This window comes from Peribacillus sp. GL_122 (assembly GCF_057835005.1).
Genome location: NZ_CM174415.1, coordinates 255,001 through 312,671, shown reverse-complemented (window position 1 = coordinate 312,671; position 57,671 = coordinate 255,001). Strand labels below are relative to the sequence as shown.

General features: G+C 41.1%; 47 protein-coding genes, 12 tRNA genes, 5 rRNA genes and 1 riboswitch (2 of these 65 only partly in view). Of the genes, 9 read left to right on the top strand and 55 right to left on the bottom strand.

Going from position 1 to position 57,671, the window contains the following annotated elements; all coding sequences use genetic code 11:
- The 6 genes from AC3ISB_RS01660 to groES form a co-directional block, all read right to left on the bottom strand.
- On the bottom strand, positions 1-1,268 hold the 5' portion of the coding sequence (locus AC3ISB_RS01660) for a sensor histidine kinase (RefSeq protein WP_489275378.1). It extends 73 nt beyond the left edge of the window; only the first 1,268 of its 1,341 coding nucleotides appear in the window; it begins with the start codon at positions 1,266-1,268; its stop codon lies beyond the left edge, outside the window.
- A gap of 492 nt (positions 1,269-1,760) precedes the next feature.
- Positions 1,761-2,471 (bottom strand): TetR/AcrR family transcriptional regulator, encoded by a 711-nt coding sequence (locus AC3ISB_RS01655; protein WP_141993399.1) that lies wholly within the window; start codon positions 2,469-2,471, stop codon positions 1,761-1,763.
- Between the two features lie 307 nt (positions 2,472-2,778).
- The gene (locus tag AC3ISB_RS01650; protein ID WP_141993398.1) at positions 2,779-4,071 is read right to left on the bottom strand and encodes an MFS transporter; all 1,293 of its coding nucleotides are present in this window, start codon (positions 4,069-4,071) and stop codon (positions 2,779-2,781) included.
- A gap of 26 nt (positions 4,072-4,097) precedes the next feature.
- Positions 4,098-6,143, bottom strand: a complete 2,046-nt coding sequence (locus tag AC3ISB_RS01645; RefSeq protein WP_141993397.1) for a CocE/NonD family hydrolase — start codon at positions 6,141-6,143, stop codon at positions 4,098-4,100.
- Positions 6,144-6,489: 346 nt separating this feature from the next.
- Complete coding sequence (gene groL / locus AC3ISB_RS01640; protein ID WP_098373469.1) at positions 6,490-8,127, bottom strand: chaperonin GroEL; 1,638 nt, start codon at positions 8,125-8,127, stop codon at positions 6,490-6,492.
- A gap of 59 nt (positions 8,128-8,186) precedes the next feature.
- Positions 8,187-8,471: a co-chaperone GroES gene (gene groES / locus AC3ISB_RS01635; RefSeq protein WP_034306337.1), complete on the bottom strand. Its 285-nt coding sequence runs from the start codon at positions 8,469-8,471 to the stop codon at positions 8,187-8,189.
- Between the two features lie 334 nt (positions 8,472-8,805).
- On the opposite strand from groES, the gene AC3ISB_RS01630 reads away from it, so the two are divergent.
- Together AC3ISB_RS01630 and AC3ISB_RS01625 are read left to right on the top strand one after the other, a co-directional pair.
- A complete protein-coding gene (locus AC3ISB_RS01630) occupies positions 8,806-9,531 on the top strand; it encodes a CPBP family intramembrane glutamic endopeptidase (RefSeq protein WP_141993391.1) in 726 nt (241 codons plus the stop codon).
- Positions 9,528-9,740 carry a YdiK family protein gene (locus AC3ISB_RS01625; RefSeq protein ID WP_034306342.1) on the top strand — a complete coding sequence of 71 codons (213 nt, stop codon included), beginning with the start codon at positions 9,528-9,530 and terminating at the stop codon, positions 9,738-9,740. Before AC3ISB_RS01630 ends, AC3ISB_RS01625 begins: the two co-directional genes overlap by 4 nt.
- Before the next feature lie 29 nt (positions 9,741-9,769).
- Here the strand turns inward: AC3ISB_RS01625 and AC3ISB_RS01620 are convergent, their stop codons facing one another.
- Positions 9,770-10,429, bottom strand: coding sequence for a redox-sensing transcriptional repressor Rex (locus tag AC3ISB_RS01620; protein WP_034306345.1), 660 nt, complete (start codon positions 10,427-10,429; stop codon positions 9,770-9,772).
- A 33-nt stretch (positions 10,430-10,462) separates the two neighbouring features.
- Positions 10,463-10,969, bottom strand: coding sequence for a cyclic pyranopterin monophosphate synthase MoaC (gene moaC, locus AC3ISB_RS01615; RefSeq protein WP_098373467.1), 507 nt, complete (start codon positions 10,967-10,969; stop codon positions 10,463-10,465).
- A 133-nt stretch (positions 10,970-11,102) separates the two neighbouring features.
- Here moaC and AC3ISB_RS01610 point away from each other — a divergent pair, with 133 nt between their 5' ends.
- Positions 11,103-13,022, top strand: coding sequence for an ABC transporter ATP-binding protein (locus AC3ISB_RS01610; protein WP_098373466.1), 1,920 nt, complete (start codon positions 11,103-11,105; stop codon positions 13,020-13,022).
- Between the two features lie 279 nt (positions 13,023-13,301).
- On the opposite strand, the gene tsaD is transcribed toward AC3ISB_RS01610, so the two are convergent.
- The 20 genes from tsaD to AC3ISB_RS01510 all read right to left on the bottom strand — a co-directional run bounded on the left by tsaD (position 13,302) and on the right by AC3ISB_RS01510 (position 22,985).
- A complete protein-coding gene (gene tsaD, locus AC3ISB_RS01605; protein ID WP_489275372.1) occupies positions 13,302-14,315 on the bottom strand; it encodes a tRNA (adenosine(37)-N6)-threonylcarbamoyltransferase complex transferase subunit TsaD in 1,014 nt (337 codons plus the stop codon).
- Positions 14,312-14,764, bottom strand: a complete 453-nt coding sequence (gene rimI, locus AC3ISB_RS01600) for a ribosomal protein S18-alanine N-acetyltransferase (RefSeq protein WP_101225599.1) — start codon at positions 14,762-14,764, stop codon at positions 14,312-14,314. Before rimI ends, tsaD begins: the two co-directional genes overlap by 4 nt.
- Before the next feature lie 22 nt (positions 14,765-14,786).
- Entirely contained in the window at positions 14,787-15,479 is a 693-nt protein-coding gene (gene tsaB / locus AC3ISB_RS01595; RefSeq protein WP_489275370.1) for a tRNA (adenosine(37)-N6)-threonylcarbamoyltransferase complex dimerization subunit type 1 TsaB, read from the bottom strand.
- A complete protein-coding gene (gene tsaE, locus AC3ISB_RS01590) occupies positions 15,479-15,931 on the bottom strand; it encodes a tRNA (adenosine(37)-N6)-threonylcarbamoyltransferase complex ATPase subunit type 1 TsaE (protein ID WP_098373463.1) in 453 nt (150 codons plus the stop codon). Before tsaE ends, tsaB begins: the two co-directional genes overlap by 1 nt.
- Before the next feature lie 198 nt (positions 15,932-16,129).
- Positions 16,130-16,203 (bottom strand) — tRNA-Met (locus tag AC3ISB_RS01585).
- 66 nt (positions 16,204-16,269) lie between these two features.
- Positions 16,270-16,385, bottom strand: a 5S ribosomal RNA gene (rrf, locus tag AC3ISB_RS01580).
- 116 nt (positions 16,386-16,501) lie between these two features.
- Positions 16,502-19,434, bottom strand: a 23S ribosomal RNA gene (locus AC3ISB_RS01575).
- A 175-nt stretch (positions 19,435-19,609) separates the two neighbouring features.
- A 16S ribosomal RNA gene (locus AC3ISB_RS01570) occupies positions 19,610-21,160 on the bottom strand.
- Together the 16S, 23S and 5S rRNA genes with 12 tRNA genes alongside form the textbook arrangement of a ribosomal RNA operon.
- A 95-nt stretch (positions 21,161-21,255) precedes the next feature.
- Positions 21,256-21,329, bottom strand: a tRNA-Gly gene (locus AC3ISB_RS01565).
- A gap of 29 nt (positions 21,330-21,358) precedes the next feature.
- A tRNA-Pro gene (locus tag AC3ISB_RS01560) sits at positions 21,359-21,435 on the bottom strand.
- Positions 21,436-21,442: 7 nt separating this feature from the next.
- Positions 21,443-21,519, bottom strand: a tRNA-Arg gene (locus AC3ISB_RS01555).
- 18 nt (positions 21,520-21,537) lie between these two features.
- A tRNA-Leu gene (locus tag AC3ISB_RS01550) sits at positions 21,538-21,623 on the bottom strand.
- 58 nt (positions 21,624-21,681) lie between these two features.
- Positions 21,682-21,763: transfer RNA gene (locus AC3ISB_RS01545), tRNA-Leu, on the bottom strand.
- A 9-nt stretch (positions 21,764-21,772) separates the two neighbouring features.
- Positions 21,773-21,848: transfer RNA gene (locus AC3ISB_RS01540), tRNA-Lys, on the bottom strand.
- Between the two features lie 9 nt (positions 21,849-21,857).
- Positions 21,858-21,932 (bottom strand) — tRNA-Gln (locus AC3ISB_RS01535).
- 78 nt (positions 21,933-22,010) lie between these two features.
- Positions 22,011-22,086 (bottom strand) — tRNA-Asp (locus AC3ISB_RS01530).
- A gap of 25 nt (positions 22,087-22,111) precedes the next feature.
- Positions 22,112-22,183: transfer RNA gene (locus AC3ISB_RS01525), tRNA-Glu, on the bottom strand.
- Positions 22,184-22,201: 18 nt separating this feature from the next.
- Positions 22,202-22,292, bottom strand: a tRNA-Ser gene (locus tag AC3ISB_RS01520).
- Between the two features lie 7 nt (positions 22,293-22,299).
- Positions 22,300-22,374: transfer RNA gene (locus AC3ISB_RS01515), tRNA-Asn, on the bottom strand.
- A 146-nt stretch (positions 22,375-22,520) separates the two neighbouring features.
- A complete protein-coding gene (locus AC3ISB_RS01510) occupies positions 22,521-22,985 on the bottom strand; it encodes a SprT family protein (RefSeq protein ID WP_480340584.1) in 465 nt (154 codons plus the stop codon).
- Between the two features lie 83 nt (positions 22,986-23,068).
- Here AC3ISB_RS01510 and cmpA point away from each other — a divergent pair, with 83 nt between their 5' ends.
- The gene (cmpA, locus tag AC3ISB_RS01505; RefSeq protein ID WP_098372179.1) at positions 23,069-23,188 is read left to right on the top strand and encodes a cortex morphogenetic protein CmpA; all 120 of its coding nucleotides are present in this window, start codon (positions 23,069-23,071) and stop codon (positions 23,186-23,188) included.
- Between the two features lie 75 nt (positions 23,189-23,263).
- Here the strand turns inward: cmpA and AC3ISB_RS01500 are convergent, their stop codons facing one another.
- From AC3ISB_RS01500 to acpS, 14 genes are all read right to left on the bottom strand, one after another.
- The gene (locus AC3ISB_RS01500; RefSeq protein WP_489275368.1) at positions 23,264-25,447 is read right to left on the bottom strand and encodes a Tex family protein; all 2,184 of its coding nucleotides are present in this window, start codon (positions 25,445-25,447) and stop codon (positions 23,264-23,266) included.
- Between the two features lie 92 nt (positions 25,448-25,539).
- Positions 25,540-26,151, bottom strand: a complete 612-nt coding sequence (locus AC3ISB_RS01495) for a PP2C family serine/threonine-protein phosphatase (RefSeq protein ID WP_286177109.1) — start codon at positions 26,149-26,151, stop codon at positions 25,540-25,542.
- The gene (gene sigB / locus AC3ISB_RS01490) at positions 26,148-26,936 is read right to left on the bottom strand and encodes an RNA polymerase sigma factor SigB (RefSeq protein ID WP_480340586.1); all 789 of its coding nucleotides are present in this window, start codon (positions 26,934-26,936) and stop codon (positions 26,148-26,150) included. Before sigB ends, AC3ISB_RS01495 begins: the two co-directional genes overlap by 4 nt.
- A complete protein-coding gene (rsbW, locus tag AC3ISB_RS01485; RefSeq protein WP_480340587.1) occupies positions 26,914-27,387 on the bottom strand; it encodes an anti-sigma B factor RsbW in 474 nt (157 codons plus the stop codon). The genes sigB and rsbW overlap by 23 nt, the downstream gene beginning before the upstream one ends.
- Positions 27,384-27,716 (bottom strand): anti-sigma factor antagonist, encoded by a 333-nt coding sequence (locus AC3ISB_RS01480; protein WP_098372176.1) that lies wholly within the window; start codon positions 27,714-27,716, stop codon positions 27,384-27,386. The genes rsbW and AC3ISB_RS01480 overlap by 4 nt, the downstream gene beginning before the upstream one ends.
- Positions 27,717-27,775: 59 nt before the next feature.
- A complete protein-coding gene (locus tag AC3ISB_RS01475; protein WP_098372175.1) occupies positions 27,776-28,786 on the bottom strand; it encodes a PP2C family protein-serine/threonine phosphatase in 1,011 nt (336 codons plus the stop codon).
- 9 nt (positions 28,787-28,795) lie between these two features.
- Positions 28,796-29,197 carry an anti-sigma regulatory factor gene (locus AC3ISB_RS01470; RefSeq protein WP_048682056.1) on the bottom strand — a complete coding sequence of 134 codons (402 nt, stop codon included), beginning with the start codon at positions 29,195-29,197 and terminating at the stop codon, positions 28,796-28,798.
- A 3-nt stretch (positions 29,198-29,200) separates the two neighbouring features.
- Positions 29,201-29,557: an STAS domain-containing protein gene (locus AC3ISB_RS01465; protein ID WP_076373142.1), complete on the bottom strand. Its 357-nt coding sequence runs from the start codon at positions 29,555-29,557 to the stop codon at positions 29,201-29,203.
- A gap of 2 nt (positions 29,558-29,559) precedes the next feature.
- Positions 29,560-30,387 (bottom strand): RsbT co-antagonist protein RsbRA, encoded by an 828-nt coding sequence (locus AC3ISB_RS01460; protein ID WP_048682050.1) that lies wholly within the window; start codon positions 30,385-30,387, stop codon positions 29,560-29,562.
- Positions 30,388-30,804: 417 nt separating this feature from the next.
- Positions 30,805-31,155: a type II toxin-antitoxin system PemK/MazF family toxin gene (locus AC3ISB_RS01455; protein ID WP_034306610.1), complete on the bottom strand. Its 351-nt coding sequence runs from the start codon at positions 31,153-31,155 to the stop codon at positions 30,805-30,807.
- A 7-nt stretch (positions 31,156-31,162) separates the two neighbouring features.
- Positions 31,163-31,444, bottom strand: a complete 282-nt coding sequence (locus AC3ISB_RS01450) for a CopG family ribbon-helix-helix protein (protein ID WP_034306380.1) — start codon at positions 31,442-31,444, stop codon at positions 31,163-31,165.
- 160 nt (positions 31,445-31,604) lie between these two features.
- The gene (gene alr / locus AC3ISB_RS01445; protein ID WP_480340588.1) at positions 31,605-32,789 is read right to left on the bottom strand and encodes an alanine racemase; all 1,185 of its coding nucleotides are present in this window, start codon (positions 32,787-32,789) and stop codon (positions 31,605-31,607) included.
- 222 nt (positions 32,790-33,011) lie between these two features.
- Entirely contained in the window at positions 33,012-34,016 is a 1,005-nt protein-coding gene (locus AC3ISB_RS01440; protein WP_347941044.1) for a LolA family protein, read from the bottom strand.
- Between the two features lie 244 nt (positions 34,017-34,260).
- Positions 34,261-34,611, bottom strand: a complete 351-nt coding sequence (gene acpS / locus AC3ISB_RS01435; RefSeq protein WP_053537119.1) for a holo-ACP synthase — start codon at positions 34,609-34,611, stop codon at positions 34,261-34,263.
- A 108-nt stretch (positions 34,612-34,719) separates the two neighbouring features.
- Between acpS and AC3ISB_RS01430 the strand changes: the two genes are divergently transcribed.
- A complete protein-coding gene (locus AC3ISB_RS01430; protein ID WP_144553806.1) occupies positions 34,720-35,310 on the top strand; it encodes a rhomboid family intramembrane serine protease in 591 nt (196 codons plus the stop codon).
- A gap of 21 nt (positions 35,311-35,331) precedes the next feature.
- Here the strand turns inward: AC3ISB_RS01430 and AC3ISB_RS01425 are convergent, their stop codons facing one another.
- The 3 genes from AC3ISB_RS01425 to cshA all read right to left on the bottom strand — a co-directional run bounded on the left by AC3ISB_RS01425 (position 35,332) and on the right by cshA (position 38,985).
- Positions 35,332-36,801, bottom strand: coding sequence for a PH domain-containing protein (locus tag AC3ISB_RS01425; protein WP_480340589.1), 1,470 nt, complete (start codon positions 36,799-36,801; stop codon positions 35,332-35,334).
- Positions 36,794-37,267 carry a PH domain-containing protein gene (locus tag AC3ISB_RS01420; RefSeq protein ID WP_458344025.1) on the bottom strand — a complete coding sequence of 158 codons (474 nt, stop codon included), beginning with the start codon at positions 37,265-37,267 and terminating at the stop codon, positions 36,794-36,796. The genes AC3ISB_RS01425 and AC3ISB_RS01420 overlap by 8 nt, the downstream gene beginning before the upstream one ends.
- Before the next feature lie 218 nt (positions 37,268-37,485).
- Positions 37,486-38,985, bottom strand: coding sequence for a degradosome RNA helicase CshA (gene cshA / locus AC3ISB_RS01415; RefSeq protein ID WP_181762276.1), 1,500 nt, complete (start codon positions 38,983-38,985; stop codon positions 37,486-37,488).
- A 1,279-nt stretch (positions 38,986-40,264) separates the two neighbouring features.
- Here cshA and AC3ISB_RS01410 point away from each other — a divergent pair.
- Complete coding sequence (locus AC3ISB_RS01410) at positions 40,265-41,416, top strand: PP2C family protein-serine/threonine phosphatase (RefSeq protein WP_141994010.1); 1,152 nt, start codon at positions 40,265-40,267, stop codon at positions 41,414-41,416.
- A 52-nt stretch (positions 41,417-41,468) separates the two neighbouring features.
- On the opposite strand, the gene AC3ISB_RS01405 is transcribed toward AC3ISB_RS01410, so the two are convergent.
- The 3 genes from AC3ISB_RS01405 to AC3ISB_RS01395 form a co-directional block, all read right to left on the bottom strand.
- On the bottom strand, positions 41,469-42,848 hold the full coding sequence (locus AC3ISB_RS01405) for a UDP-N-acetylmuramoyl-tripeptide--D-alanyl-D-alanine ligase (protein WP_480340590.1): 1,380 nt from the start codon (positions 42,846-42,848) through the stop codon (positions 41,469-41,471).
- Between the two features lie 157 nt (positions 42,849-43,005).
- Positions 43,006-44,088: a D-alanine--D-alanine ligase gene (locus AC3ISB_RS01400; protein ID WP_480340591.1), complete on the bottom strand. Its 1,083-nt coding sequence runs from the start codon at positions 44,086-44,088 to the stop codon at positions 43,006-43,008.
- 789 nt (positions 44,089-44,877) lie between these two features.
- Positions 44,878-45,660, bottom strand: coding sequence for a hypothetical protein (locus AC3ISB_RS01395; protein WP_489275360.1), 783 nt, complete (start codon positions 45,658-45,660; stop codon positions 44,878-44,880).
- A gap of 189 nt (positions 45,661-45,849) precedes the next feature.
- Here AC3ISB_RS01395 and AC3ISB_RS01390 point away from each other — a divergent pair, with 189 nt between their 5' ends.
- Both AC3ISB_RS01390 and AC3ISB_RS01385 read left to right on the top strand, forming a co-directional pair.
- Positions 45,850-46,050 carry a hypothetical protein gene (locus tag AC3ISB_RS01390; protein ID WP_480340593.1) on the top strand — a complete coding sequence of 67 codons (201 nt, stop codon included), beginning with the start codon at positions 45,850-45,852 and terminating at the stop codon, positions 46,048-46,050.
- On the top strand, positions 46,047-46,448 hold the full coding sequence (locus AC3ISB_RS01385; protein WP_480340599.1) for a methyltransferase domain-containing protein: 402 nt from the start codon (positions 46,047-46,049) through the stop codon (positions 46,446-46,448). The genes AC3ISB_RS01390 and AC3ISB_RS01385 overlap by 4 nt, the downstream gene beginning before the upstream one ends.
- 49 nt (positions 46,449-46,497) lie before the next feature.
- On the opposite strand, the gene AC3ISB_RS01380 is transcribed toward AC3ISB_RS01385, so the two are convergent.
- The 4 genes from AC3ISB_RS01380 to AC3ISB_RS01365 all read right to left on the bottom strand — a co-directional run bounded on the left by AC3ISB_RS01380 (position 46,498) and on the right by AC3ISB_RS01365 (position 51,350).
- On the bottom strand, positions 46,498-47,757 hold the full coding sequence (locus AC3ISB_RS01380) for a cation:dicarboxylate symporter family transporter (RefSeq protein ID WP_098372165.1): 1,260 nt from the start codon (positions 47,755-47,757) through the stop codon (positions 46,498-46,500).
- A 171-nt stretch (positions 47,758-47,928) separates the two neighbouring features.
- Positions 47,929-48,075: riboswitch (cyclic di-AMP (ydaO/yuaA leader) on the bottom strand.
- A 198-nt stretch (positions 48,076-48,273) separates the two neighbouring features.
- Positions 48,274-49,536: an efflux RND transporter periplasmic adaptor subunit gene (locus tag AC3ISB_RS01375; RefSeq protein ID WP_489275357.1), complete on the bottom strand. Its 1,263-nt coding sequence runs from the start codon at positions 49,534-49,536 to the stop codon at positions 48,274-48,276.
- 14 nt (positions 49,537-49,550) lie between these two features.
- Positions 49,551-50,213, bottom strand: a complete 663-nt coding sequence (locus tag AC3ISB_RS01370) for a hypothetical protein (RefSeq protein WP_480340595.1) — start codon at positions 50,211-50,213, stop codon at positions 49,551-49,553.
- Positions 50,214-50,471: 258 nt separating this feature from the next.
- Positions 50,472-51,350 (bottom strand): TetR/AcrR family transcriptional regulator, encoded by an 879-nt coding sequence (locus AC3ISB_RS01365; RefSeq protein ID WP_480340596.1) that lies wholly within the window; start codon positions 51,348-51,350, stop codon positions 50,472-50,474.
- Between the two features lie 189 nt (positions 51,351-51,539).
- Here AC3ISB_RS01365 and AC3ISB_RS01360 point away from each other — a divergent pair, with 189 nt between their 5' ends.
- Positions 51,540-54,668 (top strand): efflux RND transporter permease subunit, encoded by a 3,129-nt coding sequence (locus AC3ISB_RS01360; RefSeq protein ID WP_480340597.1) that lies wholly within the window; start codon positions 51,540-51,542, stop codon positions 54,666-54,668.
- A gap of 260 nt (positions 54,669-54,928) precedes the next feature.
- Here the strand turns inward: AC3ISB_RS01360 and AC3ISB_RS01355 are convergent, their stop codons facing one another.
- The 3 genes from AC3ISB_RS01355 to AC3ISB_RS01345 form a co-directional block, all read right to left on the bottom strand.
- On the bottom strand, positions 54,929-55,768 hold the full coding sequence (locus AC3ISB_RS01355; RefSeq protein WP_480340598.1) for a tyrosine-type recombinase/integrase: 840 nt from the start codon (positions 55,766-55,768) through the stop codon (positions 54,929-54,931).
- A 278-nt stretch (positions 55,769-56,046) separates the two neighbouring features.
- Positions 56,047-56,162: ribosomal RNA gene (gene rrf, locus AC3ISB_RS01350) — 5S ribosomal RNA — on the bottom strand.
- Between the two features lie 64 nt (positions 56,163-56,226).
- Positions 56,227-57,671 (bottom strand): 23S ribosomal RNA (locus AC3ISB_RS01345) (it continues 1,488 nt past the right edge of the window).

The following is a 57,671-nucleotide window of genomic DNA, read 5'->3' as shown; positions in this document are numbered from 1 at the left end:
AAAGATGCACCATGTCCTTTAGCAACTTGTTGTACGAAAGCTAAACCCATCCCTGGATGCGATTTTGTACTAAACCCAGCTTTCCATATTTTCTCCTGCTCTTTAGGTGAAATCCCTTTCCCATTATCTGATACACCCAACCAAAGTTCATTTTCATAGGATTTTATCTTAAGCAAAATCTTTCCATCTTCTATTCCATTCACTGCATCGTAAGCATTGTCAATTAAATTCACTAATGCCCTTGTCATTCGGATTTTATTAATTAAAATTTTAATTTCAGGATCTGTTTGAAAGTCTACTTTCAGATTAAGATTTGTCCCGCTCAGTCTGCTTGCTTCCACGTATCCAACTAAATCTTTTATACGGCACCAATGTTTTTTATCATCATATAAAATCTCAGAAATCATGTCGCTAACGGAATGAATCGATGATGAAATTTTTTGACAATATTCTTTAATTTTAGAATCGTCCACTTTCAAACTAATTAAAGAATTTAGCCCCTCAATTGCTGTGAGAGGTGTTTTTAAATCATGGACCAGATATAGTGCTTCTCGTCCTGATCTTGACTGCATTGCTTCTAATTGCGCATAATGAAGCTCTTGTTTTATCCGCCACTTTTGTTCAGCTAATGAAAAATACACAGCTAAAATAACAGCATTTATAACAAAAATTAAACACAAAGTTAAACTGTACAATGTTAAAGATTGCTCAAATCCAATTTGAACTGCTATATCTTTTAATTCCTTTGAAATCGACCCTTGGCCAAATCCATATTGGGATAAAGAAGGAATCTCATTCAGCCATTCAATCCCAAAGATTAATTGAGAACAAATAATTGTTTTAATAATTGGCTTTAGCCTATCCTTTTCAAAGGCTTGCAATAATAAGATTGCTAACAACAATAACAACGCATATGCGCTAAATGAGTATGTTAAAGAATAATAAGCATTTATCACGATATAGTCGAGAGGAATAACAATAAGAGGAATGATAATTTTTAACCATGGACGGTTTAAACGATCACCGATTTCGTCTCCCAACAGCAGTGCACCAATATAATGAAACAAAGCCAAAACTGTATTTAAAGAAATTAACAAAAAAACGGCAAGCATTAACTTATTTCCTGTTTCTTCACCTTCTCTTAATGAAATAAGCAAATCAGTAAGACCAATTTCATCAGGACCCAACCACGATAGTAAGAATACCCCGAATAAAATTACTCCAATTTTCATCCATATTGTCCAAGACTTCATAAGACCAGCTATCATAATCATTTCACCTTTAATAGATTAATTTGCTTAGAATAGAATGATAAAAATCTTTCATTTCGTATGTATTTAAAGTTAGGTATACCCTTCCATATTCCATAATCTCATTATACGTAATTCATCGTCATTATGAAAATTATAAAAAAATGGGTTCTGGCGCAAAAATTCGAACAGCTTGCAAGTAATCCCTAAATCTTGAACAAAGCATTATGTACTTGAACTGTTTTGTAACGTCATTTTTAACTGAGGTTTTATATCATTCACGGATGGCTAATATTCTATAGGTATGTCCCGTTTCAACGACCTAAGTTTTTCAAGAAAAAGGCGCGTTTCTGGGGCAAGAAATGCGCTCTAAGAGCCGGTGCCTTTGCATTAGGAAGATTATCGAAGGTAAATAAGAAATAATAAAATAAATATCCTTATCCCAAGCCTTCTCGATCAATAGAGTAAGGCTTTTTCGATGTCGCTAGAAAAACAAATATATAGTAAATTTTATTTGTCAAATGGTAGAGAATGATTCTGCTGATTGGCATGATCTTTTTTAAAATGAAAGAGATTTGCGTTGTGTACAATCTCTGTTATATAGTTCATGGTGATTTTTGCAGCCGTTTGAAAATCGTAGCTTTTGCGATTATTTAAAACATTCGTAAACATTCCCTGCCATACTAAAATGGTCAATTCATTAATCGCATCAACGTTTTCCTCTTTAATGTAGCCCTCTCTTAATGCAATTTCTAAAAAGGATCGGCCTCTTTTTGACACATTACGTTCGAATAGGATAGTCTTTAATTCTTCAGGAATGTTAATCAAATCAGAAGGATAGATTTTATAATAGTCTTCGAGCAGCTTTTCAGGTTGATCGGCTAGGTCCATAATAAAAACCGCATGGAAAATTTGTGGTTGCTGAAAAGAGTGATTACAAAAACATTCCCATGCTAATAAGTACTTTTCAATTGGATCTTTTCCTTTTTCAATATAAACAGCTACCTCATCTGTGTAGCATTTCAAGAATTTCATTGAAGCGAAAAAAATCAAATGGGAGACCTCAGAAAAATAGTTATAAATGGTTGCGCTATTATAGCCCGCTTTATCCGCAACTTTCCTTATTGTTACATTCTCTAAACCTTCTTCTTCGATAATTTCAGCTGTTGCGTCCACAAAGTATTTCCACATGCGGCCCATTTGTATTTCTTTTTTTTTCATATCTATTCCCCTCACATTTTTAAAAAGATATAGGTCCATTTCAATCACTGAACCCTATAAAACAAAGCTTTCTGTATTCTTATCTATATTTTATAGTGGCATGCTAATCAATAAAGTGCTGATGGATAAATTATACCAAACTATGGCATGGAAGCCGAAAGAACAATAGCCCACAATAGAAACGTATAAAAATAAAAAGCTGGCAAAAAACAAAACGTTTATCGCCAGCCTCTTTACATTTTTGGGGATCTTTAAGAAAACCTCATTATTCTATCACTTGGCAACCTTTTGATCCTTTTGTTTTTTGCTAACTTGCTTTCATTTCTCTCTTCAGAAGCGCAATCTCTTTTCGTTTTTCTTTCGTTACTCTTTGCCAAATTATAGCCGTAATCAACCCAACAATCGTCAATCCTAATAAAATAGTAAATAATACCTTATAACCGTCTGTACCACTCCAGTGGTCCAAACAAGCACCTGCAACAATTGGCATAAAGATTTCTCCGCTATACCCAATAATCATCAAGGGCATGGCAACTGTTCCTGTTGTTTCGACAGGATAGTCTCCTTCCACCAAAATAGCGAAGTGCGTTGCCTGTAATGCATACATTGATATATAAATAATCGCTATAAAAACTAACAGTAATAAGATGAAAGAAGGCTTTCCGGGTAATACGATGAGAGCAGCTAAACCGATTGCCAGAACACAATAGCCAATTATGACCATATTCGAAATACCAATTCGATCCCCGATAATGCCAGAGCCAAAACTTCCGATTGGGCGACAATATTGTGAAAAGTAACCCAAAGCAGCGGCAATTATTGTTGAAGCACCAAAGGCGGCCGTTGCATAAGGCGTAATATAATAGAAACTATTAATCATCGCATAAGACGTTAAAATAAGAATGGCTGCCAACCAGGTTGTTGGCATTTTAAGAATCCTCAAAAGTATTGCCCAATCAAATTTTTTATCTGCCTTTTCTTTTATTTCATCACTACTGTTGTTACCATCAGGTTCCTTATAAAGTAACATAATCATGATCCCTAAAAGAATACACATCACGGAATAAAAAATAATCACAGAGGACAATGCCAGCTTGTCACTCAGTTGCTTTGCTAAAAAGGCGAAAAGTCCTAATACCAAAGCAGATTCGATAACTTTGGCAGCACCGCGTCCGCCTTCAAAAAAGCCGAATGCTTTTCCTTGTTCATTTTCAGATGCTAACGAACGGACGGCTTTTATTAACGCTACCCAAAAGGTCATGATGGATGTTATACCCCAAGCTGCATAGATTAGCAGCAACACAGGGTAAGGGGGATACAATAGTAAAGCAAAGCCTAGAATCCCTGTCGCAAATAAGGATATGGATAACAAGTGCTTCGTTCTCCATCGATCTGCCACATACCCTCCAAAGATATAGGAAATCAAACAGCAAACTCCATATGCACTGCCAAGCGTACCCATTTGTGTATTGGTCAAGTGAAAGGCATTTAAGAATACATCATAATAATAGTTTCGAAAATAAGGCAATGTATAAATCATTTCACCTGCAATGATTAATATGACTAGAGTAGGTATATTTTTCCTTAGTTTACCTTTCATCTCTTTTCTCTCCAATCCCTGGCTTTTTAAAGTCCTGAACGCTCAATCTTTTGATCCCAATTCTTATGAAATGCCGGTCGGCCGTTTTCTTTAACATCCATTTCCCCAACAATCATAAAGCTTTCTGCATCAGAAGTTTGGGTAACGGTAATGTCAGCGTCAATCCACCAACCCTCACGCCCAATCCTCATTTTTTGATAAATTGTATATTTCGCGGAAAGAGGATTAGCATTACTTAATGTCAACTCTCGTCTCAAATTGTGTTCAACCGTAACATCGATGTCATCAAAGCGATAGACCCCTTCACCAAATACCCCTCCAACACCATCGGTTATGCAAGTCCATGTATCCGTTAAAATATCGTATGTAATGGAACGATCGACTCTTCCCTCTGAAAGTATAGTTGTCGGAGTTAATGGGGCGCTTTGAGGACTCATATTCGGTCCAGATACCCGGCTTCCTTTAAAGATTGGTAATGAAAACTTCGCGGTTTCAAGATTCAGAGTAAGTGTTGCATCCTCAGGCATTGGCCAAAACATTGGCCAAAAAGTTGTTGCAATGGACAAACGTATCCGGTGCCCGGCTTTAAATTTATGCCCGCAACAGTCTAAATTAACAAATGCATTTACCTTTTCACCTGGGGTTAACAAGTCTACTTGATCATGTCCATTTAAATGGGTTAAATTCATTACTCCATAAGAAACGCGGGTAACGGCTCCATCTGGTGCCACATCTGATAGTTGTGCGAAGAGCATTGCCTTTGGTCTGTCACTTGTCATTTGTACTTCAAATCTTGGATAACCAACTATTTCTAATGGGCCTTCTAAGACATCCCCTTCAAATACCATCGTCATACCATCATCCAATCGTTGGTCTGATGGACTTTCACCCGGTACTCCGGCACCCATCCATTCACCTGATAAAAGGCCGTGATTTAAAGGTGTTTTTAATAACACTCGCTCTTCTGTTTCATCTCTTTCCTCTAGCAATTTACCATGAGTCAATTGATAAGTTTGCGTTAGCACTTCATTTGATGGCCAGGAATCGAGTCCAATCCACTCTCCTTTACTTACTGGTTTAATGGAAGAAGGAGGCATACTTTCCTCAAGCCATACATTCACCATCGGTCCATCCATCGCGTCGTTCTCTTTTCCTTTTAGCCAATGGTCCCACCATTTAACAGCTTCTTGCAAAAAGCCCATTGCTGGTCCTGGAACACCATCATGAGGGTATACGTGTGCCCAAGGACCAATAATCCCCTTTCTGGGAACTGAAAGCCCTTTCATTAAACTTAATACGGTATTCGTATAAGAATCTTCCCAACCATCGATGGCTAGAACTGGCACTTCAATGTCATCGTAATTTTCACAAACTGAACCATGCTTCCAATAAGCATCTCTCGTTTGGTGCTCCATCCATTGCGCCATCCATAAAGGCATTTCCTCTAATCTTTCCAGCCATTTTTCACGCCAGCTATCCCCAACAATATAAGGGTCAAGCGGACGCACCTGATAGGCTAGCATAATAGCCCCCCACCAGAAATTATCATTTAAGAGGCAGCCGCCTTTATAGTGGATATCATTGTTATACCGGTCATCGGTAAACCCGAGTGTAATAATCGCTTTTAAATTTTTGGGTCTTCTGGCTGCAACTTGAAGGGAATTAAAGCCCCCCCATGATTTACCCATCATACCGATATTTCCATCACACCAATTTTGCTTTGATATCCAATCAATAACTTCCAGAGCATCATCTTGTTCTTGCTTTAAGTATTCATCCCTTAGCAGACCATCTGATTCCCCCGAACCTCTCATATCCACTCTGACAACTGCATAACCGTGCCCGGCAAAATAACCATGCATCGGTTCATCTCTTGCCCTTGTACCGTCTGTTTTTCTGTAAGGAATGTACTCCAAAATGGCAGGTACTTTTTGCCCTTCCCTAACTTCAGGCAACCAGATACGACTTGAAAGTCTAGTTCCATCTTTTAAAACAATCCAAGTGTTTTCAATGGTTTGAAACGCATAAGGAAAATTAGTGATAATTTCTTTTTCTTTATAATCTGTTGACATTTCTCATCCTCCTCTTAGTCATTTTTCATCCGCCGTAAGGTGGTCATTATCATTATTTTTAACTAACTATTAGCGCTTTCTATAAACTTTTAATCGTAATTACAAAACAATCATAGTAATTTTATAATCATGATTATATTTGTGAAATTAGTATATCACCCGAATATGTGTTAAACAACTTAAAATTTTCAGAATTTTTATATTGAATTTTACTTTACATAAAAAGAAAAAGCCTCCCACAGTAAACTGTGAGAGGCCTTCAACTTTAAAAATATTCACATGTTAGGTGAGCACTCATTCTGAATCGTCGTTAAACCCTCTATATACCAAGGGTTCTAGGCGATGATTACATCATGCCGCCCATTCCGCCCATGCCGCCCATGTCAGGCATGCCCATGCCGCCAGCGCCAGCAGGTTCTGGTTTGTCAGCAACAACAGCTTCTGTTGTTAAGAACATAGCTGCTACAGAACCAGCGTTTTGTAGAGCTGAACGAGTTACTTTAGTAGGGTCGACGATACCGGATTCGATCATGTTCACCCATTGTCCAGTAGCTGCATTGAAGCCAGTGCCTACTGCTTCGCCTTTAAGGCGCTCTACGATTACAGAGCCTTCAAGACCGGCATTGTGAGCGATTTGACGAACAGGCTCTTCGATTGCACGAAGAACGATTTTCACGCCTGTTGCTACGTCGCCTTCCGCTTGAATTTCAGCGATTTTATTATATACGTTAAGAAGCGCTGTACCACCACCGGCTACGATACCTTCTTCAACAGCGGCACGAGTGGAGTTCAATGCATCTTCAATACGAAGTTTACGTTCTTTTAATTCTGTTTCGGTAGCTGCACCGACTTTGATTACCGCTACACCACCAGCTAATTTAGCAAGGCGTTCTTGTAATTTTTCACGGTCGAATTCAGAAGTTGTTTCTTCTAATTGAACACGGATTTGGTTTACACGAGCTTGAATTTGAGCTGTATTTCCAGCACCTTCAACGATCGTTGTATTTTCTTTTGTAACAACCACTTTAGACGCACGGCCTAATGAATCGATTGTTGCAGATTTAAGATCAAGTCCGATTTCTTCAGTGATTACTTCGCCGCCTGTAAGAGCTGCGATGTCTTCAAGCATTGCTTTACGACGGTCACCGAATCCAGGAGCCTTAACCGCAACAGCGTTGAATGTTCCACGAAGTTTGTTTACAACAAGAGTTGCAAGCGCTTCGCCTTCTACATCTTCAGCAATCAATAATAGCGGTTTCCCTTGTTGAACAACTTGCTCAAGGACAGGAAGGATTTCTTGGATATTCGTGATTTTTTTATCTGTGATCAAGATATATGGATTTTCTAGGACAGCTTCCATTTTATCTGAATCAGTAACCATGTATGGAGATGCATATCCACGATCGAACTGCATACCTTCTACTACGTCCAATTCAGTTGTGAAACCTTTAGACTCTTCGATTGTGATGACGCCGTCGTTACCAACGCGCTCCATTGCTTCTGCAATCAGTTGGCCCACTTCTTCATCAGCTGAAGAGATGGCAGCTACTTGTGCGATTGATTCTTTGTTTTCAACAGGTTTGGAAATGGCTTTCAATTCTGCAATTGCTGAATTGACCGCTTTCTCGATTCCTTTACGGATACCCATTGGGTTAGCACCAGCTGTTACGTTTTTAAGACCTTCACGGATCATCGCTTGTGCAAGAACCGTTGCAGTAGTTGTACCGTCACCAGCTACGTCGTTTGTTTTGCTTGCTACTTCAGCAACCAATTTCGCACCCATGTTTTCGAATGCATCTTCCAATTCGATTTCTTTAGCGATCGTCACACCGTCATTTGTGATAAGCGGTGAACCGAATTTTTTCTCAAGAACCACGTTACGACCTTTTGGTCCAAGCGTTACTTTAACTGCATCTGCAAGTGCGTCCACACCACGAAGCATGGAACGGCGAGCTTCTTCACTAAATTTAATTTCTTTAGCCATTTATAAGTACCTCCCTAAAATTTTAAGAAAATTTTCGTTCAGTTAAGTATGATGTATAATTAGCCGATAACAGCTAGAATGTCGCTTTCACGTAAAATTAAGTATTCAGTGTCTTCGTATTTAACTTCAGTACCTGCATATTTTGAGAAGATAATTAGATCGCCTTGGGCAACCTCTAAAGCAACACGTTCGCCATTTTCAAGGACACGGCCAGTACCAACTGCTACTACCTTACCTTCTTGTGGCTTTTCTTTAGCAGTATCAGGAAGAACAATACCGCTTGCAGTTTTTTCTTCAGTTTGAACTAGTTCAATAATAACGCGATCACCTAATGGTTTTAACAAGTGAAACAACCTCCTCATATTCTCTTGATAATTTGTTTCATGATTATTAGCACTCTTCATCATCGAGTGCTAACACATTTATAATATTAAATAAACCGAGCCTTTTTTGCAAGTATCTTATTGAAAATTTTTTATTAATTTCTGATAAATTATGGGTAAACTACTTTAGCATAATGATTTCCTTAACAATGTAATTGAAATGTTATGTTAGGGGTACCTTTAAGTGGTGTTCTGCCTCAATATTTGATACCATTTTGGAGTATGCGTTTATAGATTGTCCCCATATCAGGAACGTTCCGAACGGGATGGGTGACTATAAAAGGAGTTTTCATTTTTGAAAAAAGAATATTGGTTCGTCATCATCACTTATATTGCCATGCAATTATCCAGTATTGTTGGGGTACCCATTTTCATGCTGATCGGGTCTTATACTGGAATGCCGGCAGATGAACTCGAAGTGAAGTCTGCAGCATACTGGATAGTCTTCAGTTTTCTCGTTGCTTTATTATTGATTCTTTTTTTAATAAGAAAAGATATGAGGGAAAAGTTGGACACGAGAAATCAAACTTCCGTTTCGTTGTCCGTATTATGGGCAATTGCAGGAGTGTTCATGGCTCTTTTTGCACAAAGCATTGCCGGCAGCATTGAACAAATGCTTGGGGTGGAGTCTGAATCTGAAAATACGCAGCAACTTATTTCACTCATTTACAAAGTCCCCATGGTCATTTTCGTCACTTCAGTAATTGGACCTATATTGGAAGAATTAATTTTCCGGAAAATCATTTTCGGATCACTTCATAAACGCTTTAACTTCTTTATTTCAGCCTTAATCAGCTCAGTTATTTTCGGCTTGGCGCATGGTGAATTTGAACATCTTCTTTTATATACGGCAATGGGCTTCACCTTTGCTTTCCTTTATGCGAAAACAGGCCGCATTCTTGTTTCCATGAGCGCACATATTGCGATGAATACGCTTGTTATCATCCTTCAAGTGGTATATCGGGAGGATATTGAGAAGATGCTAGATACTGCACAGGCCTTCATCGGAGGTTTATTATGAAACGTCAATCACCATTATTCATGGGCATCATCTATGCAGGCTTAGGAGCTCTTTTTACCGCTATCGCGATTCAAACCGTCAATTCTTCCGGATGGGGACTCTTTGCCTACATACTTGTCCTTATTGCAACTCTTGATTTTGGATCGGGATTACGCATGATCATGCTACACTTTAAGATTAAAGCCGCACAAAAAAATAAGAAAAAATAAAAAAACGCTGCAATGATGCAGCGTTTTTTTCATTCCTCCAATGCGGCTTCTTCCACTACTGGATAATGTTTCAGGAAGTAGATGAGCGACTGAAGCTCCACGGCCAGGTCAATGTGGTGAACCCTTATGGATGGAGGCACGGTCAGCCGTGCAGGTGTGAAATTCAATATTCCTTTTATATCAGCTTTGACTAGACGATCGGTTATCGTCTGGGCTACCTGTGCAGGCACTGTCAATATAGCCGCAGTAATATTATTTTCCTGCAATAGTGTATCGATTTGATCCATATGATAGATGGGCACATCAGCTATTCGCTTGCCGACCTTTTCTTCAGAAACTTCGAAAGCCATTTCAATTTTAGTATTATTATTTTTCATGAAATTGTAATTTAAAAAAGCGGTTCCTAAATTTCCTACCCCGATTAAAGCGACTTTGGTCAATTCATCCTGATCTAGTGTTTTTCTAAAGAAGGATAATAAATAATTGACATTGTAGCCGTAGCCTTTTTTCCCAAGCGCGCCAAAGTAGGAAAAATCACGGCGAATTGTGGCAGAATCCACTTTTACAGCTTCACTTAGCTCTGCCGAGGAAACTCTTTGTTTGCCTGAGGAATGTAAGTTCTTTAAAAATCGATAATACAATGGCAACCTTTTGGCTGTCGCCTGCGGTATCTTTGGGTCATGGTTCATTGTTCTTCCCCGCTTTCACACATGCTTTTCAACTTAATCTCTATCTGTTTGTTTTACTTGCCTTTTATAATCGCTACTAGACACTCCGCCTGTTTTCTCCACTAAGAATGTAGGCCCGATCACCATTCCCTTATCAATGGCCTTACACATGTCATAAACAGTCAAGGCAGTCACGGATGCAGCTGTTAACGCTTCCATTTCCACACCTGTACTCCCTTTTGTCTTAGCTTCCGTTTCAATCCTAAGCCTATATCCTTGTTCTTCTTTTTCCCAATCAAAGGCTATATTGACCCCTTGCAGAGCAATGGGATGGCACATCGGAATTATATTGGATGTATTTTTGCTGGCCATTATTCCTGCAACTTGCGCAACAGCCAGTACATCACCTTTTTTCATTTTATGGTTCGTGACCAATTCATATATTTCATCATTCAATAAAATGCTCGATTGAGCTACTGCCGTCCGGGTTGTTTCAGGCTTAGCACTCACATCAACCATTTTGGCCCTGCCCTGTTCATTAAAATGCGTTAAGTCTCCCATTTAAGTAACCCCTCCTAAATCATACACTATTATTCCACTTTATGTAACAGCTTTTGTTTCAGCTTGGAACCAAGCTGTTGCCGATAATAACTAAAATACGTTACACTAACAATAATCAATTGAGGTGAAATCTATGATTTTATTACAAATCAATCAACTATCGAAATATTATGGAGCTGAACTTATTTTATCAAATATGAAGCTCGAAGTTCAAAATAAAGATCGAATTGCACTTGTCGGCCGAAATGGCGCCGGTAAATCCACTCTGCTTAAAATCATAGCTGGGCAGCTTTCCCATGATGGCGGTGAAATAATCAAACCAAAAGGCGTCACCATCGGCTATATGGCCCAGGATACGGGATTGGAATCCGAACTGACCATTTGGGATGAGATGCTGACTGTATTCACGGATCTTATAGAGCAAGAAAAGGAACTGCGTCGCCTTGAGGCTGATATGGCCAGACCTGACATCTTTGAAAACGAAACAATTTACCAAAAAGTGCTGAATGAATACGACACTTTGATGGTGACATTCAAAGAGAAGGGCGGTTATCAATATGAAGCGGATATCCGTTCCGTATTGCATGGACTTCAGTTTGCTGACTTTGACTATTCTACCCCAATTTCCACTTTAAGCGGTGGGCAAAAAACAAGGCTTGCATTAGGGAAGCTGCTTTTAAGGAAACCGGATATATTGATTCTGGATGAGCCGACGAACCATTTGGATATCGAAACCCTCTCTTGGCTTGAACAATATTTACAAGGCTACCAGGGAGCTGTCCTTATTGTTTCCCATGACCGCTATTTTTTAGATAAAGTAGTAAACCTCGTATATGAGATTTCCCGAAATAACATGAAAAAATACCATGGTAATTATAGTTCTTACCTAGAGGGAAAAGCGGAGGATTATGAGCGGGACATGAAACTGTTCGAGAAGCAACAAGGGGAAATTGAAAAGCTTCGCGACTTTGTCCAACGTAATATCACCAGGGCTTCCACCACGAAAAGAGCACAAAGCAGACGCAAACAGCTCGAAAAGATGGATGTATTGGACAAGCCGCAAGGTGATGAAAAATCTGCAAATTTTTCTTTCCAGATTGAAAGGCAAAGCGGAAATGAAGTACTTCACCTCCAGGACTTGGCTATTGGATACGAAGGGGAAACGGTATCAAAGAATATAAATTCCCGGATGACTAAAGGTGAGAGCATAGCACTTGTTGGCCCAAATGGAGTTGGAAAATCTACTTTATTGAAAACGATCATTTCTAAGCTGCCTGCACTTTCTGGGGGTTTCCGTTTTGGAACGAACGTAGAAGTCAGCTACTACGATCAAGAACAGGCTAACCTTGTTTCCAATAAACGCGTACTAAATGAATTATGGGACGACTATCCCCTTAAACCGGAAAAGGACATTCGCACCGTACTCGGTAATTTCCTTTTTAGCGGTGACGATGTTTTGAAAACCGTTTCCACACTAAGCGGGGGCGAAAAGGCCCGGCTTGCTCTAGCCAAAATGATGATGCAAAAAGGGAATTTTTTAATTCTTGATGAACCAACGAACCATTTGGACCTCGATAGTAAATTGGTGCTTGAAAACGCATTGATCGATTATCCAGGAACTATTCTTTTCGTTTCACATGACCGTTATTTCATAAATCGAATAGCAACGAAAGTGATAGAGCTCTCCAAAGACGGCAACGAAGAATTCCTCGGTGATTATGATTACTATCTAGAGAAGAAACAGGAGCAGGCTGAAATCCAAGCACTTGAACAGCAGGAACAGGCTAATACTTTAGATGCAGCTGTAGAAAAAACGAATTACAAAATTGATAAAGAAGCAAAAAAAGCTGAACGCCAGCGAAAACGGCGCATTGAGGAAATCGAGGCAGCCATGGAGCTTCTTGAAATCGAAATAAACGAATATAATGACCTCCTTTGTGATCCAAATGTTTTTCAGGACCATGAAAAAGTAATGGAGGTCCAAACAAAGCTTGATACTGCACAGGAAAGTTTGGACCAGCTTCTCGAAGAATGGACTGAACTGGAAGAATGACAAAAGACCGAGTCAATTGACTCGGTCTTTTTCTTTTCCATTCAAAACGTCGCTTGAAAGTTATCCACAAATTTGTTAACAAACCACTTACCGTTCACTAGCCATTAATTTGAGTTATACACATTATCCACAGAAACATATCCACTTATCCACAAAAACACCACTTTATACACATGCAGTATGATTATCAAAAAAACTTTATCCACAGAATATTCTATTTTTTTATAAACACAATAAAAAGACAGGATGCCAAAGTGAGGGATCCTGTCTTCTCTTCAATTAAAATGCTTCGATATCCAATCCAGGATTTCCGTTCAAATCCAAACCAGATCGTTTTCCCTTTTCAAACATGACACTGCCAGCAGCACCGATCATGGCGGCATTGTCTGTACAAAGATATAGGGGCGGAATGGATATATCCATAGGTAAATCCTTAAAAGCTTCCGTTAATGCTTCCCTAAGGCCTTTATTTGCGGCAACTCCTCCAGCAAGCAATACCTGCTTCACATTATATTCCTTTGCAGCCTTTACAGCTTTGATTACAAGCACTTCTATCACGCTAGCTTGGAAACTTGCCGCTAAATCTTTAGGTTCAATTTTTTCCCCGCGCTGTTCAGCATTATGCAAAGTGTTGATTACCGCTGATTTCAACCCGCTGAAAGAAAAGTCATAGCTGCCATCCAACCATGCCCGAGGCAGTTTCAAAGTTGGTGAGCCTTCTTGTGCCAGCCTATCGATATGAGGGCCGCCAGGATAAGGGAGCCCCAAGGTTCGGGCCACTTTATCATACGCCTCACCTGCTGCATCATCCCGCGTCTCCCCTATCACCTTGAAAGAACCCGGTTCTTCTAAAAGCACCAATTCCGTATGGCCTCCCGAAACGACTAAAGAAAGCGCAGGATATTCGATCTCCTGAATAAGCCGATTCGCATAAATATGACCCGCGATATGATGCGTACCGACAATAGGTATTCCATGTGCGAAAGCTACAGCCTTCGCCGCATTCACGCCTATTAATAGTGCCCCTACAAGTCCGGGACCTTCTGTAACGGCAATGGCATCCAAGTCTTCATATGTCACACCTGCCTGAAGCAGTGCTTCTTCAAGAACGATCGTAATTTGTTCTACATGATGACGGGAAGCTATTTCCGGGACAACACCGCCAAAACGTTTATGGCTTTCGATTTGTGAAGCCACGACATTACTCAGTATCTCCGTTCCATTTTTTATGACAGCTGCCGCAGTTTCATCGCAGCTCGTTTCAATTCCTAATATAAATTGATCTTTTTTCATGAAAAATTCACCCACATAACATAAGCATCTTCTTGATTGTCTGTATAATAATTTTTTCGGATTCCACCCTTTTGGAAACCAAGTTTTTCATAAAGCGAAATGGCTACTGCATTACTGACACGGACCTCAAGCGTCATCCTCACCACACCCATCGAAATGGAGATTTCAATCATCTTCCTGAGCAAAGCTTCCCCAAGCTTTTGCCCTCGGTATTCTGGCAATATCGCTATATTGGTAATGTGCGATTCATCAATGACGATCCACGCACCGCAATAACCGGCAATTTTCCCTTCATCCTCTATCACCATGTATACAGCATATTGATTATGATTCAGTTCATTAAAAAAAGCTTCCCGGCTCCAAGGCAAAGTAAAGGACTGCTTTTCCACATTAAGCACTTGGTCGATATCTTCCGTATTCATTTTTCGGAACGTCAATGTTTTACTCATAATAATCGGTCGCTTTCCTTGTTTATTTCCCCTGCTGTTCAAGCCACTTAGCTTCTGCTTCAGCCATGCGGATATAATTCGGTACAAACTGGTGAACATCGACTTCAGCCTTATCAAGGCCAATGAAGGCCAGTTCGCTTGGTCTTGAGTTATATGACTGTACCGGAGCAAATACAGCTAAATCACCTAATGCTTCCGTAATTGCATCCCGGTGAATGTCCACATCTTGACCAACGAATAAAACAGGACGATTTAATTCCTTCAATTGATTCGCCCACTCAGAGGATAGAATATTACAATCTTCAATGACTGTCTTTAAAGAGTTATTTTCCATTTCATATAATCCAGTATAAATCTGCCCTCTTCTTGCATCGAACAATGGAGAGATCAACCCGTTAAAATAACGTCCATTAGCTGCTAAAACCTCTAAGCTGGAAACACCCGATAACGGAATCTGAAGTGTCCATGCCAAGCTTTTTGCAATCGTCACTCCAATCCTGACGCCTGTATAGGATCCCGGGCCTTGAGCGACCACTATCTTAGTCAAATCCTTCGGTTTAGTATCACAATCCCCCAGCAGTGTTTCAATTGCTGGCATAACCCGCACCGAATGATTTTTCTTTAGGTTCGTCGTATACTCACCAATTACTTGACTCCCGTTTACCAGGGCAACCCCTAATGTGAAATTCGATGTATCTATAGCTAAAACCTTCATCAAATAATCTCCTTACATAACTTTACATATCGTTCGCCTTTGGCTTCCAGAACAAAACGCCGGCTTGTATCGCTCAGACGATAAATATAGATGGTCAGGATTTCCTCTGGAAGGTGATCCTTTATTAAATGGGCCCATTCAACGACAGTCACACCATCACCATCAAAATATTCTTCAAAGCCTAAATCTTCTTCCGATTCACTTACCCGATATACATCCATATGATATAAAGGCAATCGACCCATGTATTCCTTTATTATCGTAAAGGTAGGGCTATTCACCATTCTGGTAACACCTAATCCTTTAGCCAACCCTTTTGTGAATGCCGTCTTTCCAGCACCCAAGTCACCTTCTAAAGCCAGCACATCGCCACTTGAAAGCTTTTGTGCCAATTCATGCGCAAATCGCGCTGTTTCTTCCTCATTCTGAGAAATCCATTCAACCTGATGCATATATCAATCACCTTTATCATTATTAGGAAAACGTCCTAAAGTTCATGTCGAGAACCATAAACGCAATATTATGGAACAAAAACCATTCTATATGTAGTTTACCTTGTTTCAAAAGAAGAAACAAATAAGTTAGGGACATAATTATTCGAATTTCGGATAAAACAAAAAAACGAAACCTAAGTTTCGTTTTTTTCATGATTGCGGGGACAGGATTTGAACCTGCGACCTTCGGGTTATGAGCCCGACGAGCTACCGGACTGCTCCACCCCGCGACGGTATAAATGTTTCTTTTATAAATATAGTATTCCCAATCACTCAAAAAGAATACAAAGATTATAGCTTGGCGGCGTCCTACTCTCACAGGGGGAAACCCCCAACTACCATCGGCGCTGAAGAGCTTAACTGCCGTGTTCGGAATGGGAACGGGTGTGACCTCTTCGCTATCGCCACCAAACATTAATCTTTTTTGCACATTTACTATCATACCATGTATGAAACCAAAATGCAAGAAGAAATTTTCATTCCTTCAAAACTAGATAATATAAGAAGGTATTTCATTTTTTTAAAGCGATGGTTAAGTCCTCGATCTATTAGTATCAGTCAGCTCCACATGTCGCCACGCTTCCACCTCTGACCTATCAACCTGATCATCTTTCAGGGATCTTACTAGCTTGCGCCATGGGAAATCTCATCTTGAGGGGGGCTTCATGCTTAGATGCTTTCAGCACTTATCCCGTCCGCACGTAGCTACCCAGCTATGCCTTTGGCAAGACAACTGGTACACCAGCGGTGCGTCCATCCCGGTCCTCTCGTACTAAGGACAGCTCCTCTCAAATTTCCTGCGCCCGCGACGGATAGGGACCGAACTGTCTCACGACGTTCTGAACCCAGCTCGCGTACCGCTTTAATGGGCGAACAGCCCAACCCTTGGGACCGACTACAGCCCCAGGATGCGATGAGCCGACATCGAGGTGCCAAACCTCCCCGTCGATGTGGACTCTTGGGGGAGATAAGCCTGTTATCCCCGGGGTAGCTTTTATCCGTTGAGCGATGGCCCTTCCATGCGGAACCACCGGATCACTAAGCCCGACTTTCGTCCCTGCTCGACTTGTAGGTCTCGCAGTCAAGCTCCCTTGTGCCTTTACACTCTACGAATGATTTCCAACCATTCTGAGGGAACCTTTGGGCGCCTCCGTTACTCTTTAGGAGGCGACCGCCCCAGTCAAACTGCCCACCTGACACTGTCTCCCACCCCGATAAGGGGCGCGGGTTAGAATTTCAATACAGCCAGGGTAGTATCCCACCAACGCCTCCACCGAAGCTAGCGCTCCGGCTTCTCAGGCTCCTACCTATCCTGTACAAGCTGTACCAAAATTCAATATCAGGCTGCAGTAAAGCTCCACGGGGTCTTTCCGTCCTGTCGCGGGTAACCTGCATCTTCACAGGTACTATAATTTCACCGAGTCTCTCGTTGAGACAGTGCCCAGATCGTTACACCTTTCGTGCGGGTCGGAACTTACCCGACAAGGAATTTCGCTACCTTAGGACCGTTATAGTTACGGCCGCCGTTTACTGGGGCTTCGGTTCAAAGCTTCGCTTGCGCTAACCTCTCCCCTTAACCTTCCAGCACCGGGCAGGTGTCAGCCCCTATACTTCGCCTTGCGGCTTCGCAGAGACCTGTGTTTTTGCTAAACAGTCGCCTGGGCCTATTCACTGCGGCTTTTCTGGGCTATTCACCCTAAAAAGCACCCCTTCTCCCGAAGTTACGGGGTCATTTTGCCGAGTTCCTTAACGAGAGTTCTCTCGCACACCTTAGGATTCTCTCCTCGCCTACCTGTGTCGGTTTGCGGTACGGGCACCTTACATCTCACTAGAGGCTTTTCTTGGCAGCGTGGAATCAGGAACTTCGGTACTATATTTCCCTCGCCATCACAGCTCCGCCTTAATGGAAACGGGATTTGCCTCGTTTCCGGCCTAACTGCTTGGACGCGCATATCCAACAGCGCGCTTACCCTATCCTTCTGCGTCCCCCCATCGTTCAAACGATGTATAGGTGGTACAGGAATATCAACCTGTTGTCCATCGCCTACGCCTTTCGGCCTCGGCTTAGGTCCCGACTAACCCTGAGCGGACGAGCCTTCCTCAGGAAACCTTAGGCATTCGGTGGAAGGGATTCTCACCCTTCTTTCGCTACTCATACCGGCATTCTCACTTCTAAGCGCTCCACCAGTCCTTCCGGTCTGACTTCAACGCCCTTAGAACGCTCTCCTACCATCGACACCTAATGGTGTCAATCCACAGCTTCGGTGATACGTTTAGCCCCGGTACATTTTCGGCGCGGAGTCACTCGACCAGTGAGCTATTACGCACTCTTTAAATGGTGGCTGCTTCTAAGCCAACATCCTGGTTGTCTAAGCAACTCCACATCCTTTTCCACTTAACGTATACTTTGGGACCTTAGCTGGTGGTCTGGGCTGTTTCCCTTTCGACTACGGATCTTATCACTCGCAGTCTGACTCCCAAGAATAAGTATTTGGCATTCGGAGTTTGACTGAATTCGGTAACCCGTTGGGGGCCCCTAGTCCAATCAGTGCTCTACCTCCAATACTCTCATCTTGAGGCTAGCCCTAAAGCTATTTCGGAGAGAACCAGCTATCTCCAGGTTCGATTGGAATTTCTCCGCTACCCACACCTCATCCCCGCACTTTTCAACGTGCGTGGGTTCGGGCCTCCATTCAGTGTTACCTGAACTTCACCCTGGACATGGGTAGATCACCTGGTTTCGGGTCTACGACCTCATACTCATTCGCCCTATTCAGACTCGCTTTCGCTGCGGCTCCGTCTCATCAACTTAACCTCGCATGAAATCGTAACTCGCCGGTTCATTCTACAAAAGGCACGCCATTACCCATTAACGGGCTTTGACTACTTGTAGGCACACGGTTTCAGGATCTATTTCACTCCCCTTCCGGGGTGCTTTTCACCTTTCCCTCACGGTACTGGTTCACTATCGGTCACTAGGGAGTATTTAGCCTTGGGAGATGGTCCTCCCTGCTTCCGACGGGATTTCTCGTGTCCCGCCGTACTCAGGATCCACTCAGGAGGGAACGAAGTTTCAACTACAGGGTTTTTACCTTCTTCGACGGACCTTTCCAGGTCACTTCATTTACCCCGTTCCTTTGTAACTCCATGTTGAGTGTCCTACAACCCCAAGAGGCAAGCCTCTTGGTTTGGGCTAATTCCGTTTCGCTCGCCGCTACTCAGGAAATCGCGTTTGCTTTCTCTTCCTCCGGGTACTTAGATGTTTCAGTTCCCCGGGTCTGCCTTCAGTACCCTATGTATTCAGGTAAAGATACTGTTCCATTACGAACAGTGGGTTTCCCCATTCGGAAATCTCCGGATCAAAGCTTACTTACAGCTCCCCGAAGCATATCGGTGTTAGTCCCGTCCTTCATCGGCTCCTAGTGCCAAGGCATCCACCGTGCGCCCTTTCTAACTTAACCGTTAAAAAAGTCTTACAGATGCTTTGAAAAAAATTAATTGCCTTCTATCTATTATCTAGTTTTCAAGGAACAAAGCAGAAAGAATCCATCACATCGTGATGCTTCTCTTTCCTATTTGAATGAATTACTCATTCAAAACTGAACAAAACAAAAGCGCTCTCGTAATTATCCTTAGAAAGGAGGTGATCCAGCCGCACCTTCCGATACGGCTACCTTGTTACGACTTCACCCCAATCATCTGTCCCACCTTAGGCGGCTGGCTCCATGAAGGTTACCTCACCGACTTCGGGTGTTACAAACTCTCGTGGTGTGACGGGCGGTGTGTACAAGGCCCGGGAACGTATTCACCGCGGCATGCTGATCCGCGATTACTAGCGATTCCGGCTTCATGCAGGCGAGTTGCAGCCTGCAATCCGAACTGAGAATGGCTTTATGGGATTCGCTTACCTTCGCAGGTTTGCAGCCCTTTGTACCATCCATTGTAGCACGTGTGTAGCCCAGGTCATAAGGGGCATGATGATTTGACGTCATCCCCACCTTCCTCCGGTTTGTCACCGGCAGTCACCTTAGAGTGCCCAACTGAATGCTGGCAACTAAGATCAAGGGTTGCGCTCGTTGCGGGACTTAACCCAACATCTCACGACACGAGCTGACGACAACCATGCACCACCTGTCACTCTGTCCCCCGAAGGGGAAAGCCCTATCTCTAGGGTTGTCAGAGGATGTCAAGACCTGGTAAGGTTCTTCGCGTTGCTTCGAATTAAACCACATGCTCCACCGCTTGTGCGGGCCCCCGTCAATTCCTTTGAGTTTCAGCCTTGCGGCCGTACTCCCCAGGCGGAGTGCTTAATGCGTTAGCTGCAGCACTAAAGGGCGGAAACCCTCTAACACTTAGCACTCATCGTTTACGGCGTGGACTACCAGGGTATCTAATCCTGTTTGCTCCCCACGCTTTCGCGCCTCAGTGTCAGTTACAGACCAGAAAGTCGCCTTCGCCACTGGTGTTCCTCCAAATCTCTACGCATTTCACCGCTACACTTGGAATTCCACTTTCCTCTTCTGCACTCAAGTTCCCCAGTTTCCAATGACCCTCCACGGTTGAGCCGTGGGCTTTCACATCAGACTTAAGGAACCACCTGCGCGCGCTTTACGCCCAATAATTCCGGACAACGCTTGCCACCTACGTATTACCGCGGCTGCTGGCACGTAGTTAGCCGTGGCTTTCTGGTTAGGTACCGTCAAGGTACCAGCAGTTACTCTGGTACTTGTTCTTCCCTAACAACAGAACTTTACGACCCGAAGGCCTTCTTCGTTCACGCGGCGTTGCTCCGTCAGACTTTCGTCCATTGCGGAAGATTCCCTACTGCTGCCTCCCGTAGGAGTCTGGGCCGTGTCTCAGTCCCAGTGTGGCCGATCACCCTCTCAGGTCGGCTACGCATCGTCGCCTTGGTGAGCCATTACCTCACCAACTAGCTAATGCGCCGCGGGCCCATCTATAAGTGACAGCGTAAACCGTCTTTCCATCTTCTCTCATGCGAGAAAAGAACGTATCCGGTATTAGCTCCGGTTTCCCGAAGTTATCCCAGTCTTATAGGCAGGTTGCCCACGTGTTACTCACCCGTCCGCCGCTAATCTCAGGGAGCAAGCTCCCGTCGATTCGCTCGACTTGCATGTATTAGGCACGCCGCCAGCGTTCGTCCTGAGCCAGGATCAAACTCTCCGAAGAAATGTTTGACTTGCTCATTTGCTTTTTTGATAGTGTGTGCTCACTTAAAATTTAACGTTGGCGCTTTGTTTTGTTCAGTTTTCAAAGAGCAATAATGGAGCGGGTGAAGAGAATCGAACTCTCATCATCAGCTTGGAAGGCTGAGGTTTTACCACTAAACTACACCCGCATTTAATTTTGAAATATTTTAAGAAAGGATGGTCGGGAAGACAGGATTCGAACCTGCGACCCCTTGGTCCCAAACCAAGTGCTCTACCAAGCTGAGCTACTTCCCGTAAAATATGGTGCGCCCGGCGGGAGTCGAACCTACAACCTTCTGATTCGTAGTCAGATGCTCTATCCAATTGAGCTACGGGCGCTAATTTCTATGATGTTATTGGTGCGGCCGAGAGGAGTCGAACCTCCACGGGGTTTCCCCCACTAGGCCCTCAACCTAGCGCGTCTGCCATTCCGCCACGACCGCGAAAGCGACTTTGTAAGTTTAACACCTTTTCAACTTGATGTCAAGAAGAAAATATCAGTGCGGGTGAAGGGACTTGAACCCCCACGCCTTGCGGCGCCAGATCCTAAGTCTGGTGCGTCTGCCAATTCCGCCACACCCGCGAAAATAAATGGTGAGCCATGAAGGATTCGAACCTTCGACCCTCTGATTAAAAGTCAGATGCTCTACCAACTGAGCTAATGGCTCTAAATAAAATGGCTGGGCTAGAAGGGATCGAACCTTCGCATGACGGAATCAAAATCCGTTGCCTTACCGCTTGGCTATAGCCCAATAAACAATTACTAATTAACAGCCAGGATAATATTATATCACGATAATATTATTTTAGCAAGTGTTTTTTTAAAAAAATGGCGGTCCCGACGGGAATCGAACCCGCGATCTCCTGCGTGACAGGCAGGCATGTTAACCGCTACACCACGGGACCAGTATTATGATCATGTATATGAAAGTGACCCATACGGGATTCGAACCCGTGTTACCGCCGTGAAAGGGCGGTGTCTTAACCGCTTGACCAATGGGCCTTGATTAAAATATGCAACTGGCGGAGAAGGAGGGATTTGAACCCTCGCGCCGCTTACGCGACCTACACCCTTAGCAGGGGCGCCTCTTCAGCCTCTTGAGTACTTCCCCAAAAAAATGGCTCCGCAGGTAGGACTCGAACCTACGACCGTTCGGTTAACAGCCGAATGCTCTACCACTGAGCTACTGCGGAATAATGAAAATTGGGTTCCTTTTTCACGCTCAAGGACCTTAGTGTTTGTCGTTAAGACAAGTTGTTATCTTGTCGACTCTTATGATTATAAAGAGGTTACAACTTAAAGTCAAGAGTTCTTTTATGTTTTTTTATATTTTTGTTATTCACTTCTTAAACCCTTGGTAAATCAATGATCCACGACATTTACCACACACGAAACGGGTAGTGTCGATTCGTTTTTTTCTTATATATACCTGCTGACAGTTTTCACATTTATATTGAATAGTATTCATCTTTTTCTTTAATTGGTTAGATGGCAGCGGCTCGCAAAATCTTGGTGCCCCCACTTTTTTGAGTAAATGCTTAAAGTCCGCATCACGATGCTGGTACCCTTTCTTCTCGATGTGCAAATGATAATGACACAATTCATGCTTAATGATTCCAATCATTTCTTCCACACCGCGTTCATCAAGATACTTCTTATTGATTTCTATATTGTGTGAACGGAGCAAGTATCGTCCTCCTGTTGTTCGGAGACGCGGATTAAAACTGGCTTCGTGTCTAAAGGCCTTTTTAAAGTCTTTCATCGAAATTTCTTCTACTAGTTTTTGCAATTGCCGATTATCCATTTCCCCCTCCCTTTCTTTGGTAACATGACAACCCATTATAACATAGACTAATAATACAATAGGAAACTAAGGGAGGAAAAGCTATGCCTAATTGGTTCCAGAATCAAATCCGCAAAGCCTTTTATGAAAAGGATTATTATCAAGTGAAGATGTTGAATCAATGTTGGTTTTTTTATCAAAAGAAAGAAAGTCTCAGGGTATAGATTCAACTGTGCTCCAAATATAAATACATCGCTTCAAAAAAAACCCCTTCTAATATAGAAGGAGTTTATCATAGGCTAGTTTTGATCCTTTGGCTCGAGCATCGTTAAAGATACCCTTTGCTTTTTGGGGTCAACCAGTTCGACCCAAACCGTCACAACATCCCCAACGGCAACTACATCCAATGGGTGTTTTACAAACCGGTTGCTCAGCTTGGAAATATGCACCAGACCATCCTGTTTGACACCGATGTCCACAAACGCACCGAAATCCACAACATTCCTCACTGTACCTTGTAATTCCATCCCAGTTTGCAGATCCTCCATTTTTAGTACATCCTGCTTAAGCAGTGGTTTTGATAATTCATCACGAGGATCTCTTCCCGGTTTCATCAAATCATCTATGATATCTTTAATCGTAATTTCCCCAATTTCCAATTCATCGACCAAATCAGCCGGATTTAGTTTACCTAACTCTTCATTCAATGCATCACTGCCTAAATCCTCAGATGTAAATCCCATTTTCTTTAATAATTTATTCACTGCACTATAGTTCTCAGGGTGTATCGCGGTTTGATCCAAAGGTTCATCTCCATTAATGATACGTAAGAACCCTATACATTGTTCATATGTTTTGACACCAAGCCGGGGAATTTTCTTTAATTGCTTCCTGCTTGAAAACTTCCCTTCCTCTTCCCTTTTCTTCACAATATTTTGAGCAACCGATTTTGATAAACCAGCTACATATTGTAATAGAGACGATGAAGCGGTATTAACATTCACTCCTACTTGGTTAACAGCTGTTTCCACTACAAAGGTGAGGGATTCCGTTAACTTTTTCTGGGACACATCATGTTGATACTGACCTACCCCCACGGATTGGGGGTCAATTTTAACAAGTTCGGCAAGGGGATCTTGAAGCCTCCTGCCTATCGAAACTGCGCTTCTCTGTTCTACTTGAAGATCCGGAAACTCTTCACGGGCTATATCCGAGGCTGAATACACGCTTGCTCCCGCTTCATTAACAATTATATATGAAATGTTCCCTTTCACTTCTTTTATAATATCTGCGATGAATTGCTCTGATTCACGCGATGCCGTACCATTGCCGATTGCCACGATCTCAACCGAGAACCGCTGAAGTATTTCGATCGTTTTTTCACGGGCAGCATTAAGCTTCGCAGCAGGAGGATGTGGATAGATTACACTGATATCGAGTACCTTTCCGGTTTCATCGATGACAGCCAACTTACACCCAGTCCGATATGCCGGATCTAAGGCTAGGACCACTTTCCCTTTAAGCGGGGGCTGCAAGAGCAGGTTCCGGAGGTTTTCAGAGAAAATATGGATAGCTTGATCCTCAGCTTTTTCCGTCAGCTCTTTTCTGATTTCCCGTTCTACAGAAGGCATTATCAAACGTTTGAGTCCATCCTCAATCGCAGATTTAAGAACAACTTGGGCTTCAGATTTGTTGTTTTTAATGATTTTCCGTTCCAGATGACCAATGATGATTTCAGTCCGAGGATGAATGGAGATTCGTAAAACCTCTTCCTTTTCACCTCTATTCAGCGCCAACACCCGATGTGGTACGATTCTTTGAACCGGCTCCTCATATTCATAGTACATCTCGAAGATTTTTTTCTCGTCCTTCTCTTCATTTTTCACAGTTGAAACCACTTTTCCAGCTTTGAAAATTTCAGCCCTTATCCACTTCCTTAATTCTGCATCATCGGAAATATGTTCAGCTATGATATCCTGCGCTCCTGTAATAGCCTCTTCAATAGATGAAACTTCTTTTTCTGCCGATATGAATTCTGCAGCTTTTTCGCTAACCCGAGCATGCAATTGACATTCCAAAAGCCAATTAGCCAATGGTTCAAGACCCTTTTCTTTAGCGACTGTTGCTTTCGTTCTCCTTTTTTGTTTGAATGGCCTGTATAAATCCTCGACTTCCTGCAGTTTTGTCGCTTTATCGATTTGTCTTGTTAATTCTTCCGTCAATTTCCCCTGTTCACCAATCGAACGCGTAACTTCCGCTTTCCTCTGGCCAAGGTTTTCTAAATAGTTCCATCTTTCCATAATGGAACGAATCTGCACTTCATCAAGTGAACCCGTCATTTCTTTTCTATACCGCGCAATAAAGGGGACAGTATTACCCTCTTGAAGCATCTGTATGACGTTTTGGACTTGATGATTTTTCAAAGTTAGCTCATTTGATATTTGTTTAATCAATTCTTTTAATGTATCTTCTACAACGATCATTATGTTTACCTCCAACGTTTTGATCTGATATATATAGTCTAGCAAATGAGAGATGAAGTTGCGAATTCCACACAAAAAAGCTCACTTCCGAATTACGGCGAAAGTAAGCTTCCTAAAATGAAAGTTGTATCATCTGCAGTTAATGGACTGCTTTTTAATATGCTTTGGGCGTTCTTATCGATAGGGACCAGCCTTTTCAAAAAAGTTTTAGCTCCCTTAAGTTCTAAACCATCGGAATGAAGAATGAATTTTGCATTTGGTTCATATTTGTATCTCTGCGTCCTGTATTTTTGTTTCCTTCCTGATAAATACCCTGTAACAGGTAAAGGGTAAACGAGTTTATCGTCACTTGGATTATACAGGAAAAAGCGGATGTTACCAACTGAACTGTATACAAATTCATTCTTGTCATAAAAAATCTTCAAAATGGAAACGGCTGCTCCACGTTTATCGATTAAAACTTGATTGCACACTGCCATTAGTGACTCGACATCCAACTCATGATTACGTTTAACTTCCTCGATGACGGCATGGGAGGAATCGTAAGCATTTTTCCCGCTGCCCAGACCATCTGCCAGTACACAGACAAAGTATTCTTTCGTATGAAGAAAAAAGTAATCATCACCACAATAAACCATCCCGTTTTTAGACGATTGAGAGACAAGGACTTCTATTTTTTCTCCCCTCAGAATATCTTTGATCACTGAATTAACTCCGAGTTTTCAGCATTAATGGCTTCTTGAAGTTTCTTGATCGCGCGGCGTTGGAGCCTTGACACATGCATTTGGGAAATCCCAAGTTTATCGCCCGCTTCTTTCTGACTTAAATTCTCTAAATAAGTATGTTGAATGATCATCTTTTCACGGTCACTCAGCACATGCAGCACCTTTTCAAGTACAAGTCTCTGATTGACCTTTTCAAAACCTTCATCGACATTCCCGAATATATCAAGCAATGTGACAGTACCGCCATCAGAATCCGCCTCAATAGAATGATCCACGGATAAAGCTTGATAGCTTTTTCCCATTTCCATCGCCTCTAAAACTTCTTCTTCAGTCACACCTATACTATCGGCTATTTCATCTATTCTTGGTGAACGATGCAGAGTTGTAGTTAATTCCTCGACAGTCACCCTGATTTTCGGACCAAGTTCCTTAATTCTCCTTGGCACATGGACACTCCATGTTTTGTCACGCAGGAACCTTTTGATTTCGCCGATTATAGTAGGGACAGCAAATGCCTCAAAGCTCTTACCGAAAGATTCATCATATCGTCGAATGGCACCTAACAAACCAATCATGCCGACTTGGGAGATATCCTCCTGAAATGATTTCCCTTTCGCATATTTACGGGAGATTGTTTCAACCAAACTTTTATAATGGATGACTAGATTGCTCTGTGCTTCCTCATCTTGATTCTGCTGGTAAGCTCTAATCCATTCATTTACCTGTTCTCTTTGTGCCTGGTTAGGTTGAGAGTGTTTTTGCATCCATCTCCACCTGCTCTCCTTCTAAAAACTTAGTCATAAATACTGTAACCCCATCATGCTGATGAATTTTCACATCATCCATTAGAGTTTCAATAAGGTAAAGACCCAAGCCTCCTTCTCTCAAAAGTTCAACTTTTTGTCCATTTTCGTATGGACCGATTCCTTGTCGAACCTCTTCGAAATTACAGCTCTTACCACTATCAGAAACCATGACCTCCAAGCGGTCAGGATAAAGGCCGAAACTTACTTTCACTTCACCTTTTTCAGAATCCTTATATGCATGCTGTACCGCATTTGTACAAGCTTCACTTGTAGCGATTTTCAAATCCTCAATTTCATCATACGCGAATCCCATCCGGCTTCCTATCCCAGAAAGCGTTAAACGAATGACACCGATGAATTCTGGTTTTGCAGGTATTTTCATTTCGATGTAATCATATACTTGACTCATTCTAACCCACCCTCTGTACCACTTTTTATATCAATGATATCTGCAAGACCTGTTATATCAAATAAACGTCGTAACCTTTCTGATAAGCCAACTAAAGTGAATTCGCCATTATGTGCCCTTACGCTTTTAAAAGCACCGACAAACACCCCAAGTCCCGTACTATCCATATAAGAAACTTCAGTTAAATCAATAGTAATCGAAACATTATCCTGCTCCGAAATCGGAAATAGTGATTCTCTTAATTTCGGTGCAGTATATGCATCGATTTCACCTTTCAGTTTTACAATAAATTCAGAATTTAATTCATTAACATCTACAGTTATATTCATCAATGACCCACCTCTTCAAATCCTCTTCATTCCTATATCTATACCCAGCAGAAAAGATACTAAACATTTGATTTTAAAATTATTAATGTAAAATCATCCCTCAGTTGGAAGTTCTGCATTTTCTCCAATTGTTTATATATATTATTCACCATTTCCTGGGCTTGCAAATGCATATTCTTTTTAATGAAACCAATAAGTGTTTCCCTTTCTATGAACCCATCATTCGTCCGGCACTCCGTTACTCCGTCAGATAATAAAATGATCATGTCTCCATGATTCACCGTTTTTTCATATTGGCGATACCTTGTTTTTTTATCAACTCCAAGCAACAAGCCCTTTGCATCCAAATCGCTAAAAGTACCCGTTGCGGCGTCATAGTAAAAACCAGGTTCATGTCCTGCTGAAGCATAGGAAAATTGCCTGTCATGCGGATCATATAAGCCATAGAACATGGTTATGAACATGCTTGGATCCACATTATGCTCCACAACACGGTTCAAACTCTCAAGCACACTATTCGGTTCATGACGATGCTCCGGAAGACTGTCCATCGCATATTTGATCATCGACATGCACAATGCAGCAGGGATCCCTTTTCCAATGACATCTGCTATCCCTACCCCTATCCGCTCATTTTCATCTTGGACGAAGTGATAGTAATCCCCGTTCATCTGCCTAGCCGGAACACTGATCGCTCCAATTTCAAGAGCTTTGATATCAGGAATTTTCGTTTCCAAAAGAGTATGTTGAACGTTTGCCGCTATCTCGATTTCCGTTTTCAGTTCCTGCTGCTGATGTCTAAGGCTTTGATGTTCACGGTATGCAATGCCGTAGCCCATCATGACTTCTAGCAGAAAATCGAAAGAATCCAATACTTTTCCCGGTAATTCCGGGTAAAGTTCCATCAAGTTATTTTTATGCATACTGATGATTTCTTCTGGAGATATATTGTATTTGATATGTAGGCGGCTAATCTTTTGCCCTTGGTAGAGTGCCTGCTCATTTTGGTCTTTAAGATAAGTAGAAAGCGCCTCATGATACTTTTTCTCCATGTTCTCCCTAATGTCCATAGTCCCCCCCTAACGGAGCCATTTCGTAGCGATAATCTTAGTCCCTTCACCTGGTATCGATTCGATATCAAAGTCATCCATTAAACGTTTGGCTCCAGGAAGGCCTGCGCCCAGTCCCCCCGAGGTGGTATATCCATCTTCCATGACTCTGCGGATATCCTCAATTCCCGGCCCTTGGTCCTCTGCAATGATTTTCAATCCTGACTTCCCATTTATATTTAGCTTTTCTATGCTAACACTGCCTTGTCCAGCATATAGGTATATGTTTCGGGCCAATTCGCTAATGGCCGTCGTGATCCTGGCCTGGTCTACAGTACCGAACCCCAACTCTTTAGCGACATTTCTTCCGAGCTGCCTTGCAGCTACGATGTCCCATTCATTTATGATTTTTACGCAGGATTGGAACTCCATTCTTTAATCCCCCAATTCCTGTTGTAATTTCTCCAGGCCTTTCTCTAAGTCTAATGCTGTCAGAACATCTTCTAGACTAATTCCCAGTTCAATTAATGTTATTGCAACAGCTGGCTGGATCCCCGTAATTACAACTTTGGCCCCCATAAGCTTAGACATGCTAAAGACATCGCCTAATACCTTTGCGATAAAAGAATCAATAAAATCTATTGAGGTAATATCTATAACAACGCCATTTGCGCTTGTTTCATGAATCTTATGCAGTAAATCCTCTTGAAATTGAAGGGCTGTCACATCATCCAATTCCCACTGTATAGAGACTAACAAGCAGTCATAAAGCTTTAATATCGGAATCCTCATACTTATCCCTCCACCTTTACGATCTTACGGCTCGTTAATTCCAACGCAACTTCTATTCCTTTTTTCAACGTATTTTTTGTAATCACTTCATTTAAATTAATTCCAAGATTAACGATGGTTTGGGCTATTTCAGGGCGGATGCCGCAAAGTATACATTTGGCGCCCACCAATCGAACCGCTTCCGCAGCTTGAATGATATGATGGGCAACCATGGTATCCACGACCGGCACGCCCGTTATATCAATAAGTACAACTTCAGATCTATGCTTAACCACGCCAGTCAACAGGTTTTCCATTATCTGTTTGGCACGTTCCGTATCAATCGTACCAATCAGCGGCATTACAGTAATGCCTTCCAATACAGGAATGAGCGGAGCCGAAAGTTCTTGCAACGCTATTTTTTGCATGGAAACCGTTCTTTCCCAAGTTTGAGTATATATATTGACTATTTCATTATTTATCGGTGTGGCCCATTTATCCAAATGGTTAACAAGGTTGACTTGATTATCAGGAGTAACCAGACCCTTTTCCACCATGCCATTAATGACAATTAAAGTGAATTTATGAAGTCCTTCATTGACGAAAGTAAGAGGCCATCCCAATTGGACGACTTTCTCGGCAAAATCAGAAAGCTTCAATGTGAATTCCTTGTTTTTACTATCAACGTTCGTGATGATCATATCTATAAATTCACTGCTCGTTTGCGTGAACATTCGATCTGAGACGACTTTAATTAATCTTTCGTCCGTACTTTCCTTCATGATGCCCATCCACTCAGTAAGGATGTAATCTTGATTTTGCTTAATAAAATCGTAAACCAATTGATTCATAATATCCTCCCATTCTAACACAATCGCTATGTTTCCCTGTCCTCGTCACAAGGATGTTAACTAACTGTAATCTTATTCCCATTTTGGATATTCTTCGAGTTTCCCCACTACACTTTTGCTTTTTTTAGGTATTTACAACATAACTACATACCCAAAATTCAGGTAAGAAAAACATCAATTAAAGAAAAGTTAGGGAGATACTATAAAAAACAATGAACGTTCGATCCAATATCTAACTGTATAATGTTTTTATTCGTCAATTTTTTCATATTTCCTGCTGATACTTTTTGGACAAATATTCATGTTATTTCACAAAAAAAAACACGATTCCCACATTTGGAGGAATCGTGTCATCTAAAATAGCATAAAGAATGATTTGTATTATAATAACGCCCGGTTTAACGGGAAAAATTTTCTTTAAAACTCAATGAGGCCTAAACTAATTTGCAAAGCTTCATTGACTTTTTGCATCATCGGTTCGTCAAGATGCGTAATTTTATCAGTTAAACGCTGCTTATCAATGGTCCGGATCTGTTCTAATAAAATGACGGAATCCCGCTCGAATCCGTACTTTTTTGCATTAATCTCAACATGTGTAGGCAATTTCGCTTTTTGAATTTGAGCTGTAATGGCTGCCACGATCACAGTCGGACTAAAGCGATTACCAATATCGTTTTGTAAAATTAGTACCGGACGGGTCCCACCCTGCTCTGAACCAACCACCGGGGAAAGGTCTGCGAAGTATACGTCACCACGCTTAACAACAATCAATGGCTCAGCCTCCGCTAACTAATCGTTCAACGCAATGACCAGCCTCGAATTCAGCCTGGAAGGCTTCAGAAGCAATCGTCAAATTAATGGCCGCCATTTCAATATAACCGCGTTTCATCGATTCACGAAACTCTTTCTTTTTACGTTCGCGAAGATACATTTTTGTGGCACGATAAATAAATTCACTGCGATTCACATTTTCCTCACTCGCATACCCATCTAACTCTGTTAAAAAATTTTGAGGTAATCGAATTAATATCTCTCTTGTTGCGCTGGATTCAGACACAAACATACACCTCCACCATCACTACACACCTTTATTATATATCCTTTTCAATATTACCATTAAATTGCCTATCTGCAAAGAGTATATTCTATTCTAAATCTTATTATCAGCATAATAAAGGAAATCTTATTCACAATCTTAGGATTTTTTTACAACCCGGTCATTCCAGGATGAAATTGCGTACATGATTCACCTGATTGTCTTTAATATATATGCGGGGCACTCTTGCTCCTATCATACATGTTACTTCATAGTTGATCGTCTCCAGTTTTGCCGCTATCTCATCGACAGTAATTGATTCATCCCCATCATTCCCCATTAATGTAACCTCTGTTCCTACAGGGTATGGTCCAGGAAGCTTGATCATGCATTGATCCATGCAAATCCTTCCGACTATGGGCACTCTTTTTCCATCCACAAGAACTTCCTGACCTTGCAGCTTACGAATCCAGCCGTCAGCATAACCGATTGGCAAAGTCCCAATCCATTCATCACCTTCAGCCGTATATGTCGCCCCATAACTAACGCTTTCACCCTTGGCAAGCTGTTTAACCGCGACCATCTTCGTTCTCAATGATATAGCCTGTTTTAATGGAAATGGCAATATCGGCTTCATCTCCATGGAAGGACTCAAACCATACATGGAAATCCCCATTCTTATTGCATTCCATTCAGGATCGGTGAACCTTAAAGAAGCTGCACTATTGGCTGCATGAACATATTCCGGCTTTCTGGTCAATTCGGAAAGCATCCCTTTAAAGAAAGCAAGCTGCGCTTCATAAAAGTCAGTCTTTATTTCATCCGCCGTCGCGAAATGAGTGAATATCCCTTGAAAATTGAAACAAGCTTCCCTCTCAAGCAAACTTTCCACTTTCATGAGTTGGCCTTTATCTCGAATGCCGATTCTCCCCATGCCGCTATCCACTTTTACATGGATTTGCAAAACTTGTCCCGGTTTCAACAAATCCTTTGCCTTCTCCAACCATGCTACATCGAAAACCGTCAAGGAAATCCCATACTCGGCAGCAAGCGCTGCACTTTCAGGCCTCGATGCCCCAAGTACAAGAATCGGAGCCAATATTCCCTTTTTCCGCATGGCGAGAGCTTCATCCAAAAAAGCGACACTTAAAAAATCTGCCCCCGCTTCAAGCGCCGTTTTAGCCACTTCATAGTCCCCGTGTCCATAAGCATTCGCTTTAACGACAGCGAAAAGACTAACACCTTTTCTTAAACTTTTTTTCATTGAAGAAATATTTTCAAAAATATTATCCAAATTTACTTCTGCCCATGTATCTCGATGAAATGTTTTCGTTTCCAAGACCTTTTCCTTCTTTCCTACACTCACAATAAGATTCTTCCCAGTAGCGAAGTTTTCGTTTCATTATAGGACCATTCTATAACCAACCGCTAGAAATATAAAGTGCTTTTTCACCTTGATTCTAATTTACCCAGCTGCCAGCCTAAATCAAATGGAAGGATTAAAAATGTCAACAAGCTGCTTCCCCGCCTATCCTACCTAGAAGAAACCTTCATAAGGAGACGGGAAACATCAGCTTGTTATGTAATCCTATTTGACTGGATTTTCCCCAACCGAACGGGCGACTTCTATCATTTCTTCCTGTTTCAGATCCTTTGATGCAAGCATATAATCGACACCTTCAAAAGTCCATGCAATCGTATTTCCTGTCATGGCTCCGACAGTATAACCCAAATCAACCGGTTCTCCATTCACATTCGTCGAAACGGATGTTTGAACCACCTCAGCTTTTTCCTGTACCAATGTAAAACTTTTTGTACCCTCATAGGTCAAAACGACTCGTTCTCCCTTTTCCGTCGTAATTTCTTTTTCTTCCGTTAAATTCATATCACCAATATTTTCAGGGTATTTCACCGCAAACCCCTCATTTTGGACTTCTGCCATAACAGGAGCTTCAAGTTGTGCACTTGTCATATTTTTCTTCATATCAAATGAATCTTTATCAAAAGTCGTATCGAATTTAACTTTTGAGAATTCAACAAGAACCAATGCAGTCTTATCGGGGTCCATAACTTTCACACTGACTGGAGATAAATCCTTTTTGTTTATAGTAATCTCTTGATATGGCAACATTTTATTGTTTTGGTAGCGCGTTTTCGTTTCAAAGACATAATGTTTATCCGTTTCTTTATATGTCGCACTTTTATCTTCCGTAATGTCTTTCACCAACGACTCGAACAAATAGGCCTGACTGCTGTTCTCCGGCCACTCGCTTTGAAATTTAAAACTTTTATTCAAAGCTGGCGTCAAAACATATACACCATCATCATTTTTCAATATCATCTGGCTTTGATCCTTCTCTTCATTTTTCAGATTCACGCGGTAAAAAGAGGGGTCCTTATGCCAAATCTCCACATTATACACTTGAGGTTCCGTCCCCATCTTTAATGTCATCTTCGCGTTAGCTTTATATCCTTTCATTTCGCCAAGCTTCTCATTCAATTCACTCACTACGTCACTCTGTGATTTTTGGCCGCAAGCAGAAAGAGCAAGCAAGAGCATGATCCCTGCAAAAAGCATTACCATCTTCTTCATCTTTTCAACCCCTTTTTGTCATTTGAACGTAAAAGGGAGAGGAAAAGGCAGGATCCGGACATTGGCTCGACTGATGTCTTAGATTCCTCAGTATTTTAGACACGGACCAATTCTAAGATCCGACTAAAAACTTTTCGAGAGCACCTACTCTGCCATGTACCTTTTACCGGGCCTTGTCTCCCTATAGCACTAAATGTATATGAGACAACCTTAAGGTTTATGACCCGATTGGACAAAACTCCATTCACCCTTCGATTACGACTTGCGCAACCGCATAATCCCTGCTGTGGCTAATCGAAAGATGGACCCCTTCAGAAAACGGCTTCGAAATCACCGGCTTTCCTTTATCATCCGAGATGATTTCAATATCCAAAAAGGATAAGTGCTTACCGATCCCTGTACCGTTCGCTTTTGAAAAAGCCTCCTTTGCCGCAAAACGCCCAGCAAAATACTCAACCTTCCTTCTTCCATTTAACTTTTCGAAAATCAAGATTTCACTTTCTGTTAATATACGCTCCTTTAAACGGGGTTGCCGATTAATCAATGTTTCCATTCTATCCAACTCAGTAATGTCCACGCCTATACCTTTAATCACTTTTACACCTCTTCTATTCATTTAATAGGTTGCATATCATTAGGAGGACTCTTTTACCTGAAAATGATAATATTGTATCTAATTAAAAACGATAATAAGGAGGAATTTATGTTTACAAGAACAGAAGGCTTTCGCGAATACGCAAATTCATATCGAGCTGTAACTGTGCTCATACTCATTATGATGATTGTATTCGTTCTCGTCCTTTTCCCCACATTTCCCGGCAATGTACTCTTTTATTATGGCACAGGTGTTAACTTATACATCGCTGATGGACAATGGTGGCGTTTAATCACCCCCATCTTTCTACATAGCACGTTTACACATTTACTGTTTAATGGATTCTCCCTTGCCATCTTTGGTCCATTCCTAGAGAAATTACTTGGCACCGTCAAGTTTTCAATCTTCTTTTTATCAACAGGGCTCCTTGCCAATATCGCAACCTTCCTAATTAACCCACTGACATATAACCACGTAGGTGCTAGCGGAGCAATTTTTGGTTTACTCGGATTCTTTCTATATCTTGTCCTGTTCAATAAAACCAATTTTACGAACAACGAAAGAAATACAGTATATACACTGACCGGAATTGCCGTTATCATGACTTTCATTCAACCGCAGATCAACGTTGTCGGTCATTTGGCTGGACTGGCAACCGGCTTTTTAACAGCTCCATTATACTTAAGAAAAAAATGGTAGGACAAACAGCCGACTCTTCCTTTAAATCATTGGGAGTCGACTGCTTTTTTTAGGTAAATACCATGATTTAATTATTAGGCAATCCTTTTCTTCCACATCAGCAACCACGCCGACCCTGGAAGTGATTCCTGATTTAATCGATGCTGAAATCGTAGCTAATTCTTTTCGATTCTGAAACCAACTTTTTTTATATGTGATTGATTGAATTCTGCTTCTCTGCATGATTAATGTTTGCTTTGAGAAAAAACGGCTGCTCAATAGCAACAAATTCCCTTCTATGCTCCATCCTGCATCCCTATATTGCATGTAAGCCCAAAAAATCGCCAACGGTACAAGCAAAAGGGAAAGATAACCCCAAGGTCTGAAAAACCATACCAAGGCACCTATGATCGGGATGAGGTATAGAAACTTACGTAACAAATACCGGGAAAGTGCACGCTTAGGTATCGGTGTCATCTCAGTGGTTGTTTCATAAACCGGTAAAATTTCCAGGATTTTTTCATGTAAATGCTTCTTCCTGATTAAAGGGAACAGCATGATCGATAGACTTTCTTTATCTTCCACACTGCCTCCCGCATACTCAACATAAACCGTCGCCAATCCCAATGGCTTTCGAATCAAATTCTCCATGATCCGAATACCTTGTATTTTATGGATAGGGATTGTCAGCTGTCTTTTCTCGAGAAGCCCTCTGGAAATAACGATTTCCTCATCCGTTTTTATCACGGTAAAGGAAGCATATTTAATTACCATGCTTAATGTAGCCAGTACATAAACCACCAATAAAGCAACTAGGGCAAACAAGGTCAGAATGATGGTCCCCATTTCAATAAAATCTTCATAATCCTTAAATATCCTCTCAAAAGGTATCATTTCATCGAACTGTGAAATAAATGCGATTGCTCCAGATAGGAAGACACCTACCGCTCCCGAAGTGGCAGCCATAACGAATAGTTGCGGCAGCGTCTGCTTAAAAACAGAAGACGATTTTGCTGCATATTCATTATCCGCTACTTCATCTTTATCTATATCAAAAGGATTATTCGCATTTTTTTCCTCACTAATAAAAGCATTGATTCGATCTGCATCACTTTTGCTTATGGCTGATAATACGGCATCAGCCTGAGACCCGCCTGCCGTTTCGATATTCAACTTCACCAGGCTGAATATCCGCTGGATGATGCCCTCTGAAATATCTATGCTATGAATCCGATCAAACTTTATATACCGTTTCTTCCTTACGAATACCCCGGACTCAATTCTGAATTCTCCCTCTTCCACGCGATATGTAAAGCGTAACCATTGAAGGAATGCATTACCTATAATAAAAAGTATAATAATGGCTATGACCAGCGGTTGTATCCATCCAGGAATTCCTTCATTCTTCCCAGGAATGACGACCACTAACAAAAAAGGGATGACTAACTCCTTAATCGATTTTATAATGTTAAGCAATACAGCTATGGGGTGCAGCCTTTTAGGTTCAAACATCTTCTTCCTCCACACTTGCCATCCTGGAAATATAGTGCCGCAATTCATCTGCCTCAGCTAGGTCCAGGGCAGGGATGACATGAAGGGTCGCTGCAGTGGAAATTTCAACGGAGGCTAAATCGTATTTTCTTAATAATGGCCCTTGCTTCGTTTCAACATGCTGAACCCTAATCATGGGTATGAGTGTTCTTTTAATGACGAAAATACCACTTTGGATATCAATTTCGGTATTTCTCACTTCGTAACGCCATCTCTTCCATTTCACCGATGGAATCAGAAAGATGGCCAGATAGGATTGGATAATCGAAATTAAGATCAACGCTCCAAACACCCAATATGTCCAATCAAAAATGATTGTAAGCACGAGTACGGCGATGCTTATAATCCAAGTTATTGAACAGCTTATAAGCCCACTGATTTTCCATACGGTCAAGGCCTTATTAGATATACGATTTTCAGGTTCCATGTGCTTCTCCTCTTCTGGACAGGTAATTTTAAAACAATCTTCATCATCCATCCTTCGCTTTCATCCATTATACTATAATTAATTGCTGGAAATTAACCCCTTTTCAAACAAAGGCTTTAAACAGTCCAGCCAAAAACCGCCAACCATTCGGATACCAGCTGAAGTGTGGAGATGCACATAAAAAAATGCCGCTCAAATGAGCGGCATTTCCAATTCAATTAAATCTTATTTGTTTTTTCTCTTTTTTGGCTCGTGCTGCGGTTTCCGTATCCATTCGATTTACGGTTCGTGCTTGGGCGTTTACTTGATCCGCTACCGTAATCTTTTCTGCCTGAAGAACTGCGGCCATTGCGTTGTCTGTTACTAGAAGAACTGCTTCCTCCGCGATTGCGACGCATTGGAGATGGAGATTCTTCCGTTAACTTGATAGGCGTTTGATCCGGTTCTTTTGTCATTGATTTAAGCATAGCTGCAACTAAATCCGCTGCACTATGTTTTTGTAATAATTCTTCCGCTTGACCAAGGTATAAAGTTAAATCCTCATTCTCGATTGTATTAAGGATTTTTTCCGTTACTGCTTTTTGTTGACCTTCCAACGCTTCAGTTAACGTAGGAGTCTTAAGTTTCTCCATACGTTTTTTCGTTGTATGTTCAACTGCATGCAGTTGGCCTCTTTCTCTTGGTGTTACAAACGTAATGGCAATACCATGTTTACCCGCACGTCCTGTACGTCCAATACGGTGAACGTAGCTTTCCGGATCTTGAGGGATATCAAAGTTGTATACGTGAGTAACGCCGGAAATATCAAGTCCACGTGCAGCCACATCAGTAGCAACGAGTACATCGATGCTGCCGTCTTTAAACTTTTTCAATACAGAAAGGCGTTTTGCCTGACTAAGGTCACCATGAATGCCTTCAGCCATATAACCGCGGATATTCAATGCAGATGCCAATTCATCGACACGGCGTTTCGTACGTCCGAAGACGATGGCAAGATCCGGTGTTTGAATATCGAAAAGGCGTGCAAGTGTATCGAATTTTTCACTTTCTTTTAACTCCAAGTAATATTGTTCGATACGATCCACTGTCATTTCTTTTGCTTTTACACGTACAAGAACGGGTTCCTGCATGAATCTTTCAGCAATTTTACGGATTGGATCAGGCATTGTAGCTGAGAAAAGCAATGTTTGCCTTTCGTCAGGAACAGTTGAAAGGATCAATTCGATATCCTCAATGAATCCCATGTTAAGCATTTCATCCGCTTCATCAAGAACTACAGTGTGAACTCCGCCTAATTTAATATTTTTACGTTTGATATGGTCTAAAAGACGACCAGGCGTACCAACGATAATATGTGGTTTTTTCTTTAAAGCACGGATTTGACGGTCGATGTCTTGTCCACCATAAACTGCAAGTACACGAGCGCGTTTTCCGTAACCAAGCTTGAAAAGTTCCTCGGAAACTTGAATCGCAAGCTCACGTGTAGGTGCAATGACAATCCCTTGCACGTTTTCGTTATTAATATCGATGTTTTCCATCAATGGAATACCGAATGCCGCTGTTTTACCTGTTCCCGTTTGCGCTTGACCAATGATATCTTTACCTTCAAGTGCTAGAGGTATCGTTTGGGATTGAATCGGGCTCGCTTCTTCAAATCCCATTTTTTCTATTGATTTCATGGACGTTCTATCTAATCCTAATTCGCTAAACAATGTCAATGTTTTCGTACTCCTTTTTATATCGTAAATTTACACGTGCATTCATGGATCATGCACAGATGTTTTAGTTCAAATCCTCATCATCATGACGGATGTTCTTCTTTATCTCTTATAAAAAGTTTATCATTATCACCTAAAAGTATGTCTGCCTTTTAGTTCAAATGAACTCAATATGATTTTTTAAAAAGGAAATATACCAGTACGGACATTCACCGGCATTTTTAACTTCGCGCACGTGTAGACTTATCATTTACATACGCTCATCTTTTTAAAAGTACATGTAACCAAAATTAAATTCAATATGGAAAATTAAAAGTAGCATAAACGGGTGTTTCACCGTTTTATTCAGGTGAGGGCTGCTGCACCTATTATTCATCAGACTTAAAAAGGCTGTATGAACAAAACTTGACGAGAGCCAAGATTCTTATACAAAACAGGCCCGGTGCGTTGAGGATTTGCAGAAGTGGAAAAGCGCTTAAATGCAGCTTGATTCCCTAATAGCTACTAAAGCCGCCAAGAGATGCAGCTTTTATATATGACCAGACGCGCGGCCTATTTAATCTAAAATAATCTCAAGAATGAACTCATGAAACATGTAAGAACATACAATTTTGTTGCCTCAACCTGATTAATTTAAATAATCATCAATGATAAGACATTTAAACTCATACTCATATTACCATTTTCAAACTGTTAATGCAATAAAGGATATCGCCCCATTCAGAGTTACTAAAAACTTTAGATCGTTTCAAAAATGAGAAATTGGATAGTCCCACCTGATAATTGTGCAGCCTGATTTATTCATCACTAGGATTACCTTAGTTACTAAATCCATTCATGCGTAAGTGGATTTAAGACTGCAGACAAATTCGGAAGAAAGCGAGTTCGCCTATGGTTTTTCCCTTTAAAGAACGTTCCAGTCGGTTTCAGAAATCCAGTTATGAGGATTTCAGTAACCTAGTCCTATTTTAGGATGAGACGATTCCAACCACTTACAGTATCCATTTAAATGCTTTGCAAAACGAACATCTATACATGATATGTGTTTAAATCAAATAGTTTCAACAAAACTTTTTCAGGAAGGATTAGTTCGAATGAATGGCCACCATCCACGGTTACCCCCGTTGGAAAAAGAAAGGGCTTATTAAGAATCCATTTTGAATTTCCAGGTATATGGAATCATTTGATTTTCGAAAATTCCAACTTTTCACTCAAAAAATATAGTAAATAAGTCTAAATGCAGTATGATTGACCTATCAACAAAACAACGGGGGGTTATATGAATATATTCACAATAGATGTTCCTTTATGTAAGGATTTTGGTCGAATCTTAAAGAAAATGAACAAGAATGTCACCTTTTTGGAGGATCCACTCAATCAAAGTCATCTATTCAAGGATTCAACGGACTTAATGAAATCATTATTTATTTTACCTTTACACATATCAAAAGATTCTTGGCAGCAAACTTCTTTGTTTGCCTTAGCTGAATCTCACGAAATCCCTATCTTATTCATTTACAAACGCGCTTTAGGAATGGAGACACCCTCGGCTTTACCAGAAAAGACCTTTTATGAAACCATGGCGGTCCCTGCCGATTCAGTAGAAGTCAGGATTAAATTAAAATCACTCAAAAACATCAGCATGCAACTGTTTTCGGCAAAAATGAAGGGGCAAGAGCTTGAAAAGATACACCAAAAATCAGCAAGGAGCCTGCGAATTGCAAAGGGCATTCAACTTTCAAATTTACCTTTGTCGATCAATAATGAAGATATAGAGGTCAAAGGTCTTTCCCAGCCTTCGAGTGAACTGTCAGGGGATTTATTTTACTGGACGGAGGTTGATGACAGGATATACGGCTTCATAATGATCGATGTATTCGGAAAGGGCATCCATACAGCACTTATAAACATGTCCATACGGACTATGATGCCCGACCTAATCAAACGTGTAAAAGACCCCATTTTCATAACAGAGGAACTGGACAAACATATGCGGGGCCTATTTCAAGGAATTAATCGGGAAAACAAAAACCATGCTCGCATTACAGCTTTCATAGCATATGTGAATACAAAGGATCGACTCATCGAATATGTGAACTACGGACTTCCTTCAGCCTTTTTGTATTCCCCATGCACCAACCAAATTCTCAATTTAAACGAAGGGGCCACCCCAAGCGGACTGATTCCCGAATTGCCCATTAAAAAAATAGTCTTTCATTATGAACCGGGAAGCCGTTTCATCATCTATACAGATGGACTCTCTAAAACGCCCATTTCTTCCGCCTTTGACCGGTCTGACAATATCGAGAGGGAATTCATTGAAAATGTCCATCTCGATACAAATGACCTTCTTCAGGAACTTTTGGTCTCAAGGATGAGGCATTCAGTGATTAACGATGACATCTGCATTATTGCAGGGACACTTTTTTAGGTACGATGAAAAAAGGCCGTTTCAAAAAGAAACGGCCAACTTTCTACGCTTTTTATTTTTGTAGGGCTTGAACGACTTCCTCCAGCTTCATGCCCCTGGATGCTTTAACGAGAATGATGTCATTTCCCTGTGTAGAAGACTTAAGTTCCTCTATAAGCTCCTGCTTATCTTGAAAAGGACGAACCTGCTCCGATGAAAAAGACTTACTCGCTCCCTTGGCAATAAACTCGGCTAAAGGACCAAACGTGAAGATCTTATCAATCCGCTCATTGGAAATCAATTCACCAATTTTCAAATGAAAGTCTTTTTCCTGTGGCCCTAACTCCAACATGTCTCCCAATACAAGGATCTTTTTCTCGAATCCAGATAATCCCTCAACCAACTCCACTGCTGCCTTAACTGAAGTTGGACTGGCATTATACGCATCATTGATGATTTTCTGCCCTTTTGCGCCTTCGACCAATTCCATCCTCATATTAGTTAACTGAATGGTTGACAGACCTTTACGGATCGATGAATCATCCACATTGAATTCTTTTGCAACCAAGATGGCAGCCAATGCATTAAGAACATTATGATTGCCTAATACGGGTATCTCATAATTGATCTCCTTTTCACCACTTGCGATTGTAAACGCGGTACTGTCTGCCCCTTGGCTTATGGTCTGTGGATATAAATCATTTTGTTCCGTACGTCCAAAAGATATTACGTTTAAATCAGGGAAATCCTTTATGCGATTGCGAAGCAATGGTTCATCACCATGATATATCAGCGTCCCATCTTTCGCCAAACCTTCGACAATCTCCAACTTTGCATTCGCGATTTCCTCGCGTGATCCTAAATCCAATAAGTGTGATTCACCGATATTGGTAATGATCGCTACATCAGGCTTTGCCATTTTTGATAAGAACTCAATTTCACCGCGGCTGCTCATTCCCATTTCCAAAACAGCCGCTTCAGTATCCTCTTCCATAGAAAGCACCGTTAGTGGTAACCCTAAATGATTATTGAAGTTTCCAATGGTCTTATGGACTTTATAGGTAGTGGCCAGCAACGCAGCCGTCATATCTTTCGTTGTCGTCTTACCGTTGCTTCCTGTTATCCCAATGACTCTTATATTCAACTGCTGACGGTAAGAACGCGCCAATTGCTGAAGCGCTTTCTCGGTATTTTCGACAATGATTATCGGTAAATCATTAGGAGGATTCGGAACATCCCTTTGCCAAAAAGAAGCAGCAGCTCCTTGCGCTAAAGCTTGCTTGACATACTGATGGCCGTCAACCTGCCCACCCTTAAGCGGAATGAACAAACATCCTTCCTTAACCGTTCTTGAATCGATGGTAACCCCATTAATTCCTTTGGACTGGAATGGACTGATATCATTTAATCCCTCTGTCATTTCATGTACTTGTTTTAACGTTCTCTTTATCATTTTGTTCCTCCTACATTCATCGAACCATTAATCGCTCTCTACTTCCAATAACCAAACGAAGCAGAAACCAGTTTAAATTGCACCGGTTCCTGCTGATTGGAATCCATCAAATCAACGTTTGATGGATTGTGAAGTTACTGCTACATTACTTGCATGATCAAACTGTATATTTGATTTGTTGTTTTTCCTGATGACGTTCCAAGGCAAGTTTCACGAGTTTTTCAATTAGCGCTGGATAGTCGACACCTGTGTGCTTCCACAATAACGGAAACATGCTGAAAGGAGTAAACCCAGGCATTGTATTCACTTCATTAATATAGATTTGCCCCTCATGAGTTAAGAAGAAATCAGCGCGAACCAATCCAGAGCAATCCAATGACTTAAAGGCAGTAATGGCCATTTCGGATAAAGTTGCATACTCGCTTTCCGATATCTCCGCTGGAATGACCATCGCTGAATTACCGTCTACATATTTTGCTGAATAATCATAGAAGGCAAAATCCTGCTTAGGAATGATTTCGCCTGCCACTGAACATGACGGTTCATCATTACCGAGAATACCAAACTCTAGTTCACGAGCAACGACCCCTTCTTCAATGATGATCTTCCGATCGAATTGAAAAGCTTCCGCTACCGCTTTTTCCAGTTCATCAGCATCATTACATTTGCTGATACCGACACTTGAGCCTAAATTGGCAGGTTTGACAAAACAAGGGTACCCCAATTCATCCGCTACCTTTTTAATGGCACTTTCAGTATTCTTCTCCCATTCGGAACGAATGAACCAAGTGTATTTCACTTGCGGAAGTCCCGCCTGGGCAAAAATGTTTTTCATGATGACCTTATCCATTCCTGCTGATGAAGCTAAAACGCCATTTCCTACATAAGGAAGGTTCAATAGTTCCAGCATCCCTTGTACGGTCCCATCTTCTCCATTTGGTCCGTGAAGCAATGGGAAAATTACGTCATACCCTGTTGATTCACTATTTTCATCAGTTGAATGTGCCTGCAAGGCAAGAGGCGAGCTCGATTTATCCGGTGAAAATGTCAAAGCCTCCACATTCTCAGCAGGTCCTGTTAACTTTGGTCCATTAATCCATGAACCCTCTTTTGTTATGTAAATCGGATATATATCAAACTTTGCTAAATCGAGAGCTTTAATGACCGCTAAAGCCGTCTGCATAGAAACCTCATGCTCCGCAGATTTTCCACCATAAAGCAAACCAAGTTTAGTTTTCATGAGTTATTACCCTCCAATATTCTTTTAACCATGTTCATTGTATCACTTTACACTAAAACGGATAAAGCGAAACTTCCATCATTCGAGCTTTACCAATGATGGTTAGTTGAGCCAATCGGGCATTTACAGGCTGTTAGACCTCCACATTTCTTTTTTGTTACATCATCTATCCGCCTGACCTACAGCCTGTTAATGCGGGGTAAAGCGAAACTTCCATCATTGGTGCTTTACCAATGATGGTTAGTTGAGCCAATCGGGCATTTACAGGCTGTTAGACCTCCACATTTCTTTTTTGTTACATCATCTATCCGCCTGACCTACAGCCTGTTAATGCGGGGTAAAGCGAAACTTCCATCATTCGAGCTTTACCAATGATTACTATAAGCGGAGCACAGGTTAAAACCGCCACGTCCTGTGGCAACACCTGTGCTAGCACATCCTGTGCGTCGCAATCGGGCATTTACAGGCTTGTTGGCCCACCACATTTCTTTTTCATTACATTTGCCATCCGCTTCCCTTACAGCCTGTTAATGCGGGATAAAGCAAACTCCACATTTCTTTTTTGTTACATCATCTATCCGCCTGACCTACAGCCTGTTAATGCGGGGTAAAGCGAAACTTCCATCATTCGAGCTTTACCAATGATTACTATAAGCGGAACACAGGATAAAACCGCCACGTCCTGTGGGTCGCCCTCTCTTATCTTTTATGCATGAGATGGTAAGTCTTACCCTAAAAAATTCGAGGATGTCAAATAATCCAATCCACGAACCTCAGAAGTTAGGATCATCAGGAGGATGATGTATTTTTAATAACGCTTTCCCATACCTTTTCTTTTCGATTGAAGATAATAAAGGCATCGGGTTCATTAATATCTCTATCCGAAAAGTCATCATGCATCTCATCCATATTTAAATAATCCCCTACGATCCATGCAGGTATCTCAATTTTCATTCTTGTATACTTAACATCCCGAAAGGAAAAAGCGAGCCCCTCTGCCAGAATATGAGCCAAGGAAGAAATGATTTCTGCTGGAATCGCCGTCAGCTCTTTTTTCTTTCTGATTCCAAGCCATGTCCTCTCTACTTTTAATGGCTCCAGCTTTAGCGGAATCAGGCTTCCTAACATCATATAATATGTCGAAAGAGAACGAAAATAAATTTTATTGAACCAGCCATCATCCTGGGCAAGGTACACAAATTGATTATTCAATTTACGGAAAAACGGGGGACTCAGATGGGTTTTAGCGTGTCCTAAATATAAAAGTTCCGCTAATTCCCTTCCATCCAATTCATCCAGTCCTTCCGCCTCTTCAAAATCGACCCAACAGAAATCTCCATATGCCCGAACATTTTCTTTAACGAGCTTCGCAATATCCTCAGATGAAGCGCTCTCAAGCAGGACATTCAAATTGTATTCCCCACCATCGAATTGATGTTTCAATAATAAGATGGAATCCAAGGTATATGGCAGCGAATAGACGAATTCACGAAAATTGAGTCCATTAAAAAGGACAAACCGTTCGGAAGCCTGCATATACATATATAAGATATCATTGCTATCATTCTTCATAACCTGACCCCCTCCGAGCTTTCAATCAATAATGTTATTTTATCAAACTTTTGGGTTTTCACGTAAGTTATATAGCCCTCAATATTAATCATCATCAGCATCGTGTAAATAATGCGAAACACAAAATCCATATTAACCCAAATAAACATCCCTATTACAGTAAAAAATATCGAATTTGAGGAATTGATCATGGATAAAGTTAAAAAAGCTTTTATCATTTATTCTTTTCACGGGAACGCTTCCCCTGATGCAACTAAAAGATTAGGTCTATGGCAATCAGAGAAATATGCATTCGAAAAACGTTTATATCAGGATAATGCAATCCTTGATATGGATGCGGTACAGGAAGAACCACCTTCGCACTATATAAAAAAGGATTCCATAATATAACGGGAAACAATCTATCTCCTGACATGCTTAGTGAAGCCGAAAAAATAGCCATGAATATAACGGGGACATACCCTTTATCCTTGGCGATGCAACGAACCTCCCTTTTCAACGACTCATCATTCGAAAAAGCAATCTTCGCTTTTAATGGTTTAATGCCCCAGCAAAAAAACCGCACATTGGCTTTAAAAGAAATCAACCGTATTTTAAAACCTGAAGGACCCTTCATTTTCACAACACACGACCGTGATAAAAACGAAAATCATCTGAACTTCTGGGAACAAGAGGAAATGATTCGGTGTGGAGGTATACAAAATGCAAGACTTTATGAGCTTGGGTATATTTTGATATCCGGAAAGACGCTTCTGGATCGTCAATCGGAAGAGAAAGCGCATTTTTAATTCAAAAAAAAAAAAATCCAGAGTGACATTTCACTCTGGATTTTTTATATTAAGAAACTTGCTCTAATTCTTTTTTGGAAGGAGGGTTGAATTGACCTTCCCATTTAGAGATGACGATTGCTGCAAGTGAATTACCGATAACGTTTACTACTGTACGTCCCATATCAAGAATACGGTCGATACCGGCAATAAATGCTAGACCTTCAATAGGAATACCGACAGTTCCCAATGTCGCTAAAAGAACTACGAAAGATACACCCGGTACACCGGCAATCCCTTTGGACGTGATCATTAACACTAGCATTAGCGTAATTTGCTCATACGCGCTTAAATCGATTCCGTACATTTGAGCGATGAAGATAGCTGCTAATGCTTGGTATAATGTAGAACCATCAAGGTTAAAGGAGTATCCAGTCGGAATAACAAATGTAGCAATATGTTTCGGACATCCCGCTTTCTCCATTTTTTCCATGATTTTCGGAAGAACCGCTTCTGAACTTGCAGTAGAGAAAGCAAGAATCAATTCTTCTTTTAGAAGTTTAATCAAAGTAAAGATATTGAATCCGACAAATTTCGCAATAAGACCAAGAATGACTATTACAAAGAAAATCATTGTTCCGTATACAGAAAGCGCTAACTTTCCTAGCGGAATTAAAGATTCCAAACCGAACTTGGAGATCGTCACACCGATTAGTGCAAATACACCGATAGGAGCGAATTTCATGACCATGTTAGTTAGGTAGAACATTCCTTCAGCTACACCTTGGAAGAAACGGAATACTGGTTTACCCTTTTCACCGATGGCCGCAATACTAAGTCCAAACAACACGGAGAAGAAAATGATCGCTAGCATATCGCCTTCTACCATGGCTTTAACTGGATTGGATGGCACAATGTTTACGATTGTATCTACGAACGATTCATGTTGCTTAGTTTCTGCTGTATCAACATAGGTAGAAATATCAGTTTGTTCTAGCTTGTCCATATTTACACCAACACCAGGCTGGATGATATTCGCTGAAATTAAACCAACAGCAATCGCTATCATAGTTACTACAACAAAGTATGATATTGATTTAGCTCCAAGTTTACCTACTGATTTTAAATCGCCTACACCTGCAACTGCAACGATAAGACTTGACACAATGATTGGTACTACAATCATTTTAATCATTCGTAGGAAAATGTCTCCGAATGGCTGTAAAAAGTTTTGGGCCGCCTCACTACCATAAAAAATGGCACCAACGATAATCCCTAAAATTAAACCAATGAAAATTTGGCTAGCTAAACTTAATTTGAATTTCTTCATTTACTTTCCTCACCTTCCATAAAGTCTTTGATGCAAAAACATTTTTGTCTCGGTAAGGGAAACAAGATACTAATAAAAGAAAGTAATTTTTCTTTTTTGAAAAACTCTGTCTTTACGCCGAAAAAAAAGACACTTCATGTGTCGATTTCTTATTGGCGTGAATATTCACACATGTTCCCTTAAAGACGCTGACGAGGTTAGCTGTCGGGTTAGGAATTGGAAACACAAAGCCCTTTCATTTCTGAATTCACCCCTAGCGGATAAAATCCACAAAAATGGGTCCCCCGTTCTTGGAATAAGATTAAGCGAGTTAACTTATAATAAAATATTATACTAAAAATGATAATCTGTAAATATTTATTCGCATCCGTTCTAGAAAAAATCTTTAAATATGTCTGAATATTCTGTATTAATAGCTATTTTATCTATAATTACTCTTCCCATTTTTTAATCACACAAGTTATATTGATATAATTACTAAATAATTTGACATCACCTCTCTTGTTGAAGGAACAGTTATTTTTCCAAAATGCCAAGTAACAGATATCTTACTTTTTCCCTAGAGGTGAATTTTTTATAAGTTGCAACTTTCACTTTTTCAAATTGAATCGGAGTAATAAAATTAGAATGGTTCTTCACTGCCACATCCGGCTTCAACAGGATGACGTCACCTACCGACGGTCCCTTTATGATTTCTTGCTTTCCTTCTGCTTTAAGCCCTTTTGTAATGTAATGTTTATCCACATATCCTTTTTTAGTCAATTTGTAAATATAAGGCTGTTTTTGGTAATGTACCGCCTCTATAGGAACGGAGGGTACACCGGCTTTCTCATTGGTTATTACTGTAAGATCCACTTTGGATCCCACCAACAAAGGTTCCGTTTCTTCGCCTTCCGGTTCGATTAAAGCCTGAAATGGAAATCTGTTATCTTTTTTTAACGACGGCTCTTCAGCTGGATAGGAATGGATACGGCCTATCGTTCCTTTCAATGTCTTTTTTGAATCAGAGGAACTTGCTTTTATAGTCATGCCCACTTCAGCCTTTTTCATTTCCTCTTCGGTGAAATACCCTTCAATTGCCATATTTATAGAAACAATGGATATGATGGGATTATTCAGGTTTTTATTAATATTTTTAACTACACCATCACCCTCGCTCGTCGTCACGATCGCATTGGACTGATCCTCAATTGAACTTAATTTAGCGTCAAGCATTTTCACTTTTTCATTCAAACTGTTTTTTTCCAGTTCCTGCTTGTACATTTCTTGCTCAATGTTACTTTTAATAAGATCCGTCGAGCTTGTTGTTAAATCAATACTCAAGTTTTTTTCCACCGATTCATCAATGTCCGCTTTTCCAGAATCACTGGTCAGGGTCCCTTGATAAGACCTCAACTTGCCTATGTATTCTTCAATCGCTGCAATTTCTCCCTCAGCTGCCGTTTTCTCCGCTTCTAAATCCGCTTTTAGCGCATCAAGTTCGGTCGTCGTATACTCAAACAACGAGGAGCCAGCCGTAATCGCATCGCCTTCTTTTACAAGGAATTTCTTAAAATCATTTTTCTTGGTATCGAAATAGATATCATACTCTTCTACAGGTTTAATTACCCCATTTGTTTGAATAGTATCCGTAATTGTATCTTTTTTTACCTTTGTCCAGTTTTCAACGAAAACAGTTCGTTCCACTTTGCTTTCTTTTTTTTCAAGAAGGTATATGTTAACGGTTATTAACACTATCGACGCGATCGAGACCGCTGCTATTTTCCATTTTCCGCTCATTCTTTTCACCCGCCTTATACAAATACGCCTACTTGGATGTATGCTAAAAAGGCTTTAACAAACCATGTGGCCAGATAGAATAGAACAATCATTAAAAGGACCAAATAATTATTTCGTTCTGAAAATTCCTTTAAATAAAAATATTGCAGAGCAATAATAAGAAATTGAAAAATGGTGATTTCGCTGAAAAAGTGAATGAAATAATCACTTCTGAGAAAATACTGACTGATGATCCCCAATGAAAAAGGATTGGCATCGCTGCCTATATCCATTAAAACGAATAGAGGAATCAGTAATATTTTTTCCACTAACTGCAAACCAAAAAGAATCATTTGAACGATGACCAATTTTATATATGGGATATCAGTAACGATCCAAAAGAATAGAGCTGCTAAAAATATGTATATGGAAGGGTCGAGTATGCCTGTTATTATATTGCCGCTCAAAATCAGCAACTTTGCTGCTTCGAATTCATTGGCACTCATCGTCGTGATTTCTTTGGAAAATGATTCTGAACCAATGCCAAAATATCCCCCAATGGCGAATACTATAAGACTAAGAAAATATAAAAATAGTAATTTCAATCCAAGCTTTGTGACTGCCTCTGCATTTTGCAGCTGATAACTACTCCGATAAGGCTCTAAAATGCCCTTTAACAATCTGACCTGGTACACCATATGTGGTCCTCCTGCAAAAAATGATATTTCATCATATATTTTATCTTATTTTGGAAACAATTGCAGAAATAAGGGATGAATATACAAAAAAAACACATAAGCCCTTCCCTTCAAATTTAATCCCCACACTAATTTGGTGTTAATGCTGACAATTGAAAGAATGTCTTCTTCCCATCACTAGTACTTTTCCTAAACCCCCGCTTTTAAAACTCATTAACAAATGAAAAAAGAGGCTATACGCCCCTTTCAGTAATGCCTTCATATATTCAACAAATAATCCTTCATCATTAAGATAAACTTTGAACTCAACGGACTTCTTTTTTCATTTTTTTCCAAAAATAACAAAAGGCTTTCCAAGATGATGGGACTTGGCCTAACTTTTGAAAACTCTTCCTGGATCGCCTTTAAAGCTTCCGTATTCTTATTTGGTTCCATTCCCTCTTCCTTACGTGTTTCCACTTCCAGCATCCTGACGATGATCGAATGGATTTCCTCTTTTGGGCTCATATCCCGCATCGAGCATCCTGGTAAGGGAAATTGTTTCAATAATGGATCTTCCATGTTCTGCAGGCTTGCGATGATTGAATCCATCCGGTTCAATATGAAGCTAGGTAACAATTCCACATCGAAAGCATTTTGTTTCCTGATCAATATTCCGATATATCCTTTGAAAAGGGAATCCAAAATTATGGTGCAATCCGGCAAAAGATCAGCAGAAAGTCCCGGGTATAACTCAATGATTTTACGCTTGAACCAAATCAAGCCCTCTTCATGGATATAATGTAAAAATCTATCTAGTTCTTTGCTGATATGAACCATTTGTTCCTGCATCATCATTTGAATCAAGTTGGTGTTTCCAGTCATATGCTCAATGTGAACGGTGATCTGCCTCATGAATTTGTCTTTACTGGACAATGAAGCATCCAGTTCAAGATCAAGCAATGAATCCGTCAACGCTTCATAATAAAATTTAAAAATGGAGACCAGTAATTCTTCCTTCGATTTAAAATGATTATAAAAAGACCCCTTTGCTATTCCACATTTTTCAGCTATTTCCTGAACGGAAGTGGCATGATAGCCTTTCTCCGCGAAAAGCTCTACAGACTTATCTATGATCATCTTATTTTTTTCTTTCATCAAATTCATCCTATCTCTTAAAATTGTCCGTTGGTGACCAATGGGTCACTTCTTCCGAATTGTATCCCGAAACCCTTGAAATAACAACGTTAACACTACTGAATATTATCTGTTGCAATCATAATCCATATACTATATATTTGAATTTGTGACCGAGTAGTCACAATTTTATGTATGGAGGGTACAAGCTTGAATTCAATAATTAAATTTTCATTAAAGAATAAATTGGCAATCTGGTTGCTTACGATCATCATCGTTGCAGCTGGTTTATACTCCGGTTTAAACATGAAACAAGAAACCATTCCTAGCATCTCGACTCCTTTAATAAGCATCTCCACTGTATATCCTGGAGCTGCACCTGAAGAAGTAGCAGATAAGCTCACAGACCAGATTGAGCAGAAAGTAACAAATTTGCCAGGAGTCGAATTAGTCAGTTCATCTTCCATGGCTAATGCCTCTTCCGTCCAATTACAATATGATTATGATACGGATATGGACGACGCTGTAAAACAAGTGAAAGAAGCTTTAGAGAAATTACAACTTCCTGAGGGAGTGGATGACCCAAGCGTATCAAAATTAGAATTAAACGCTTTTCCTGTCGTCGCACTCAGTGTAACAGATAAGGGTTCTGATTTACCAGCTCTTACAAAAAACGTTGAAGAGGTGTTAGTGCCTAAACTTGAAGGAATTGACGGCGTGACATCCGTATCAATTTCCGGACAACAAGTAAATGAAGGCAGCCTAGTATTCGACGAGGAAAAAATGGCTCAATACGGGCTCGATGAAGATACCGTAAAGAAGGTTATCCAGGCTGCAAATGTCAACATGCCTCTTGGGATATATAACTTTGATGATAAAGAAAAAACGATCGTTGTGGATGGAAACATCTCCACATTAAAAGACCTGAAAAATATAAAGATACCTTTAACCGGCGGCTCTCAAACAGGTACGCCAGCACAAACCGGACCGGAAACCAATCAATTATCTCCTGAAATGGCAACTGGTCCTGCCCAACTGCAAAACGTCAAATTATCAGACATTGCCGATGTTAAAATCACCGGTAAGGCTGAATCGATTTCAAGAACAAACGGTAGCGAATCGATTGGGATTCAGGTTACAAGATCGCCTGATGCCGATACAGTTGCAATCGTAGACGACGTAAAAGAGGAAGTTTCGAACTTCAAAGAAGAATTTAAAGGCGTAAGTGTACACACTACGCTTGATCAAGCCCAACCGATTAAAGATTCTGTTGAAACCATGATCAGCAAGGCACTCTTCGGCTGTCTGTTTGCCGTCATTGTTATCATGCTGTTCCTTAGGAACTTTAAAACGACTCTCATTTCCGTCATTTCGATTCCATTATCCCTGTTAGCAGCCCTTTTGGTGCTTAAACAAATGGATATTTCATTGAATGTCATGACACTGGGGGCCATGACCGTTGCAATTGGCCGAGTCGTCGATGACTCCATTGTCGTCATTGAAAATATTTATAGAAGAATGGCTTTAAAAGGCGAACAATTAAAAGGCGGCGAATTAATACGGTCGGCCACTAAGGAAATGTTCATCCCTATCCTTTCATCGACAATCGTTACTGTAGCCGTATACCTGCCTTTAGCAAGCGTTACAGGACCTGTCGGGGAACTATTCATGCCATTCGCCTTAACAATGGTGTTTGCATTAGTCGCTTCATTAATAATTGCCATCACACTTGTTCCGGCAATGGCAGACTCTTTATTTAAAAAGGGACTATCTAAAAAAGAATTAAAATCACATGAAGAAAAACCAAGCAAACTATCTTCATTCTACCGAAGAGCATTGGATTGGTCGTTAAACCATAAGTTGATCACTTTCGGTACAGCTATTGTATTATTGGTCGGCAGCTTATTCCTAATCCCAAGCATCGGTGTCAGCTTCATGCCTGCAGATGAAGAAAAAACGATCATCGTCACTTACACTCCCGCACCTGGAGAGTTAAAAGAGGATATTGTAAAACAAACAGAAAAAGTAGAAAAATACTTCATGGATAAAGACGATGTGGAGACCGTTCAATACACACTTGGTGAAAGCATGATGGGCGGCATGATGGGCGGCTCGAGTAACTCGGCTCTCTTCTATGTACTCTATGATAAAGACACCGAAAATTTCGGGGACAAAAAAGAAACCGTCATAAAGGATTTAACTGAACTTGATTCACCTGGAACTTGGAAACAACAAGAATTCACGTCAACATCAAGCAACGAAACCACTCTATTTGTTTACGGAAATACACAAAAAGACATTGAACCGGTAATTGATGATATTCAAAATATCATGAAGAAAAATAAAGATTTAAAAGATGTTGATACAAGTCTTTCCGATGCTTATGAGCAATATACGCTAGTTGCAGACCAGGAAAAGCTAAGCGACCTTGGACTGACAGCTGCACAAATTGGTATGTCCATTGCCAATACGAATAAAGATGATGCTATAACTACGATTAAGAAAGATGGAGAAGAAGTCAAAGTATATGTCGAGACAGAAGAAACGACTTTTGAAGACAAAAAAGATCTTGAGAATACGAAAATTTCTTCTCCAATGGGGATGGAAATCCCATTGAAAGAGCTTGTGAAAATCGAAGAAGGCAAAGCTTCCGATACAATCAGCCGCCGCGATGGAAAAATCTATGCCGACGTGTCTGCAACAATCAAAACGGATGATGTGGCAGCAGTAACAGCTGAGGTACAAAAGGAAGTTGATAAATTAGACCTTCCCGCAAGCGTCTCTATAGACTATGGCGGAGTGACGGAAGATATCCAAGAATCATTCACTCAACTTGGTATCGCTATGTTAGCGGCCGTTGCTATCGTATACTTTGTCCTAGTCGTTACTTTCCATGGTGGTTTAGCACCTATAGCCATTCTCTTCTCCTTACCATTTACGGTAATCGGGGCATTGGCAGGGCTATTCGTTGCAGGTGAGACCATCAGCGTTTCAGCAATGATGGGTGTCCTAATGCTTATTGGTATCGTTGTAACCAATGCCATCGTCTTAGTGGACCGTGTTATCAAGAATGAAGAATCCGGGCTATCTACCAGGGAAGCTTTACTCGAGGCAGGATCCACCCGCCTGCGTCCAATCCTGATGACTGCCCTTGCCACAATCGGCGCTTTAATACCTCTGGCAATCGGTGCGGAAGGCAGTGGATTAATATCACAAGGTTTGGGAATTACCGTTATCGGCGGACTTGTGAGTTCTACATTGCTAACACTTGTAATAGTGCCGGTAGTATATGAAGTTATAATGAAAATAGGTAAAAAGAAGAAAAAAACAGTTAAGTAACAAAGAAAAAGAAAGAGGGGATTCCTTATATTAGGAATCCCCTCTTTCTTGATTCAACAATTGATCAATATGCCCTTAACATATTAGCCCTTCATACTTCCGGCCCCTTTTGACCGAACTATATTCCTTCTTCTTTTAACACTCCCCGTCTCATAAGACAAAACGTCCTATTCGTCATTTCCAAGGAAATTTGTTTGTTTTAAAACTTTATTTAAACAAAAAAAGGGAAAGAACCCGCTTTCCCTTTTAATTTCTATAGCTTAGTGTTTGGTGAAAGTTTGATCTATCGCATTTGCCAGATCCAGCGATTCGTCTTTTAGATAACGCTTCGTTACGTTTAAATCTTTATGACCGGCAAGCTTTGATATCGTTTGTATATCTATTCCATTATCAACTAACCTTTGGCAAAAGGTATGTCGCAGTTTATGTGGATGCACATTGTATTTTTTTAATATATATTGAACTGACCTCGGAGTGATCCTTTGATTATAGCTTGAGATGAATAACGGATCCGCTTTTTCTTTTAAAGAACGAAGATAATTTTTTACATGTTGTATAGCCGATAGTGTAAGGGGAACAGATCTATCGATTTCACCTTTTGCGTTCCTGACAAGTATATAATTTCGCTCTGTTTCCATAATGACGTCACGGCCATTTAAGTCACATAATTCAGAAACACGAATTCCAGTATGTAACAAAAGGTAGACGATGGCAATGTTCCTTAGATTTCCTTCTGCTTCTATATCCCTTAACAGGATCTGCTGCTCATTGACGCTTAAAGTTTCAGGTACCTCAAGCTTGTGCTCCTTAACCTTACGTTCCACAGAAAGCATTACTTGCGGTTTGCCTAAAAATTTAAAGAAGACATTTAGGGCGATATAGTGTTTTTCGATTGTCCCTGGGCTTTTCTTGCAATTTTCTAAATAATCAAGATAACCCTGAACATCTTCAGAATGAATCTCCATCAATATCTTTTGTGTCTGGTCACAAAACTGTGAAAGGACACCAGTATACGTTTTGATCGTATTAGCTGATTTGCCTTGGTCTCTCAACCATTCAGCAAACGAAAAAATCATTTCATCTTTAGCAGAGGTATCCATCGGCTATTCCCCCAATGACAGTTTCAGAACTACGTTAAGTTTAACATATATCCCTACAGAAACGAAGAATTCTGTCCCTTTGTCTGAAACAGATATGGATAATACAGATAGCTGTAGAAATTCAGATGCATTTATAGTATGTCCTACCATTTATACGGAATATTACTTTCTTTATGGTCCTTTTGAGTCACTACTTTTTTAACCGGTTTAAATAAAAAGATACTGAAGGAATATCAACCTCAAAAAAAGACCAGCCGGATGGCTGATCTTTTTAAATGGCTTGGCGGCGTCCTACTCTCACAGGGGGAAACCCCCAACTACCATCGGCGCTGAAGAGCTTAACTGCCGTGTTCGGAATGGGAACGGGTGTGACCTCTTCGCTATCGCCACCAAACATAAAAGGAACGTTGTTCCTTCAAAACTAGATAATAAGAAGGTATTTCATTTTTTTTAAAGCGTTGGTTAAGTCCTCGATCTATTAGTATCAGTCAGCTCCACATGTCGCCACGCTTCCACCTCTGACCTATCAACCTGATCATCTTTCAGGGATCTTACTAGCTTGCGCCATGGGAAATCTCATCTTGAGGGGGGCTTCATGCTTAGATGCTTTCAGCACTTATCCCGTCCGCACGTAGCTACCCAGCTATGCCTTTGGCAAGACAACTGGTACACCAGCGGTGCGTCCATCCCGGTCCTCTCGTACTAAGGACAGCTCCTCTCAAATTTCCTGCGCCCGCGACGGATAGGGACCGAACTGTCTCACGACGTTCTGAACCCAGCTCGCGTACCGCTTTAATGGGCGAACAGCCCAACCCTTGGGACCGACTACAGCCCCAGGATGCGATGAGCCGACATCGAGGTGCCAAACCTCCCCGTCGATGTGGACTCTTGGGGGAGATAAGCCTGTTATCCCCGGGGTAGCTTTTATCCGTTGAGCGATGGCCCTTCCATGCGGAACCACCGGATCACTAAGCCCGACTTTCGTCCCTGCTCGACTTGTAGGTCTCGCAGTCAAGCTCCCTTGTGCCTTTACACTCTACGAATGATTTCCAACCATTCTGAGGGAACCTTTGGGCGCCTCCGTTACTCTTTAGGAGGCGACCGCCCCAGTCAAACTGCCCACCTGACACTGTCTCCCACCCCGATAAGGGGCGCGGGTTAGAATTTCAATACAGCCAGGGTAGTATCCCACCAACGCCTCCACCGAAGCTAGCGCTCCGGCTTCTCAGGCTCCTACCTATCCTGTACAAGCTGTACCAAAATTCAATATCAGGCTGCAGTAAAGCTCCACGGGGTCTTTCCGTCCTGTCGCGGGTAACCTGCATCTTCACAGGTACTATAATTTCACCGAGTCTCTCGTTGAGACAGTGCCCAGATCGTTACACCTTTCGTGCGGGTCGGAACTTACCCGACAAGGAATTTCGCTACCTTAGGACCGTTATAGTTACGGCCGCCGTTTACTGGGGCTTCGGTTCAAAGCTTCGCTTGCGCTAACCTCTCCCCTTAACCTTCCAGCACCGGGCAGGTGTCAGCCCCTATACTTCGCCTTGCGGCTTCGCAGAGACCTGTGTTTTTGCTAAACAGTCGCCTGGGCCTATTCACTGCGGCTTTTCTGGGCTATTCACCCTAAAAAGCACCCCTTCTCCCGAAGTTACGGGGTCATTTTGCCGAGTTCCTTAACGAGAGTTCTCTCGCACACCTTAGGATTCTCTCCTCGCCTACCTGTGTCGGTTTGCGGTACGGGCACCTTACATCTCACTAGAGGCTTTTCTTGGCAGCGTGGAATCAGGAACTTCGGTACTATATTTCCCTCGCCATCACAGCTCCGCCTTAATGGAAACGGGATTTGCCTCGTTTCCGGCCTAACTGCTTGGACGCGCATATCCAACAGCGCGCTTACCCT

What these genes read in the sequence shown, in the direction of transcription:
- AC3ISB_RS01655 (WP_141993399.1), bottom strand. Translation starts at nt 2,471, where the DNA reads ATGAAAAAAAAAGAAATACAAATGGGCCGCATGTGGAAATACTTTGTG.
- AC3ISB_RS01650 (WP_141993398.1), bottom strand. Translation starts at nt 4,071, where the DNA reads ATGAAAGGTAAACTAAGGAAAAATATACCTACTCTAGTCATATTAATC.
- AC3ISB_RS01645 (WP_141993397.1), bottom strand. Translation starts at nt 6,143, where the DNA reads ATGTCAACAGATTATAAAGAAAAAGAAATTATCACTAATTTTCCTTAT.
- groL (WP_098373469.1), bottom strand. Translation starts at nt 8,127, where the DNA reads ATGGCTAAAGAAATTAAATTTAGTGAAGAAGCTCGCCGTTCCATGCTT.
- AC3ISB_RS01625 (WP_034306342.1), top strand. Translation starts at nt 9,528, where the DNA reads ATGAAACGTCAATCACCATTATTCATGGGCATCATCTATGCAGGCTTA.
- AC3ISB_RS01620 (WP_034306345.1), bottom strand. Translation starts at nt 10,429, where the DNA reads ATGAACCATGACCCAAAGATACCGCAGGCGACAGCCAAAAGGTTGCCA.
- moaC (WP_098373467.1), bottom strand. Translation starts at nt 10,969, where the DNA reads ATGGGAGACTTAACGCATTTTAATGAACAGGGCAGGGCCAAAATGGTT.
- AC3ISB_RS01610 (WP_098373466.1), top strand. Translation starts at nt 11,103, where the DNA reads ATGATTTTATTACAAATCAATCAACTATCGAAATATTATGGAGCTGAA.
- tsaD (WP_489275372.1), bottom strand. Translation starts at nt 14,315, where the DNA reads ATGAAAAAAGATCAATTTATATTAGGAATTGAAACGAGCTGCGATGAA.
- rimI (WP_101225599.1), bottom strand. Translation starts at nt 14,764, where the DNA reads ATGAGTAAAACATTGACGTTCCGAAAAATGAATACGGAAGATATCGAC.
- tsaB (WP_489275370.1), bottom strand. Translation starts at nt 15,479, where the DNA reads ATGAAGGTTTTAGCTATAGATACATCGAATTTCACATTAGGGGTTGCC.
- tsaE (WP_098373463.1), bottom strand. Translation starts at nt 15,931, where the DNA reads ATGCATCAGGTTGAATGGATTTCTCAGAATGAGGAAGAAACAGCGCGA.
- AC3ISB_RS01510 (WP_480340584.1), bottom strand. Translation starts at nt 22,985, where the DNA reads ATGGATAATCGGCAATTGCAAAAACTAGTAGAAGAAATTTCGATGAAA.
- cmpA (WP_098372179.1), top strand. Translation starts at nt 23,069, where the DNA reads ATGCCTAATTGGTTCCAGAATCAAATCCGCAAAGCCTTTTATGAAAAG.
- AC3ISB_RS01500 (WP_489275368.1), bottom strand. Translation starts at nt 25,447, where the DNA reads ATGATCGTTGTAGAAGATACATTAAAAGAATTGATTAAACAAATATCA.
- sigB (WP_480340586.1), bottom strand. Translation starts at nt 26,936, where the DNA reads ATGCAAAAACACTCTCAACCTAACCAGGCACAAAGAGAACAGGTAAAT.
- rsbW (WP_480340587.1), bottom strand. Translation starts at nt 27,387, where the DNA reads ATGAGTCAAGTATATGATTACATCGAAATGAAAATACCTGCAAAACCA.
- AC3ISB_RS01480 (WP_098372176.1), bottom strand. Translation starts at nt 27,716, where the DNA reads ATGAATATAACTGTAGATGTTAATGAATTAAATTCTGAATTTATTGTA.
- AC3ISB_RS01475 (WP_098372175.1), bottom strand. Translation starts at nt 28,786, where the DNA reads ATGGACATTAGGGAGAACATGGAGAAAAAGTATCATGAGGCGCTTTCT.
- AC3ISB_RS01470 (WP_048682056.1), bottom strand. Translation starts at nt 29,197, where the DNA reads ATGGAGTTCCAATCCTGCGTAAAAATCATAAATGAATGGGACATCGTA.
- AC3ISB_RS01465 (WP_076373142.1), bottom strand. Translation starts at nt 29,557, where the DNA reads ATGAGGATTCCGATATTAAAGCTTTATGACTGCTTGTTAGTCTCTATA.
- AC3ISB_RS01460 (WP_048682050.1), bottom strand. Translation starts at nt 30,387, where the DNA reads ATGAATCAATTGGTTTACGATTTTATTAAGCAAAATCAAGATTACATC.
- AC3ISB_RS01440 (WP_347941044.1), bottom strand. Translation starts at nt 34,016, where the DNA reads ATGAAGAAGATGGTAATGCTTTTTGCAGGGATCATGCTCTTGCTTGCT.
- AC3ISB_RS01430 (WP_144553806.1), top strand. Translation starts at nt 34,720, where the DNA reads ATGTTTACAAGAACAGAAGGCTTTCGCGAATACGCAAATTCATATCGA.
- AC3ISB_RS01425 (WP_480340589.1), bottom strand. Translation starts at nt 36,801, where the DNA reads ATGTTTGAACCTAAAAGGCTGCACCCCATAGCTGTATTGCTTAACATT.
- AC3ISB_RS01420 (WP_458344025.1), bottom strand. Translation starts at nt 37,267, where the DNA reads ATGGAACCTGAAAATCGTATATCTAATAAGGCCTTGACCGTATGGAAA.
- AC3ISB_RS01410 (WP_141994010.1), top strand. Translation starts at nt 40,265, where the DNA reads ATGAATATATTCACAATAGATGTTCCTTTATGTAAGGATTTTGGTCGA.
- AC3ISB_RS01405 (WP_480340590.1), bottom strand. Translation starts at nt 42,848, where the DNA reads ATGATAAAGAGAACGTTAAAACAAGTACATGAAATGACAGAGGGATTA.
- AC3ISB_RS01400 (WP_480340591.1), bottom strand. Translation starts at nt 44,088, where the DNA reads ATGAAAACTAAACTTGGTTTGCTTTATGGTGGAAAATCTGCGGAGCAT.
- AC3ISB_RS01395 (WP_489275360.1), bottom strand. Translation starts at nt 45,660, where the DNA reads ATGAAGAATGATAGCAATGATATCTTATATATGTATATGCAGGCTTCC.
- AC3ISB_RS01390 (WP_480340593.1), top strand. Translation starts at nt 45,850, where the DNA reads ATGGATAAAGTTAAAAAAGCTTTTATCATTTATTCTTTTCACGGGAAC.
- AC3ISB_RS01380 (WP_098372165.1), bottom strand. Translation starts at nt 47,757, where the DNA reads ATGAAGAAATTCAAATTAAGTTTAGCTAGCCAAATTTTCATTGGTTTA.
- AC3ISB_RS01375 (WP_489275357.1), bottom strand. Translation starts at nt 49,536, where the DNA reads ATGAGCGGAAAATGGAAAATAGCAGCGGTCTCGATCGCGTCGATAGTG.
- AC3ISB_RS01370 (WP_480340595.1), bottom strand. Translation starts at nt 50,213, where the DNA reads ATGGTGTACCAGGTCAGATTGTTAAAGGGCATTTTAGAGCCTTATCGG.
- AC3ISB_RS01365 (WP_480340596.1), bottom strand. Translation starts at nt 51,350, where the DNA reads ATGAAAGAAAAAAATAAGATGATCATAGATAAGTCTGTAGAGCTTTTC.
- AC3ISB_RS01355 (WP_480340598.1), bottom strand. Translation starts at nt 55,768, where the DNA reads ATGGATACCTCTGCTAAAGATGAAATGATTTTTTCGTTTGCTGAATGG.